Raw genomic sequence first — 51916 nt, 5'->3', positions numbered from 1 at the left:
AAGCTCCTTCTCCGTTCGCTCGACTTGCATGTATTAGGCACGCCGCCAGCGTTCGTCCTGAGCCAGGATCAAACTCTCCATAAAAGAAATTTGATAAGCTCAAATTGTTTTGCTGGCATCATGTTTGATGTCCAAAATTTTGTTTTGTTCACTAACTCAAGGTTAGCTACCAAAAACTTTATTGATTACGTTTTGCTTGTTCAGTTTTCAAGGTTCATTTCGTTGTTGTTTTGTTTCAACAACTTTTTTAGTATAACATTTTTGTTTTTTTGTTGTCAACTCTTTTTTAGAAGTTTTTTTCACTTCGTTTCAAAAGCAGCAACTCTTATATAATACTATTCTTAGTTTTCGATGTCAACATCTTTTTTGATGTTTTTTCGAACTCAGTTTGTTTCTTGCGTCGTCTTAACGACAAGTAATAATTTATCATGATTTTAATACAACCGCAAGTGTTTTTTACTATAAAATTTTCTTTTTTTATAAATGGTGAATTAGTGAGTTATTTTGCGTTTTTTCGAGAACTAAATAACTCTTATAACTTTCTATCTATCACTTTAATTGTTTTACTATACATCTCTTTCTTAAAAATCTCAACAAACTAAATAAGAAGAGTCTTACTTCTATCTAAGAATATCCTTTTTAAAAGGATGCTTTCTCAAGCTTTTCTTGAAAAAGCATCTAAGATCTACACAATAAAATGCGTCATCTCCCCTCTTACACATCACTCTAACAAATAAACAATAGAAAAAAGGAGCCAAAGTGGTACTCCTACACCTCGACTCCTACTTACTTCATGTTTATTACTTTTTTAACTTTATTGTTCCGCACATAATAACAAAAAAGAAAGAAGAATATATTATGTTCGCTTTTCAATTGCGGAATTCAAAATTGAAAGTGTGTTTTTCAAAACTAAAATATAAAGAATCTACTAATTCTAATTAGTTATTTTGTTTCTCAACTACATCTAGGCACCAAGAGAAATTATCCCATGCCGAATACCAGCCAGTGAAAACTTCAGAGGAATCATCCCAACGGACATCGAACTTTTTCTGACCGTTTATATCCACTAAATATAAAGCTAGAGTCGGTTCCACCTTAGAAACCGCTAATTTCATGCCATTTTCAAGTTCTTCCTCAGTAAACGGAACATCTGAAACTGAGCGTACTTGCGCCTGTTCAAATACTAGTTTGTTAAAGATTTTATAATTCATTATAAGCCTCCAATAATACTTCTATAATGTCTATTTCTATTTTATCTGCAAATTACAGAACTCTAAAAGTATACCTTATATTCATTCATCATTTAAATACTCTACTTAATTCTTTCTAAATTTAAACTTTTCAAACGTTAACTTAACTAAGTAAGACTATTTCATCATAGAAAACGCAAAACAGGAGTCTTAGTGCTTCTCCTACACCTCGACTCCTGCCTTTTCACGATTACCTCTTAACAAAGCTGTTCTTTTCTAGTTCGATTACCGCTTTTTTATCCTGAGTAGTAGTCGTGCTATATCCTCTATCAATTAAGTTAAAACAACTATTTAGTAGTATGACGCATTGTAGGGAATAATAATACGTCGCGAATTGATGGTGAATTTGTAAGAAGCATGATTAAACGGTCGATACCAATGCCCAATCCACCTGTTGGAGGCATACCGTATTCTAATGCTTCAATGAAATCATTGTCCATTTCATGTGCTTCATCATTACCGGCTGCTTTTTCAACTAATTGAGCTTCAAAGCGCTCACGTTGGTCAATAGGGTCATTTAGTTCTGTAAAGGCATTTGCATGCTCACGACGAACGATGAATAGTTCGAAACGGTCTGTAAAACGCTCGTCCTCTGGATTTTTCTTAGCTAGAGGTGAGATTTCTACTGGATGACCATAAACAAATGTAGGTTGAACTAGAGTTTCCTCAATCTTTTGCTCAAAGAACTCGTTGATAATATGCCCTACCTCATGTGTTCCTTTAACTTCTACTCCGTGTTCTTTAGCAAGTGCTTGAGCTTGTTCCTTAGTCATAGGCTGCCAGAAGTCTACACCTGTAGCTTCTTTTACTGCATCTACCATATGAACTCGTTTCCAGCCTACAGCAAGATTAATTTCATCTTCACCGTATTGAACTGTAGTTGTCCCAAGAACTTCTTGCGCTACATGAGCAATAAGGTTTTCTGTTAGAGACATAATATCTTTGTAGTCCGCATAAGCTTCATACAGCTCTATCATTGTAAATTCAGGGTTGTGGCGTGTTGAGATCCCTTCATTTCGGAAAACACGACCAATTTCATACACTTTCTCTAGTCCACCAACAATTAGACGTTTCAAATGCAGTTCGATTGCAATACGCATATATAATTCCATATCAAGTGCATTGTGGTGTGTAATAAATGGACGAGCTGCTGCACCACCAGCAATTGTATGAAGCATTGGTGTTTCTACTTCTAAATATCCTGCATTATCTAAATAATTGCGAATAGCACGGATAATTTTAGAACGCGTAATAAATGTTGTTTTACTTTCCTCATTCGTCATTAAATCTAAATAACGTTGACGGTATCGTTGTTCAACATCTTGTAAACCATGGAATTTTTCCGGCATAGGGCGTAGCGCTTTTGATAAGAATGTAAATTCTTCAGCCTTTACAGAAAGCTCTCCCACTTGTGTTCGGAATACATTACCACGAATACCTACGATATCACCTAGGTCAGCTTGTTTAAATAATTCATATGCTTCTTCGCCAACATGATCTTGGCGAACGTAAATTTGAATTTGGCCACCTAAATCTTGAATATGTGCAAAGCCAGCTTTTCCTTTACCGCGCTTCGTCATAATACGACCCGCAATAATTACCTCTTGTAGGTTTTCCTCTAGCTGCTCTTTTGTTTGATCTGCAAATTGTTCACGAACTTCTGGTGATAAATGCGTACGTTCAAAACGACTACCAAATGGATCTTGACCATTTTCTCGAATAGCCGTCATTTTTTGGCGTCTCACCAAAAGCTGATCATTTAATTCTTCTATGTTTGACACTTGATTCACTCCTTATTAAATTGTCCGCGTTGTGTTTATATCCATAATATTTCTATTGTACACAATTTTATTGCTGTAATCATCTGTTTCGCTTTAATTTCCATAAGAGAAAAAATGATTAATAATTCTAAAAATTGATGTTGGCAGAAAAATAGACGTCTCAAAAACAACGAGACGTCTTTTTAATGTAATCAATTATACCTCGACATAATTGCCGCTTCACTTTCGCTGAGTACCTCTATTTCAGCCGGTGTTTTGGACACCCGCTGAAAGAAGTTATAGAATTAATTCTTTTGCTTCTGGAACTATTAATGTAGATTCAAGCTCTTCATAGTCTTGCACAAGTCCATTTAATAATGCACGAAGCTCTACCGCAGTTTCTGTTTGGTTAATCGCTTTACGCGCTTTACCATTACCGCGAATACCTTTTAAATACCATGAAGCATGCTTACGCATTTCACGTACTGCCACACTCTCTCCTTTTAATTGCATAAGGCGTTCAAAGTGAAGCAAACACACATCAATTTTTTCACGTACACCTGGCTCTTCCTTTAGCTCACCAGTTTCAAGGTATTGAACTGTACGATAAATCATCCACGGATTACCTAAAGCTGCGCGTCCAATCATTACTGCATCTACCCCAGTAGTATCAAGCATACGTTTTGCATCTTGAGGAGTTTCTACATCACCATTACCAAGCACAGGGATTTTCACATTTTCCTTCACTTGTCGAATGATATCCCAGTTTGCTTTTCCTTCGTACATTTGTACACGTGTACGTCCATGAACAGCTATTGCTGAAGCACCAGCACGTTCAGCAGCTTGTGCGTTCTCAACAGCAAAAATATGCTCGTCATCCCAACCAATACGCATTTTTACGCTGACAGGTTTTTTTACTGCATCGACAACAGCGGCTACCATTTCATACAATTTATTCGGATCTAAAAGTAAACGAGCGCCCGCTTCACATTTAATAATTTTATTAACTGGGCAGCCCATATTAATATCGATAATATCGGCAGTTGTGTTTTCATCTACATACTTAGCTGCTTCCACTAGTGTTGCTTTATCACCACCGAAAATTTGTAAAGAAAGTGGATTTTCACGCTCATCGATATAAAGCATGCCCAGTGTTTTTTCGTTCTTCTGGACAATCCCTTTATCACTAATCATTTCTGCATACACTAGACCTGCCCCGAACTCCTTAACAGTTAAACGGAAAGCAGAGTTACAAATTCCAGCCATTGGTGCTAATACGACACGGTTGTCCATGACGATATTTCCAATTTGAAACGGTTTCTCAGTTGTCTGACTCAACGTTGTTTTCCCCCTTCTATAGGTTTTCACCTATTTCTATATAAAAGCAACCACAGGAGGCTTTAATTTAAAGATTAGAAACCTAATTAACGGACTGCATCATTTTTAACTTCGCTGATGCTTGCCATAAAGTTAGTTACGCCTTCCTCTTCACTATCCATCTGTTGCATTATATCGTGTGCCCTTCTCAGCTGTTCTCCAACTGGCGCAGGCGTAATTTCTATGAGTGGTACTAGTACGAAAGCTCGCTCATACATTCTTGGATGTGGCACAATTAAGCTTTCAGTTTCAATATTTTCGTGATTGTAGAGCAAAATGTCAAGGTCAATGATTCGAGGGCCCCATCGAAATTCACGAACCCGCCCTAGTTCACCTTCAACCCATTGGCAAATTTTTAGCATTTTGGAAGATGAATGGCTCGTTTTAATATGAACAGCAATATTTAAAAAGTCTGCTTGGTCAGTGTAGCCTACCGCTGCTGTTTCATAAACTGAAGAAGTTTGTACAACTTCAATTTCATCTTTACCCTCTAAAAGTTTAACAGCGTGTTGCAGGTTTTCAAATCGCTCGCCCATATTTGTACCGATCGATAAATACACATCATTCATTAGTAATCACCTCTCGTTACCTCTACTGACACCTCTTTATAATAACCATGTATCGGTGGGTCCGGCTTAATAAGCTCCACGCGTACACCCTTAACCTTTTCTGAGTATGTCTCTAAAATACTATTTGCTATTTTTGAAACAAGTGCTTCAATAAGCTTGAAAGGCTCACCTTCTACGATATCACGGCATAACGCATAAACCTCTGCATAGTTTACCGTATAGTCCAAGTCATCAGTCTCTCCAGCCTTTGTCATATCTACAGCAAGTGAAACATTGGCACGGAAGCGTTGACCGAGTGTTGTTTCCGCCGCTAAAACACCGTGATAACCGTAAAACTGCATATCCTTTAAATGAATATAGTCCATTACGCTTCCTCCTTGTAGATACGCTTACCTACTAAAATATCAGCCATGTGTGTCGCTCGTGCCATTTCCTTTACATCATGCACACGAATCATATGACAGCCCTTTTCAATCCCGTAAACAACCGTTGCACCTGTACCTTCTATACGCTCCTCAACAGGCAGCCTTAAGACATTACCAATCATTGATTTACGTGAAGTCGCTAGCAAAACAGGATAACCCATCGCTACCAATTCATCTAAATGCTGCATCATTTCAATATTCTGAGCAGTAGTTTTCGCAAAACCTATACCCGGATCTAAAATAATATGATTATCTGGTACACCTGCATTTCGGGTAATAGCAATACTCTTTTCTAAGTCGCTCTTAGCCGTCATCCAGAAATCAGTACCATAATCAGTATTTTCTCGATTATGCATTAAAATAATCGGTACATTTAAATCTGCAGCCACTTGAGCGATCTCAGGTTCAGCTTTCGCTCCCCAAATATCATTAATAATATGCGCACCAGCTTCAATAGCCGCTCGAGCTACGTTCGCTTTATACGTATCCACCGAGATAATTGCCGGTACTTCAGCTACTAACGCTTGAATAACTGGCACAATGCGTGCAATTTCATCTTCATCGGATATACGTTCATAGCCTGGTCGTGTTGATTCTCCGCCAACATCAATAATTTTAGCACCATCAGCTACCATTTTTTTCGCTTGTTCAACAGCTGCCTCAATATTATTAAACTTTCCTCCGTCTGAAAATGAATCCGGTGTGACATTTAAAATACCCATCACAAAAGTTTCTGCTGTATAGTCTAACGTGATACCGTTAATAGTTAATGTTGTTGTATAGTTTTCTAGCATGTAAACTCTCCTTCTATTCTTGTCCCACTTCATTGGCAAATGCTTCATGTAAACGCGAATAAACAGGCCCTTTATTGCCTAATAATAGCTTGCTCTCTAATTTAAGAATTGGAACAAGTTCTTGTATAGAGTTAGTAATAAAGCACTCCGAGCTTTCCTCTACATCCTCACTAGTAAAGAAACCTTCTTCCACCTTAATGCCCAGAGATTGTGCTCGCTCAATTACCCACGCTCGGATAATTCCGGGTAAAATACCCGTCTCTAAGGAAGGCGTATATAGTATATCATCTTTCACCCAAAAAATATTTGATGTTACACCTTCAGCAACAAAGCCATCTTCCGTTAAAAAGAAGCCCTCTTGTTGCGCTAGAGATGGCATCTCAAAACGCCCAAGAACGTTATTACCATAATGGTGCGACTTCACTCGAAGCCCTTTTTCAGGAGTGTTACGAGGTGTTACAAGCCATTGTGCGTTTTTTTCCATGCCTCGAGGTGTAGCATGTAATTCTTTGCGAAAAACAATAACATTCGGTTGTCTATATTCAGTAGGCTGTAAACCGATACTATGTTCTCCAGCTGAGACGTTTATACGGAAATAACCATCTTGTCCTTTGTCCTGCTCATTTAATAGTTGAACAACCTTAAGTAAATCCGCTTCGGTATAGGACATATGAATACGATATTGAGAAAGCGCCGTTTGCAACCTTTCAATATGTGCTTCCCAGTAAAACACCTTTCCTTTATACGTTCGAAACGTTTCAAAAAAGCCTAGTCCGTATAAGAATCCATGATCAAAAGGTGAAATGCGCAAATCCTGCGCCTCTACGTAGTCCCCATTCATCCAGCACAGCATTTACTTCGCTCCCTCAACATACAAATCTATAAACTGGCGTAGAAGCTTTTTACCTTGTTCTGTCATAATCGATTCAGGATGGTATTGCACTCCCTCAATTGGATAATCCTTATGACGAATGCCCATAATTTCGCCTTCTTCCGTCCATGCCGTTACTTCAAAACATGCAGGTAATGTTTCCTTCTCTACAATTAAAGAATGGTAACGAGTAGCTTCAAACGGCTTTGGCATCCCCTTATGCAAACCTATCTCAGCATGGTGCACAGGTGATGTTTTACCATGCATTAAACGCTCAGCTCGTATAACATTCCCCCCGAACACTTGAGCAATGGCTTGATGGCCAAGACAAACGCCTAAAATCGGAATATTTCCCGCGAAATACTTAATAATGTTCAGGCTTTCACCCGCTTCATTCGGGCTGCATGGTCCAGGAGAAATGACAATCATATCTGGCGCAAGCTGCTCAATATCTTTCACCGTCAATACATCGTTTCTTTTTACTACTAATTCATGACCAAATTCCCCAAAATACTGTACAAGGTTATACGTAAAAGAATCGTAGTTATCAATCATTAAAATCATTTTGCTCGCTCCTCTGCCATTGCCTTCGCCTGCCACATCGCCTTCGCTTTATTTAAAGATTCTTGGTATTCTCTTTCCGGAACAGAATCAATAACAATGCCTGCTCCCGCCTGAATATGTGCTACTCCATCTTTAACAAATGCTGTACGAATGACAATATTAAATTCCATATCACCTGTATAGCCTAGCCAGCCAATCGAACCCGTGTATAATCCTCTTCTTACAGGTTCTAATTCTTCAATAATCTGCATCGTACGAATTTTCGGTGCACCTGTTATCGTTCCTCCTGGGAACATGGCACAGATAACGTCTGCATTGGTTTTCCCTTCAGCTATTTCTCCTCGTACATTGGAAACAATGTGCATCACGTGTGAATAGCGTTCAATCACCATGAACTCATCCACTTCAACCGTCCCATACGTAGATACTCTCCCTAAATCATTGCGCTCTAAATCAACAAGCATTACATGTTCAGCACGTTCTTTGTCGTTATCAATTAATTCCTGCGCTAACGCTAAATCCTCTGCCTCGGATTTCCCTCTTGGTCGTGTACCAGCAATCGGTCGAGTAGACAATTCGTTACCGTGACGCTTCACCAAAAGCTCAGGTGAACCAGAAACGACAGCAAAATCAGGTGCTTCTATATACGCCATGTACGGTGAAGGATTAAATGCACGTAACGCTTCATATACATCCATTGCAGTTGCGTTTAACTTTTTAGATTGACGTACTGACAAATTCACTTGAAATACATCACCTTGCGCTATGTATGTTTGGATCTTACACACCGCTTCCTCAAAAGCCGTTCCAGCGAATGATACTAACAGTTCACTTTCATCATTTACGATTTCTATAGCACTTGTTTTCTCAAATTTACGAGTAAGCAATCCTTCTTGCGCTGCCCCTTGCCACACATTAGCCCATTCCTCCAAATTCACATTACAGTCTGCTAGCTTCATAAGCGTGACATTATTTGTTTTCACATCGTGTACCGCCCAGCAATCAAACATATAAAAATAGATATCTGGTACATGTAAATCATCTATAGCAGTATTAGGCAACACTTCAATTTTACGAGCGTAATCGTATGCTACAAACCCAATCGCTCCACCTTGAAAAACAGGAAGCTCAGCATTATAAGAAACGTGATATTTCTCCACTAATTTCTCTAATAAATCGAGAGGCTCACCGTTTAAATTTTCAGTCTCACCATTTCTCCACTTTATAAGTAAACCATTCTCAACCGATTGTGCTGTAGCTAACGGATTCCAAGCAGCTATCGTAAAATTTCCTCCGCGTCCACTTTCTAAAAAAATATGTGCCTGTTGCGCTTCTGTTTGCTTCTTATAACTATAAAAAAACGAGTCTGCATCCATCGATATTGTTTTCGTAAGTATTGTCTTCAAGTTGCTATTCCCCTTTAAGTCATATGATGTGATTCCATCTTAACTTGAATATTACTTTGAAGCGAATATTTTTCAAGCGTCACATAAAAATTACCTTCTTTCAGCACATGTCTTCTTGTAGCGAAAGCGAAGCGTCAGCAACGAATGGTTTTTGAATATATGTCTACTTTATAAATTGGCTAAAAGAAGGGCATTTGCTATACTAATAGCAAATAGATTTTTTTACAAATTGTGTATATTTATTTCATAAAAAGGAGCTGTTATACCATGAAAAAGCTTTTTTCAGGGGTTGTCCTCGCAATGATACTCACGCTGATTTCTCTACCTGCATATGCGGCACATAGCACTATTAAGATCGATGGTGTTGTCGTTACTACAGATGCGGCACCAGAGACTAAGAATAATCGAACAATGGTACCTTTGCGTGTTATCAGCGAAAATTTAGGAGCAACAGTAAATTGGAAAGACTCAAAAGTAACACTAACGAATAACAAAATGCAGATAACGTTACAACCGAATAGCAACACCGTTATAAAAAACGGTAAAACAGAGTTACTTGATGTCAAACAGTATTTAAAGAATAATAGACTATTTGTTCCTATTCGATTTATTGCAGAGACCTTTGGTTGCCAAGTCAATTATCAAAATTCCACAGTAACAGTGAATACTGAGCCATTGGTTATAAACAATGTAAAAGTAAAAGCTATTCAATATGAATACCATATGACAATGGGTGGGATCGTACAGCAGATCCAAGGAAACACCTATAATAAAGCCTTATATAAAGTTTTCAATGAAAATAAAGGAAAAGTTGTTGATGCCCCTGCTAACTATTCATGGCAAATTAATCTAGACGTTCCGGGTTCCTATTATAAGGATGGACAATATAATTTTATGAGTCATGAAAATAAAAGCATTCAACAGTTTGACCTTTATTCTTTAAATGGACCCTTCTCGGAAGAAGAATTGAAAGGATACCCAGAAGTATTAATTCATGATGTTACTGCAGATAAATGGTATTCATCCACTGTTAAAGCACGTGAATCTATTAATCAATTAATTAAAACTGCCACTAACAATGGCTTCGTAAAAGTCTTAAGTAATACAGTTGTATAGTGAAGTCTATTCTAATCATATTTTTTGAACTGCCCCATAGATGTTAGTTATACTTCTAACATTTACGGGCAGTTTTTTTATGATCAATTATACTTTGCACAATTGATCATAAAAAAAAGACTCCTCGTTAAAGGAGCCCTTCATACATATAATTAATTAGTCTTCAAATTGATATAACGGTGTTGATAAATAACGTTCCCCATTCGAAGGTACGATTGCAAGAACATTTGAACCCTTACCTAAACGTTTCGCTGCTTCAATCGCAACATGAATAGCTGCACCTGATGAAATACCACATAAGATGCCTTCTTCACGCGCTACTTTACGGGCTACATCAAAAGCAATCTCATTTTCAACTGGGAATACAGTAGAGTATACATCTGTATCTAATACTTCAGGTACGAAACCAGCTCCGATACCTTGAATTTTATGAGGCCCCGGTTGACCGCCAGAAAGTACTGGTGAATCTTTTGGTTCAACAGCAATAATTTCAATATTTGGGTATTTCTCTTTTAGCACAGCACCAGCACCAGTAATTGTACCTCCTGTACCAACACCAGCAACAAATGCATCTAATGTTAAACCTTCAAACGCTTCTACAATTTCTGGACCTGTTGTTAAACGGTGAACAACAGCATTAGCTGGGTTCGTAAATTGTTGTGGTAAGAAGTAGCCATGCTCAGCAGACAATTCCTCCGCCTTAGAAATTGCACCTTTCATACCTGCTGGTCCAGGTGTTAATACTAGTTCTGCACCATAAGCACGCAATAAGTTACGACGCTCTAAGCTCATTGTTTCTGGCATTACTAAAATCGCTTTATAGCCTTTAGCTGCAGCAATCATTGCAAGACCAATACCTGTATTTCCAGAAGTAGGCTCAATAATTGTACCACCTGGCTTTAATGTACCACCCTTCTCAGCCGCCTCAATCATCGCTAAAGCTAAACGGTCTTTTACTGAGCTGCCTGGGTTAAAGTATTCTAATTTTACATAAACAGTACCTTCATTATCACCTGTTGCATGATTTAATTTAACAATTGGCGTTTTACCAACTAATTCAGCTACTGAATTTGCTAATCTACTCATTTATCAATCCACTCCTAATCCCTACTAATTTTATAGGTTTTACTTATTTTGATTTTATCAATTTTTCCATTCGATTGTCAATAAATATAACTTATATTTTCAGAATATTTATTACATCCGATCCAACCTCAACTTATAATAATTTCGCCTTGGCATAATCACGTCATAAAGCTTTCAGTCAACTTTTGCGAATAAAGAGAAATAAAAATCTGCTCAATATCCTGGGGTGGCCGTTACTCTGTGACGCTAAACGTCTGCAGGGGTTTCCCTGGCTCACTTTTCCCGCAGATATCTCGCAGATTCTTTAAGCTCATTTCCGAGCAATCTGTTATTTACCTTTTTTCGCTTCACCGTAATACCAAGTTGCATTAAATTCAGACCAAAATGCTTCTGGTGTAACAGATTGTGACAACTGCTCTAAGGCAAGCTCACGTTCAATATGTTCTTTCACATCATCATATGTAAAGGATTGACCTTCTAATATCTCTTGTACTTGTACAATTCCATAATGACCATTAGCAAGCTTAAACGCTTTACTAATCTCACCTGCTTTTAAAGCTTGCACTGCTTTTAAAATAGCCGGATCGATATTTTCTTGGTTTTCTGTAAGGAAACCGACATCTCCACCTAAGCTAGCTGATGCACTGTCTACGGATATTTCACGTGCCAGTACCGAAAAATCAGAGGCATTTTTTATTTCACTTAATGCTTCCTCAGCAGCTTTTTTTGAATCCACCTCTATAAAATTCGTACGATAGTTTGTTTTTGTATTATATAGCGCCTGATTTTCCTCGTAATATTTCTCAATACTACCTTTTTTTATAACCACATCTTTCGTCAACACTTTATCCAAAATAAGCTGTGAACGAAGTTTTTGTCGTAGTTGCTCTGATGAGAGGTTTTGCATGGCAGTATCAAATTTATCTTGAGCAGATCGCATTAAGGCTAACTCTAAATCAATCTCCTTATCCGTCACTTGAATTTTAAATTTTTTAGCTGCCTTTTCCATTACAGATTCGTTTACTAAATTTTGTAGCGTCTCTTTACCATAGCGTTCTTCCATGGCAATCATCCACTCTTGACGTGTAATAACTTCCCCGTCAACGGCAGCGACTTGCTCGTCGCTACCAATTTCCTGGTCTTTATTAGGGATTAACCAAGTAATAAACCATATAATATTTCCTAATAGCAAGATTGAAATAACTGTTAAAGCCGGTTTTGTCTTAAGGCGGCGTTGCAGTAAGGGCGTTTGGTTAGGTGTTCCAGCGGATAAAGGTCTTCGATTACGCGTTGAGCTCATCAATAAATCCTTCTAACTCTTCTTTTGAGAAACTGTATGTTTCTAAACAGAAGTGACATTGCGCTTCCGCTGCGCCATCCTCTTCAATCATTTCTCGAATTTCCTGTGTCCCTAACCCTAAAATCGCTGCACCAAATCGCTCTTTTGAACATTGACATTTAAATTCTACAGGCATGGAGTCTAAAATTTGTAGATGGCTCTCTCCTAATACAGCCTCTAAAATTTGCTCAGGTGTAAAACCTTTTTCAATCATTTTTGAAACCGGCTCTAAAGTAGCTAGATGCTGCTCAATTTCATTGATTGTCTCTTCTTCACAACCTGGCATTAATTGAAGGATAAAACCACCAGCTGCAAGAATTGTGTTATCAGGATTTACTAAAACCCCTAAACCAACTGATGAAGGCACCTGCTCTGATGTAGCAAAATAATAAGTAAAGTCCTCAGCAATTTCACCTGATACAATTGGCGTTTGTCCAGAGAACATATCTCTCAAGCCCAGATCTTTTACGACCGTTAATGCACCCTCTGTTCCAACACCTGCTCGAACATCAAGCTTACCGTGCTCATTTAAATCGAAATGAACATGAGGATTTGTCACAAAGCCGCGTACTTCACCGTGCGCGTTACTGTCAATTACCATTGGACCGATTGGACCGTCCCCCTCAATTTTAACAGTGATTTTTTCCTCACCTTTTAACATGGCACCCATCATCACCGCAGCAGTCATAGAGCGACCAAGGGCTGCTGAAACAACCGGCCATGTATTATGACGTCGTTGCGCTTCTCCTACTGTTGCTGTTGTACAAGCCGCAAAAACACGAACCTGCCCGTTGAATCCTAAACCGCGTACTAAATAGTCTTTCATAAATGAAATGTCCCTCATTTCTTATTGATTGCGTTTATATAGCTTATATAAGCCTTTTAATGTTAAAAACGGGTCGACTACATCAATAGCTTGCGTCTCCCCAGCAATTAAATTTGCTAATCCTCCAGTAGCAATTACTAAAGGTTCTTCCTTACTTTGTGCTTTCATGCGATTAACAATTCCCTCAACTTGCCCAACAAAGCCGTAAAAAATTCCGGCCTGCATAGCAGATACGGTTGTCTTTCCAACAATATGTGTAGAGCGCAATATTTCAATACGCGGCAATCTAGCTGCCTGTGTATAAAGCGCCTCCGTTGAAATCGAAATACCTGGAGCGATAGCACCGCCCATATAATCGCCCTTTTCGTTTAAGTAACAATACGTCGTGGCAGTACCAAAATCAACAATAATCAATGGTGCTTTATAATCATCAAGAGCCGCAATAGCGTTCACTATACGGTCCGAGCCAACTTCACGAGGGTTTTCATATTTAATATTCAATCCTGTTTTCACACCTGGTCCTACGACGAGCGGTTTTTTTCGAAAATACTTTTGACACATCGCTTCTAACGAAAACATGATCGGTGGTACAACAGAGGATATAATAATGCCTTTAACCTGTTCAAATGAAATGCCTGCATGATTAAAGAAAGATAATACTTGCATTGCGTATTCATCTTCTGTTTTATGAAGGTCTGTCACCATACGCCAATGGAAGGCCAATTGATCGTTGTCATCATAGACACCTAATACGATATTCGAATTTCCTGCATCTAAAACTAAAATCATCGTTGATGCCTCCTATTTATTGCCCCTCATCGTAATTGTACCTGTCACAATGCAATTGATACAACTAAAACAATGCATATTCATGCACAAAAAATCAAAATCAATTATACCTCGGTAAAATTCCGTCCGGAATCGGAAAGAAGTTAAAACACTTTAGAAAATGATACCACACTTTTATTCCTACGAAATAACATTCATCTCACTACAAAAGGGAGCCACCCTCATCTTAGGTAGCTCCTTTCAAATTATTTAAAATTAAATTTTTCTGGGTCTGGTCCGCAACGCAAACCATCATTTAGTGCATCTAACTGAGCCATTTCTTCCTCTGTTAATGCAAAGTCAAAGACCGTTAGATTTTCCGTCATTCGTGCAGGAGTCATTGTTTTTGGAATAGTGACTACACCATGCTGAACATCATAGCGTAACACAATTTGTGCAGGTGTTTTGCCATATTTAGAAGCTAGCTGCTGAATCAATGATTCTTCCAATAGAGAACCATTCATTAGTGGTGACCAAGCTTCTGCCTGTATTCCTTTCTCCTTACAAAATGCACGTACTTCCTCTTGAGTTAAGTGCGGGTGAAATTCAATTTGATTAATAACAGGAATAACTGATGTTTCCTTTAATAAATGTTCTAAATGATGAACATGGAAATTACTAACACCAATTGAGCGTACACGTCCATCCTGATAAACTTTTTCAAGCGCCTTATAAACATCAACATAATTTGTATCTATACCAGGCCAGTGAACTAAATATAAATCTAAATAATCTAATCCTAATTTCTCTAAACTACTATCATACGCTGCAAGTGTTTCTTCATAGGAGAGTCCATCGTTCCAAACCTTTGATGTTACGAATAGTTCTTCACGTGTTACTAAGCCCTCATCAATCGCTGCACGAATTCCTCGCCCTACACTTTCTTCATTGCGATATACTTGCGCTGTATCAATGCTGCGGTAACCTTTTGCAATAGCAGTTTTTACCGCTTCAGCCAAGTCATCTCCTTCAGGTACCCGAAAAACGCCATAGCCGATTAACGGCATTTCTAAACCATTATTCAATGTTACGTTACCCATGTTTCAACACTCCTATCTATTTTGGCTCTAAAATATTAAAGAACCTATATAAAATTATCGTAATACCTAATACAGAAAAAAGGCAAAGAAAAAGACTGCTTACTAAAATCGTAAACAGTCTTTCCCATATTAATCACGCTTTTCATCGATACCTTTTGGTGTATCATTCGGCCCTACGTCCTCTTTAGGTAAATCAGCTGTTGTTGGATTTGGTTCATTGTTAAGCAATTCTTTCTTAACAACTGGTTCACCAACTACATCTAATACTGGTTGAGCTTCAGCTTTAGGAGCTTTTTCTACAACCGGTTCTACCTCTGGTTCCGGTAAGACACCGTGATCACGTAAATGCTCGATTTCTTGCGCGTTCAATGTTTCTTTTTCCATCAACGTGTTAGCAATTAAATCAAGTAATCCACGTTTTTCAGTTAAGATTCGTTTAGTACGCTCATATTGCGAATCGATAATTTTTTGCATTTCCTTATCAATTTCATAAGCGATTGAATCAGAATAGTTTTGATCTGAATTAAAGTCACGACCAAGGAATACATTCCCACCCTGACTTGAACCAAACTGCATTGCACCAAGATTTTCACTCATACCATATTCAGTGACCATGGCACGTGCAATACTTGTTACCTTTTGGAAGTCATTGTGTGCCCCAGTAGATACTTCGCCAAGGACGATTTCCTCTGCTACACGACCACCAAGAAGTCCAGCAATACGGTCTAATAGTTCTTGTTTTGTTGTGAAGAAACGTTCTTCCTTCGGTAACATAATCGCGTAACCTCCAGCTTGGCCACGAGGGACGATCGTTACTTTGTGTACTGTATCTGCTTCATCTAGCTCTAAACCAACAACTACGTGGCCGGCTTCATGGAACGCTACAAGTTTCTTCTCTTTCGCTGAGTAAACGCGGCTAGCTTTTGCTGGACCTGCAATCACTCGGTCAGATGCCTCATCGATATCTGCCATATTAATTGTACGTTTGCTTTTACGAGCCGCTACAAGCGCAGCTTCATTTAACAAGTTCTCTAAGTCGGCACCCGAGAAACCTGGTGTACGTTGTGCAACAGCTGCTAAATCCACTGTATCTGATAAAGGTTTGTTGCGCGCATGTACTTTTAGAATTGCTTCACGACCTTTTACATCAGGATGTCCTACTGTAATTTGACGGTCAAATCGACCAGGGCGTAATAAAGCTTTATCTAAAATATCTGGGCGGTTTGTTGCAGCGATAATAATAATACCTTCGTTTGCCCCGAAACCATCCATTTCAACTAACAATTGGTTCAGTGTTTGTTCACGCTCGTCATGGCCACCACCAAGACCTGCGCCACGTTGACGACCTACTGCATCAATCTCATCTATAAAGATGATACAAGGTGCATTTTTCTTTGCATTTTCAAATAAGTCACGAACACGTGATGCACCGACACCGACGAACATTTCTACGAAGTCAGAACCTGAAATCGAGAAGAATGGTACGCCTGCTTCCCCTGCTACTGCTCGTGCAAGTAATGTTTTACCTGTACCAGGAGGACCTACAAGTAAGATACCCTTTGGAATACGAGCACCAATTTCAGTGAATTTACGGTGATCTTTTAAGAAATCAACAACTTCAACAAGCTCTGCTTTCTCTTCATCAGCACCCGCTACATCTGTAAAGCGAACTTTTTTCTTCTGATCGTCATAAAGTTTAGCTTTACTTTTACCAAAGCTCATCACTTTATTACCGCCACCTTGAGATTGACTCATTAGGAAGAAGAATAAGAAAATGATAATGATGAAAGGAATAATCCCTGTAAAGAACTGAATCCATCCACTTGTTTCTGGCGCTGTTAAAAATGTAATATTACTATTCTTATCCTTAGCAGCCTCATCGATGCGGTCCATTAAAGATGGGTTATTGGTAGGGATGTTTGCAGTAAAGCTTTCTCCTTTTTCATACCCCTTCAATGTACCTTCAACGATGTATACTGATTTATCAGGTTGAATTGTAGCACTTGTTATTTCTTTCTTATCTAGAGCTTCTATAAACTCATGATAAGTTAACTCTTTCGTTGGTGAAGTTCCACCATTGAAAGTACCAAAAATACCGATAATCACTAAGAAAATCAGTAAATAGAATATGGTATATCGAAATATTCGATTCATCTCCAGCCTCCTCATTACAACAGAAAAATTATAAGTAAAATCTTAACATATCATGATTTCATCATACAACGAAAAGCCCTACATAAAAAAAGTTTCGTGCGATTTTTGTCGAAATCGAAACATATTTATGCATTTATTTACTATGTTCCAGCGTTTGTATCCGACACTTCATTCAGTACAATGTGCCTAGATTTTTAAATTTACGATCAATTATGCCTCGGCATAATTGCGTCCAAAATCAGCTTTAGGTCAACGTGGTGTTGGTTACTCAGTCGCGCGCTGTCTACTGTTGTCGCACAGATAAAACCTTGTAGCTGACGTTTCACTTTCGCTACGTAAACACTGCTGAAGGAAGTAAAAAAACTAAAAATCTATGTCCTTCGCTGGAGGCTCTTACTTTTCATAGCTGGTGTTCTTTCGTTAACTTCTTTCTTTTAGAAAGAATAAACTTCTGGCTTTAAAATGCCGATATACGGTAAATTACGGTATTTTTCTGCGTAGTCTAAACCATACCCTACAACAAAGCCGTCTGGCACTTCAAAACCAACATAATCAGCAGCTAAGTTTACTTTACGACCTGATGGTTTATCTAACAATGTAACGATTTTGATGGATTTTGCTTTGCGGTATTTAAATAAGTCGACTAAATAGCTCAACGTTAAGCCACTATCAATGATATCCTCGATAATTACTACGTCACGCCCCTCGACGCTTGTATTTAAATCCTTTAGAATCTTTACTTCCCCAGATGAAACTGTAGCATTACCATAGCTAGAAACATCCATAAAATCTAACTCGATGAAAGAATCGAAACGTTTCATTAAGTCTGTCATAAAAGGCATAGCCCCTTTTAAAACACCAACAGCTAACGGGAATGAATCTTTATATTCCTCTGTCAATTGTGCTCCTAATTCAGCGATTCTTTCTTGCAATTGTTCTTCTGTAATCATAACTTTTTCGATGTCATTTTGTAACATTTTGATTCCTCCTCGTGTGTATAAAAAAATGTTCAACCATGTGCGGTGATATTTTACAAAGACCTTAGTCTACGATGAGCACTGTATCATCGTTTGGTTGCGGAGAGGTTGAAAACAACATTCCCACGCGCACACCAATTACCGCTACGACCTCTTCAGATTGAGAAATCAGTAACGGCCAGCTATTCCGCTCATTCAAAGGAATCTTTTCATCTATAAAAAGGCGAGATAAGCGTTTTGGCCGATCCATTCCTTTTAACAGCATTCTATCCCCTTCCTTACGCGCTCTAACATAGAGTGGAAGTTTGAGTTTGCTAGCGTTAAAATAAAAAAGTTGTGCAGTATCCGTCAGCATTTTAGACGATAAATCAGGCAACTCGACTACGCATAAACGTTCACCATTCGTCAGTGTTGTCCACCCATTAGCAGTCGAAATAATCTTTTTTTCAGGAGAAGCTTGACCTTCTAATGTATCTTTCTTCTGAATCGTAAATTTTCCATAACGGCGAACTGCTATAAAATTTTCTGGCAAGTGAACTTCAGCATACCCCGCTGTCGTATCAAAAAGCTTTGTAATAGAAGTCAATAAAGCATAACTTTGTATCGTATTTGAATCTTTGTAAAGATAGTTTAATAGTATTAAAATGATCCTCCTTTGTAAAGCAAGTGGTTCCAATTGAAGAGCCTTAATTTCCATGCTATATGTATTTTCGTCAATTCTTTTTACTATTCTAGAAAATACATCCTCCGCTAAATTCATTAAATAGGCATCGTCTTCTTGCAATTGCTTTGTAAAATGGGTTACCTGCTCTGTTACTCGCGGATTTTCTGCCTCCAACAACGGCACCACATGATGTCTAAAACGATTTCGTACATAGGTGTCCTTAGAATTGCTAGCGTCTTCACGATAATCTAACCCCTGCTTAAGTAAATATTCCCTTATTTCAGACTTTGTAACCGTTAAAAACGGACGAATTAATGTTTTTCCTTCAAAAGTACGTTGTGAACGTATACCTTGCATCCCATTTATCGTTGCATTTTTCGTCAGGGCCATTAATACTGACTCCAGTTGGTCGTCCGCATGATGTGCAGTTACAAGCTTGCTAGCATTCGTTTTTTCCATGACCTCTTTAAAATATTGATAACGTTCTCTACGGCAAATAAGCTGTGTATTGCCATTTTCTAAAGCCATAATCTCTGGTATTGGAATAGCCTTTGCATATAAGTATATACCATACTCATCACAATATTTTCGGACAAAAGCTCTGTCCTCAGCCGATGCTTCACCTCTTAGCATATGATCAACATGTACGGCTTCAACCGTAATTCCCCATTGATCTTTTGTTTTTACAAAATAATGGAGTAAAGCCATTGAATCCACTCCACCTGAAACGGCGATGAGAAGATGGTCGTCTTGCTGTAATAATTGCTCTTTTTCAATAATTTTTTTGACCTTTAATTCGAGTGACAAACGCTTCTCCTCCCCTTTTCGTTCTCTATTATCATGAATTGCTCATAGAGTGCTGAACTGGTCTAAACACGGCCCACGTTGGGACAACATGTGTAACCTCTAGCATCAATACAGTGCAATCGTCTTCAATGTCATAGTAAGACTGGAAAGATTGCATAATCGTCGTTAATTTTTCCTGTATAGTTTTAGTAGTGCTTGCTACCTGCTGAGCATACGCTAAAAATGTCTCTTCCTGCTCGTCCCAATCATCAACACTTGAAAACAATCCATCAGAGTGCATCAAAATTACATCGCCCGCCTTAAGCTTTCTTTTTTCTGCCTCTACTGCTGAAATGGATAAAAACCCTACAGGAGCTGCATTGCTTTCAACCTTCAGCACCTCTTTCCCACGTAAAATATACGTAGACATACCACCAGCCTTCCACGACCATAAATCACCGTGTTGTAAATCGACAAGTGCAAAATCAAGCGTTGCATACATATCACTTTGTTGCTTTAAGGACATGACATAATGCAACGTGTGCATCGCAGTCTCTGGGTTCATATTGTAATTTAAACATTCTCGCATTAAATGTATTAACTTTCTACTCTCATGCTGTGCTTCTTTACTCTGCCCCATACCATCTGACAATAAAATTGCAAATAGTCCTGGATGTAATTGAAATAATGCATGGGAATCACCGGAATATAACGTCGCATCTTTAGACATGCTATATATATCATACTCTACTTCAAAGCTAATAGCTGATCTAAAACTTACTTGAATATGACGAAATGGTATATCGCTTGCTACTACCTTTTCAATTTCAAATGGTTCTTCAAAAATATCATATAAAATCGGCAATATCATCCGTTCAGCTAATGTTGTGTCTTCCTCCCAATTGACGCGTGCTGGTGCTAAAGCGCAGACAATTTTTCGTGCTCCCGGCTTATTACTTAACACATCTAGTTGAAAACATTCAATATGTGCATCCTTTAACCGTTGAGTAATGTCCTTTTCCACACTAGCGAATGAAATAGTCTCTTCTTTCATCTCCGCTATTAACTGATTTAGATGATTGCTCATATCACGTAACTGAAGGGCAATCATTTTCTTACCATGAAAATACTGACCATTAATACGCTCTCTGTACAGCTCTGTTTCCAATTCTTCGAAAATTTTTGTTGATTTCACACATTTATAACGTATTTGTTCTTCGACACGATGCATACCAGAATCCTTTCCAACGCCTTTCATATGAAACCAGTCTGTCATTAGCTTGTCCATTCCGTTATTTTGCGCTCCCCAACAGTGATCATAGCGGAAACAGCTTAGGCATGTATTCATCGGCGAAACTTCCTTCGCCTCTTCTATCGGGGCCGTCATAAAGCGCTCAAACACAAGCTCCTTCATAAATTGTACAAAGTGCTGAAAATGCTCTAATTTAAACGTAACATGCTCCGTTAACCAACTTTGACGGGCGAGTAAGACCTCCTCACGCTGCGGAAACAGCTTGTCCCGCACCTTATCAGAATATTTTTTCGGAATGGATAGAAAAGCAATACTCCCAACTGCAATCGATGTAAAATAAACGCTATCTAACGGCAATGTTGCATCGTAAAATAAAAAAAACACACTCGGCAAAATACTGCCAATTGCTACACCAAATCTTCCTACGCGGGCCCCCATCCCTGCACACAATCCAGTTAACGTGGCCACAGAAAGCATACCCGTAAACGAAAGTTTTGCAATGCCAATAAGCGTTCCGAGCACTGCTCCGATAACTGTCGCTAATGGTACACTTCCTACTAATGCACCAAAGCAAATTAATAGTTGTAATAAAAAAATGGGGAGTGAAAAATAGCTAATGACAACTGCTTGCATCCCTGTAAGCATAGCAGCAAATACAACTAATCCAGAACCCAACTTTTCATAAGTCCAATGGCTCGTAAACCATTCATAAGAATTGACAAATAACACTTGCATAAACAACGTCATAATAAGAGCTAAAGCCGCTTCACAACCTACATAAAATTGCACAAGCACCGGCGGTAAACCTTGATGCATAACTCCCTGCCACATTATTTGCACAAGCAGTACCGCCAAAGAGACTGCTATACTTTGTGGCAACTGCCAATAACGGAAGCGCATGATACATTCATACATAACGATTTGCAATGCTAAAATAAAGACTTGTCCAAATCCAAGAAAAAAACATCCTATCAGACCACCAAACAAAACATACTTGGCGTATTCCTTATACTTCGTTCGAATAATTGCCCAAAAAGGAACCGAGAAAGGTACGGCCGCTTCGAATACAACGGACTGAGCTAAAAAGAAGGATGTTAAAAAAAATAAAGAGCCTATTAACAATTGCCTTTTTTTCACTCCTAATTTTTGTTCGTCTACATTTGCCGTGTTATACCATTCAATACTCGTCATTTCACTAACCCCTTTCTGCACTTTTGGAGCTATTATAAAAAATTATGTATGGAAAGATTGTCTGACGGTGGCAGAAAAAAATATAAACATTTCGACGAATACATATGCATAAATACGAGAAATGGCAACAATTTCTACACAAAATATAAGTTGTACAGATTAGAAACATCACTTTCTATGAGGTCAGTTTTTAAATAACAGAAAATTTAGGTAATTATTCCCCATTGTCGTTGTATACGATACTTTACAAAATCTATGCCATAAGCGGGCTAATGCCCTCTCACCCTTTCCTTTTCACCGATCGACGTTCCATTATTCGTCATAATTACTATAGTCAGCTGTGTCGATGATACTTTTCTACTTAAGAACAAAAAGTTTGATAAATTTCCCATAAAAAGGGTTCATCACCAAAAGTTGTGGATGGCATTCATTATAAAGTTGATCGAAGTGGGGACTAGGTAACTCCTTGGGGGCTAGCGTCACAGATGAGCCCTTGCAATGCATAGGGGAACGGAAATCGACCACACATCATGGTGATGAGCCATCATACTCCCCCTTTTTGTTAGCAAATCTTTAATTAATGAATAAAACCATATATTTTTATTAATTTTTTTCAAAAAACTACTTGACGTTAGTAACAAAGGCTTGTATTATATAACTTGTTGCTAAAACAAATTGTTTAAAATGCGGAAGTAGTTCAGTGGTAGAACACCACCTTGCCAAGGTGGGGGTCGCGAGTTCGAACCTCGTCTTCCGCTCCATAATCTTATTGGCGGCCTAGCTCAGCTGGCTAGAGCGTACGGTTCATACCCGTAAGGTCGGGGGTTCGATCCCCTCGGCCGCCACCATAGTAGGCCCCTTGGTCAAGTGGTTAAGACACCGCCCTTTCACGGCGGTAACACGGGTTCGAATCCCGTAGGGGTCATCTCAAACAGGCGTCTCAGAATTATTTCTGAGACGCCTGTTTTTTGTCGGTTAACAGTACAACAGCCTTTTAAACTATAAAGTAACCTATTAGCAATATCACATTACTTATTTTTCACTGTATGAGACGCAGGGGCAATAAATAGAGGAACAAAGGTTAAAAAACATCCTAGCCTATGATAACGGCTTCTTGAACAACTCTCCGTTGTTGCTGTCGCTTCGCTTTCGCACAGACAAAACCCTTGTTGTTGCTGTCGCTTCGCTTTCGCACAGACAATTTGTTGCTGCCACCCATCGGAAAGCGCCCAGTAGGAATAGAATCAGCCACACGTTATGGTGATGCGCTTGAAAATATGGCATACTAATAATGAAAAGAGCGCGTTATCTAGGAGGTCTATTTCCTTTGAATTCATTAACGAAAGCTGCTTTAATTTGCGGAAGCGGCTCTATGATCATTCTCGTATCCATTCTTATTAATTTACCATTCGCTGTACAAATACTTTTACTTCTTACTGGACTAGCCGTTAGTGTATACGGAGTATTTTTACTTGTTAAAATGGTTGTTCATCCAACCGAAAAGTCTTCAGAGACACCTACCGAACAAGCTCCCGTACCTACTCCTAAAAAGAAAAAGAGACCGACATCCACGTTGTAAGAATCGTTTATCTTTACATACGTCGGAGGCTTTAGCCAACAAATTTCTTTTCTTTCGCTACGAAAACACTTACTGAAAGATTTTAAAAAGTACTCATGACTTATGGATAGACGAAATGTATACAGAAATTATTAAAAAAAGGGATTAGCTTAATATAAGCTAATCCCAACTCTATTTACACACTTTTTCTACGATTAAAACAGTCAGCAAACTACCCTCTTCTAGCTCCGCGACCACCGCGTTTTGACTCTGTAGCACGTTTTAGTGTTGCTAGACGTTCATCACTATCTTTTAAGAAACGGGCCATTTTTTGTTCAAAATTCTCTTTTGGTTGATGGCGCTCGTTACGATCATTAGAACGATTATCGCGACGTGGACGTGCTGGACGCTCTGGACGCTCCGGACGTTCTGGTCTCTCTGCTTGAGGCTTTGCTTTACGGATTGAAAGACCGATCTTTCCGTCCGCTTCAACATTCATCACTTTTACTTCAACTTCATCTCCAACTTTTAGATGCTCATTGATATCTTTTACATAATTGTCAGCAACTTCACTGATGTGTACTAAGCCTGTTTTGCCATCTGGCAGCTCAACGAATGCTCCAAAATTTGTGATTCCTGTTACTTTACCTTGTACCTTGCTGCCTACTTCAATTGACATAAAAAAAATGCTCCTCCTTAAAAATTAAGCGACTCTTTTGAGTCATGTAATCAATTTATCAAACTTTTTACTACAATAAGTTTCTCTCTTCATTATATATAACAAAAAAAGAGTGTCAACAATACATAGCTTTTCAGTCGTCTTTTTTACCTTTCTTTTCTGATACGGCGTCTTTTTTATCTGGTATATCGCCCTTTTTTTCTTTTTCTCCTTTTTCATCCGGTAAAATAAAATTTATTTCACCTTCTTTGGATAGGAAATACTCTTTGCGTAGTAACTTTGCGATATACTCAGGATCCTCTAACTGTTTAATTCTAAGATTTAACGATTCTCGCTCTTCTTTCAAATCAGAAAGATGCTCCTTCGCTTCAACCTTTTCCTGCTCTTTTGCAGCTAGCGTTTCATTTTGATTCAAAAGTATATTTCCGAGAACGGCAATAATAACGACTGGTACAATCGCAAAAAAGGCAATGCGGCGCATTTTCCGTTTCCGCCCTTCAATTTTACGATTTATAGCTTTATCCGTGTTACGGACATAGTCATTATCAAGCTTAGTATAGTTTTGTTGGCGATCATTTGATGAACGACGCTTAGTCATGCCCGCACCTCCGAAAGTTATTGTTGTCTTTTATTATACTTGATAAATCGAAATTTTTTAAAAAAAGTGTTGGACAAATACGAATAAATTTTGACAAAAGGTCTTAAAACAAATGCTCCAATATTTATTAATAAATTAAAAATTTGTCGAATGGTAGCAAATATTAATCGTATGATGAACCACAAAGGTCTCCATGTTATATTCACCAAAACCCTTGCGATGAAACGTAAAAAAGTCTGAAAAAATGTTTGATACAAAAAAATTCCGGCTATTTGCGCTAGCGGGTCATAAGCCCGCCAAGCGCCATCTTTTAGCCAAAATAATAAATAGTATGTCATGCCCCCAAGCAGAATCCAGGTAAGTAGTTCAAATACCATCATCCATCTTCGAAGGCTTGACCTTTTTGGAGTTGAAAAAACAATAAGCCTTACACTATCAATAATGAATCCAACTGCTATACCGCTCAAAACCATGACTAATAGTTGAACAAATTGTTCACTAACAATCATCCAAATAACTTATGAAGGAAACCTTTCGAGAAGCCACTTTCCTCCTCGTCATACTGTAAGGTTTTTACAGTTCCTTCAAGTGTCAATAACCCTTTGTCAACATCTAAATGAACGATATGCAGTTCTTCTCCACGGATTAACAAATGCCCTTGGGACGTCTTAATGAAAAACTCTTCCTGATCAAAGCGTTCAATTGATTTTACAGAAGTCATGTCCATTCTTTTACGATTACGAATCGTTAAAATATGCTCTCCAGATGGAATTGTGTAACGGTTACTTTCTTGATGTAGCGTCATTTTCTTCCTCCTTTAGTCGTCCTAGCTTCTGTTCACTTTATGCGGACAACCTTAAAAGCATGACAACTTTATTAAAGTTGCTACACTTTTATCAGAGGGATAATTGATTTAATCTTCGTCATCAATAAATTCAGGCTCAATTTTTTCAAGACGCTCTTCCTTCAAAATCGTAAACATTTTTGCGGCATCTTCTTTTTTCACAGTATCACGTAATTCTTCTACACGCGCTGTCACAATCTTTTGTCCAAAACGAATGGCTAGCTCGTCTCCAGCTTTAACAGCACTACTAGCCTTCGCGATCTTATCATTGATCGTAATACGGCCTTGAACTGCTACTTCTTTTGCTAATGTACGACGTTTAATTAAACGTGATACTTTTAAAAATTTATCTAATCGCATACTTTTACTCCTTTTCCAGTTGCTTCGCTTCATTCCAAAAAGCATCTAATTGTTCTAATGTATAATCAGAAAATGGCTTTCCACTTTCCTCTACCTTTGCCTCCACATAACCAAAGCGTCTCGCAAACTTCTCATTGGCATGTAACATAGCCTCTTCTGGATTTAACTTGTAGAAACGCGCTAAATTCACAAGCGTGAACAAGACATCTCCAAATTCATCTAGACGTGACGCACTTGTACCTTTCGTCACCTCATTACGAAATTCCTGCCATTCCTCCGCAAACTTGTCCCATGCTCCATCTACATCGGGCCAATCAAACCCAACCTTCGCAGCTCTTTTTTGATAATTATAGGCAGTTTGTAGAGCAGAGGACGCCCGGTATTCCTCTTCCAATAGCGGCTTATCACTTATACCCTTTTCTTCTGCTTTTATAACTTCCCAATTCGCTACAACACCCTCTGCATCTTCTACCGATACATCTCCAAATACGTGCGGGTGTCGACGAATCATTTTTTCACTTATTGAAGCTAATACATCTTCCAATGTAAAGTAACCTTGATCTTCTCCGATCTGTGCATGAAGGAATACTTGTAATAGTACATCTCCAAGCTCCTCGATCATCGCAAAGTCATCCTCTGCATCTACCGCCGCCAAATATTCGTGCGCTTCTTCTAGTAAATATTTTTTCAGTGATTCATGCGTTTGCTTTTGATCCCACGGACAGCCATTCGGACCACGTAAAACAGCAATAATTTGACGGAAGGTTGCCCAATCTCGTAAAGCCTCCTCTTGCGATTTCACAGGTGGCACATATACCGTTGTTAAATTATTCACCTCAACACTTTGGTCAAGCTCATAAAGTGGTACCGTCACTAATTTTTCCTGTGTCGAGCCTGCTGCAGTAACTACTGTAACAGGGTATTCGTCATCGTATTTCTCCATTAACGTAAGCTTTACTTCTGACGCACTGAATGTATCATACACTTGAGCAATTAAAATATGCTGACGCATGTTAATGTCATGCATAGAAAAGCTAGTGCCATCCAGCAGCTGGAAACCCTCAATCGGGTCGATCTTTAACGCGCCGAATATTGGATCTAAGAAGCTTTGTCCACCTTCAATGACTAATTTTACTTTTCCCGCATCCGCAGCAGCAATCAACAATTGTACAGTCTGCTCCGCAACAAGTGGATGTCCTGGTACAGCGTACATTACATCTTTAATCGCCGCAGCAGCCACAAGCGTTTCTGCAATTTCTTCATACACAGGCTGGAACGAGCTATGTTTTTCATAGATCGTGTCAAAGCTTTCAAATTGTAAGCCCTCAGCTGATAATTCTTCTAATACCGGATGATCCACTGTACGAACATATAATTTTCTAGCCGCTTTTAATTTTTTATAGACACCCATTTGCAGCTGATTAAAATCACCCGCACCTAGACCAATAACTGTTAAAGTATTCAATAAATCCACCTACTTCTTCCGATTTAACCATAATTGATAAACTGCCATCTTGCGCCCAAACGGTAGTAAGTACCACTCTTTTTCGCCTAGCACACGTAACTTAGCAATTATTGTGACCATTACAAATGCCCCTAGACTAACAGCTGTAAAACCTGCTACCACTGCAACAAATCGAGGTGATAAAAATTGGCTTAATAACGATGGTATAAACTGTAGCCAAACTAGCACTACAACTGCCATGCTTAGTGATGCAATTCCAACTTTTTTATAAAAACTAGCTGGTGCTAATTGAATTGCAATTATTTTCTTCAAATAAAAGACGAGCATGAGGGCAGTAAACAGTAGACCCACATTATTAGCAATAGCAGCACCTAATACACCAAATAAACTAATTGTCAGCACATTCAATATTACTTTTAATATAAAACCTACAATTAAAAATAAGGCTGGCTTTTTTAATTTACCATAACCTTGCAGAATAGCTGTAAATGTCAAAATAATCGACAAAGGCACAATTTGTAACACATATACCATAAGTACTTCCGACAGCGCATCTGTTTTAAAGAGCATTACGTTAATATAAGGCATAACGAGTATTAAACCTAAAGATGCTGCCCACCCAAATAATACAGACGCTCTATACGTTAATTGTATAAACGGAATTGCACTACGGCCTTCTTGTCTTTTGGACATATGTGCGACAAGCGGTACAATAGCCAGTGAAAGAGAAGAAGCAATGACGACTCCGAGCTGCACTAACGGCTGCCCACGATCATAAACGCCTTTTGTTACCTTAGCGACCTTTTGATCCATTCCACCCTCTACTAATAGTGAATAAATTGTAAAGGAATCAACTAGCTGATAGCCAAGTAACAACAGACCACTCATGCTTACACTTAAACTTAGCAATGTGACCTCTTTAATAATGGGAAAACTTTCGATACGTCGCCGCTTTTTCTTATCGTTAAATAAACCGAAACGTTTTTTAAAGATAAACGCAAGTAATATAAAACCTACAATTTCACCAACAACTGTACCTATTATAGCCATTTGTCCAGCACTATATAGTGATTCTGTCGTCTTCATAATGATAAATGTGCCCGCTATAATGACGGATACTCTCACAGCTTGTTCAACGACTTGTGCATAAGCAACCGGCTCCATAATACCTCTTGATTGGAAGCCGCCCTTTAAAATAGCAAGAGCTGGCATGACAAGTGCAATAAATGAACCTGTCCGTATTAAAGGAGCAAGCTGCGTATCGCCCATAAGCCTTGCAATTATTTCAGCTCCACTAAATAAAACAACAAAAAACAACAACGATAGTACTGTTAAATAACGAAAAACAATACGCATAATACCGCTTCGTTTTTGATTTCGCTCTAGCGGGTCTAAAATACAATCATTATCTGCAAGCATCTTAGAAATAGCTACTGCAAATCCACTAGATGTCCATACGACAAAAATGGATATAATTGGATACGCTTGCTGATAAATATAAAATCCTTCATCACCAACAAGGTTTTGAAAAGGCACACGATAAATTGCACTTAGAACCTTCACAACAAGGGCAGCAATTGTAAGTAATGCCGCGCCCTTCATGTAGCTTTTCATGCCAAAACGTTCCGACATAAATTGCCCTCTTTCCTTCTTTAACAATGCCAATAGTATAGCATATCTCAAAAGTTTAACGCGCGCGGGTAGGATTACCATAAAACTATGTACGAAAAAAAGTTATTGTTCAGCCTAAAAAGGTCAGCGCAATAACTTTCAATTCTTATCAACTATTCATTTGTTTAGCTAAGAAGTTAGCAGCTGTTTCTGCAACTTTCACTTCAACTTCACCAACAAAATGTACTTTAGATAAAACGATAATACAACCGATTGGATCACCATTCACCATAATAGGTGTTGCACAATAAGACTTCACTTGCTCATATTGTCCAGGAACAATCTCGATAGTTGTTTCCATTTTTTCTATTTTTGTTGAACGCTCTTCCATAAAAGTTTCCGCAAAAGATGTAATACGACGATTAATATACTCTTTCTTACCGATTCCTGCGACAGCAATTACTTCATCACGGTCGGTTACAAACGCTGGAGTACCTAATGTTTCATATAATGTTTCTACATATTCCCTTGCAAATTCCCCTAAATCGTTAATTGGAGAATATTTCTTTAAAATAACTTCGCCTTCACGGTCTGTATAAATTTCTAACGGGTCACCCTCGCGAATACGTAGCGTCCTACGAATTTCTTTTGGAATAACCACACGCCCTAAATCATCAATACGACGAACAATTCCTGTTGCCTTCATTCATAATCCTCGCTTTCGCTACAATAAAAATTTTTTTCAACTCTAGTATGGTTATTTATGAAGCAATCTATGCAAAAACTGAAGAAAAAGGATTTCACACCCAACAATATTTTTCAAAAAGGCCTTAAAACCTAAATTATTGTACTTCAAATACATTTAGCATATAGAATTTTTAACTTCAATCAACTTATCTTAGATTAACCACAAAAACTAATTTTTATAAATAATTTATAAAAAATTTTTAACAAGAAATAATAATAATCCAACCTACATTATTGCGTCAATGAACCAAAAGGTTTTTTATTACAAAGGTATTTTCACGCAATTTAATCCTTTTCACCTCCTCGCTCCTATCAGCTAGATCCACAGTCTTATTTGTAAAAACGACACCTAAGAAGTCGCTCCATCTACAGTCCAATCAAAATTTCAATTCGCATGCACCTTTTGGCATATCATCCAAAGTTAATAATGGTAAAACGAAACTTCTGCAATGTACCTGCACGAAAGCAAGGGAGCAACATCAACTATTTTTTGTGCGTATGTGTAGTGCTAACGTTGCGTCTGCAACATATATTTTCTGTACAAAATTGTAGTGCTAACGTAGGTTTACAGAATTTTTTTATTGCGAGAAAGCGAAGCGACAGCATCGGATATTTTCAGTGCGTAAATGTAGCGTTAACATCGCAACTAATAAGGGTTTCCTGTGTATGAGTAAGCGCTAAGTTGCGCCTGCAATAAAGGTTTTCTGTGCGTAAGCGTAGTGCTAACGTTGCGTCTATAACAACAGTTTTCTATGCGTAAGCACAGCAATAGCGTCAACATTCATTAAGATCTCCTAGATCGTTTTGTTTTTCTATAATAAAAAGCTGACCATTATCCTAGTTAGATAAGGTCAGCTTTTTATTATTTTTGTTTTTTTGCGTTAGCAATAATATGCATCATGTCTTCTAAAATTTCAAAGGGTTGATATTTCCCACATTTCCGTTCATCAATCGTTAATTTCAGTTGCATACCATCCATACCAAAACCGACAGCTCGTTCGAATTTCATGGATTCTTCAACAACTTTACTGCCATCAACTTGTACTGTTCCCTCTTCAGACAACAATATTGTGATAATTTTTTGCTTTTCCTTCACCGACAATACGCCTGCACCTAGGCCCCATACCTTCATACGTGCTATTCGCAGTAAGCGCTCAGTTTCAATCGGAAGATCTCCGAAGCGATCCTCTAATTCCTCCGTGATTTCGCCATACTCCTCCACTTGATCCATCGCTTTAATACGTTTATACATTTGAATTTTTTGATAGCCATCAGGAATGTATACATCTGGAATATACGCATCAATACTCAATAAAATTTCGATGTCAGGCTTTTCTTCTTTTTTCACACCTGTTTGGCGCTCAGTAATCGCCTCTTGTAGCATTTGTGAATACAAGTCAAAACCGACAGAATCAATAAAGCCATGTTGCTGCGCTCCTAGCAGATTCCCAGCACCGCGAATAGATAAGTCACGCATAGCAATCTTAAATCCTGAACCTAACTCTGTAAATTCTTTAATCGCCTGTAATCGTTGCTCAGCTACATCTGTAAGAACTTTATCACGCTGATACATAAAGTACGCATATGCTACCCTATTAGAACGCCCAACACGCCCACGCAATTGATAAAGCTGCGCTAAGCCCATTCGATCAGCATCGTGAACAATCAATGTATTAACGTTCGGTATATCTACTCCTGTCTCAATAATCGTTGTTGTTACAAGCACATCATAGGCACCTTCTAAAAAGGCTAATATGACAGATTCTAATTCTGACTCCGTCATTTTCCCATGTGCATGCCCGATACGCGCTTCGGGGACAAGCGTTTGAATTTCATCAACTTTACGAGCCATATCCTCTACACGATTATATAAGTAGAATACTTGCCCGCCACGTGCCATTTCTCTCTCAATAGCTTCCCGCACTAATGCACCGCTATGCTCCATTACATAGGTTTGTACAGGGAAACGGTTTGCTGGTGGCGTTTCAATTACCGATAAATCACGAACTCCTACCATCGACATATGAAGTGTTCTTGGAATCGGAGTTGCCGTTAGCGTTAATACATCAACATTCGTCTTAAGTTGTTTAATTTTTTCCTTATGCGTTACACCGAAACGTTGCTCCTCATCAACAATAAGCAATCCAAGGTCTTGGAATAACAAGTCTTTAGATAAAATTCGATGCGTTCCAATAACAATATCAACTTGCCCTTCTTTTAAGCCCTTTAATGTCGCTGTTTGCTCTTTTTTTGTGCGGAAACGAGACAGGAGACCTACATTAATAGCAAAGTCTTGGAATCTCTCACGAATCGTTTCGTAATGTTGTTGCGCTAAAATCGTAGTCGGCACAAGGAAAGCTACCTGCTTGCCATCCTGAATTGCTTTGAATGCAGCACGAATCGCTACCTCAGTTTTACCATATCCCACGTCTCCACATACGAGGCGATCCATAGGACGTTCACGTTCCATATCACGTTTCACTTCGATAATTGAACGTAACTGATCCTCTGTTTCTTCATAAGCGAATGAGGCCTCAAAATTGCGCTGATCGTCATTATCAATCGCAAATGCATGACCCTTCTCTGCTTCACGTTTCGCATACAGCTTGATTAAATCATCAGCAATATCTTGCACGGCAGAGGATACTTTAGCTTTAGCTTTTTTCCACTCTGCTCCACCTAATTTATGTAGCTTCGGTTCACGGTCTTCAGATGCTACATATTTTTGGATTAAATCTATTTGCTCTACTGGAACATACAACTTATCATCTGCGCGATATCGAATGTGTAGGTAATCTTTATGTGTACCATTTACCTCCAGTGTTTCTAAGCCAATATATTTCCCAATACCGTGATGTACATGTACAACATAGTCGCCAGGTTTAATTTCTGTATAACTTTTAATACGTTCTGCGTTCGTCATTTTTTGAGGACGTGCTTTTTTCTTCGCCTGCTGTTTAAACAGCTCATCCTCTGTAACTACCACTAAGCGCTGTAACGGTAATTCAAAGCCACTAGATAGCGAGCCATCCACAATATAAATACCCGCTTCTGTCGGTTGACCAATTGTCGTATGAATATCATATTCCTCAAGCATTTGCTGTACACGTTTAACACGGTCTTTATCTCTCGCCACAATTAGTACAGTAAATTTACCGAGTAGCCAGCGTTCAACCTCGCTTTGTAACAATGACATTTGGCCATGAAATTGTTGCATTGGTTTGCAAGAAAAGTTCGTCGTCTTATTGAAGGATACACCTGCAAAAGTTCGCGAAAATAATGAGAAATATAGTTTTTGCTGAGATAACATTGCTAGAATCTCTTTTAAAGAGAATGCGGGCTTTACATCATGCACCATTTTCCCTTCTTCAATTAGAGATAAAAACCATTCATCTTCTTCACGCTCCCATGCATCCATAACCTCCTGAATGCGCCCGAGCTCATCAAATAGCACAATGCCGTCGTGTACAAAATAATCTCCTAAATAGGCTGTTTTCTCATACAATAACGAACCATATTTATTTACATAGTCCGGTAAATTCCCTTGCTGTAACAATTCAATATCATATTGAATATGTTGATACAGTAACTCCTTCGTCTCCTGCTTCTTGACTTTCTTTAAGCTTGTCGCTAATGCAGCTTCTAAACGACCTGCCAATGCCGTTCTTTCTTCCTTTGTCAAAATAACTTCTGAAGCAGGGAGGATACGAATCTTCTGTAATTTATCGATAGAACGTTGATCGTCCGCAGAAAATGTTCGAATCGAGTCCACTTCCGTATCAAATAATTCTATACGAATCGGTGACTCTAAATACGGAGGATAAATATCTAATATGCCACCACGTAACGCAAATTCTCCAGGTGTCGTCACCATCGAATTACGCACGTACCCCATCTCTACTAATGTTTGGAGCCATTCATCAACCTGAATATCCTCACCTACTGCTATTTGTAAAAAATACTGTAGCCAATGCTCTTTAGGCTGCATTATTTTACGTAAGCCCGCAACCGGTATTACATAAACAGCTTTTTCACCTCTAGCAAGACGATCAAGTGTTGCGATACGCTCAGCACGTAGCTCTGGGGAAGCAACAGATAAATCAGCAGCAATAAACTCATCGGCAGGATAATAATGAACATGCTCCTCACCTAAAAGTCCCGCCAGCTCGTCGGCCATTTTCTGAGCCTGCAATAGATTAGGAGATATAATATAAATTGGTTTTTTTACATATTCAAATAAAGCATCGACCATTACTGGGCGTGCGCTTCCAGTTAATCCTGTAATAAGCTGTGTTGCAGAATGGTCGCTCTGAATCTCCTGTAAAAATGATGTGATATGTTTGTCCTGCATCACAAGCTGTCGTAAAACTTCCAATGTCAAAAGCTCCTTTCAACGCATAATTCTCGTCACCATTACTAGTAATCTAGTACTATATTACGTATTTTTATTGTTTATTTTATCCATTATACCTTGGCATAATTTCGTCTGGAATTGGCTTTAAACCTAAACCTGAGCGAAGTTAAACGGAAAAAGCTTTGGACGCACGTAATGTGCGCCAAAGCGTCCTTCCAATTATTGAATCCATTTATTGAGTGCGTGATAATCTGGATATTGTTTCAGCGAATCCTCACATTGCTCACAAATGCAGTGCACCGTCGTTTTTCCATGTTGATCTTTCTCAACATAATCATCCGCTTCACCCAATTCGAAAATATGTAGTTTTCGAATTGTATCATCTGCATCAAATGGTAGCGTCCCTATTTCTACTTCACAATGCCGACATCGATATCGAACTGACATCTCCAAATCATCCTCCTTTAAGCAACTTACTACTTAAAGTATAGACATTTCGAAAAAAGATTATGCACTTCCAATTTTGTCTTAGAGGTCATTTTAGAAATAGAGAATAGTTTTGCACTGTGGTTAATACTATATATTTAGTTAGCTGTTGTCGCAGAAAAAAACAACATCAATTATACCTCGGCATAATTGCGCCGGGAGACGGCTCTGTGCTTAGGCCTGTAGCTGACGCTTTCCTTTCGTTACTAAAAAAATTTGCTGAAATCAATTAAATCGTCATCCTAAACAACTGTAATATCCATGATTGTTATCCGTTAAAGCGATTCATCACATCAAGAAATGGATTTGAAAGAGATGCTTCCACAGCATTTACACACTTTTCTATAGCTTCGCCGACGACGGCTTGATCTTCTTTTGAAAATTTTGATAACACGTAATCTGCTACCTTCATGCCTGCTGGTGGGCGATTAATCCCAACTCGTATGCGATTAAATTCTTGTGTACCTAAATGCTGAATTAATGATTTAATACCATTATGTCCACCTGCACTACCTTTTTGACGCAGGCGTAATTTACCTGTCTCTAAATCTAAGTCGTCATAAATAACAATTAAATCTTCCACTTCAATATCAAAATAGTTCATTAGGGGACCAACACATTCCCCCGATAAATTCATATATGTTAAAGGTTTAACAAGTAGAACCTTTCCTTCAGGACGATGTACCGTTGCATACATACCATTAAACTTTGAATTAGTTAAAGGTGCACCCCATTTTTCAGCTAATGCATCTATAATATCGAAGCCAATATTATGTCTTGTATGCTCATAAGGTTTACCTGGATTTCCTAAACCAACGATAATTTTCATAAGTACCCCTCTTCTTTCAAATCTAATAGTCATTATTTTACCATATCATGCACTCAGAAAGCAGTTTGGACAATTTTTGAAAGTAAAAGTTCAATAACGTCTTGATATTATTTAAAATCTTCACTTCAACCATATATATATATCGCGAAATCGTTATGACTTAAAAAGGAAACCAATGCCCTTGCTAAATAAAATAAAAAAGCTACTGAAGAAGCTTAGCTTCCTCAGTAGCCTTTCCTTAACAAATATTTTTACTCTTGTACCTGCTCACTATCCACTGTCGATTCTTCAACGACTGCTGGAGCCATAATTGATACCAATGTATGACCATCTTCACTAATAATATCAAAATCAATCGTGTCTCGAATATCTGCTACTGTAATTGTTTCGCCAATTTTAAGTTCAGTAATATCCACTTCAATAGCTTCTGGTATATCTGCTGGTTTTACATTAATCTTTACATCTAAGTTAGGCTGCATTAATATGCCACCCACACTAACACCAACTGACTCCCCTACAAGTTTAATAGGCACTTCAGCTTCTATCGCCTCGGACATATTAATTGCTAAAAAGTCAATATGATTTACTTCATCTTTCATGGAGCATTGTTGGATTTCTGATACAACAACATTCACTTTTTCTCCATCTAAATCCATCGAAAACACACCGTTTTGTCCATTTTTTTGAATGGATTTTCTGAATTCCTTCGCTGAAATAGAAATTGGGGTAGAATCTAATTTATAGCCGTAAATAACTCCAGGAATGGCTCCCCCTTTTCTAAGTTGGGTTAATGTCGAACGGTGCCCAGCTTCGCGCTTTTTAACACTTAATACTGTACTCATATCTATACTTCCCCTTCCAAGAAAAATTATTTACGCCTTATTATAAATGTCTCTACTTTCAATGACATTTATTAAGGCTATAATAATATTGACTACCATTTTAGCTCATCACCATAACGTGGGGTTGATTTCCGTTCCAGCCAGGCGCTTTCCCGAGGGCGTCCGATGCCGCTTGGGGCAACAGATGTTTTTTGCGCGAAAGCGTAGTGCTAACGTAGCCGCAGCAGCACGATGTTGGTCACGAAGGCATTATCACAGGATGTGATGATTTTAGCCTTTGTTCCTCTATCATCTAATCCCCAAGGAGTCGCCCTGCCGTAACGAAGATCAACTTATTCACATAACTTACGCTTTAACAAAATATATCCCAACCTTAGGCGAAGTAAACTATTTTTCATAAACATAAAGTAGTGTAAATATTATTAAGTCACAACTACCATATACCCTTTTATAAGAAAATTCAAACAAAGTAAACCTAGAAAAAAGGACAAATCTACTTGCAAACGTAGATTTGTCCTTAATAAGCCACATATCGGCTCTTGTTTATTTATATATTAATCAAATAGAGTACTTACAGATTTGTTTTCATAGACACGAGAGATTGCATCTGCCATTAATTTAGCTACTGAAAGCTCTGTAATTTTTGGAGATTTTTTCTCTTCTGGAAGCTGGATTGTATTTGTTACAACTAATTCTTTAATCGAAGAGTTTTCAATACGCTCGATTGCTGGACCTGATAGTACTGGGTGAGAGCAACAAGCATAAACTTCTTTCGCGCCAGCAGCACGTAATGCGTCTGCGCCGATTGTAATTGTACCAGCAGTGTCAATAATATCATCAATCAAGATTGCCACTTTACCATCAACATTACCAACAATGTTCATTACTTCTGCAACGTTTGGTTTTGGACGGCGTTTGTCAATAATTGCAATAGGTGCTTTTAAACGTTCTGCCATTTTACGAGCACGCGTTACACCACCATGGTCTGGTGAAACAACAACGATTTCATCTTCTGGAATACCTTTTGATTTGAAGTGATCAGATAGTAAAGGTACTGCCATCAAGTGGTCGATTAAAATATCGAAGAAACCTTGGATTTGCGGTGCGTGTAAATCTAAAACGATAACACGTGTTGCACCAGCTGTTTCAAGTAAGTTTGCTACTAATTTAGCTGTAATTGGCTCGCGTGCTTTTGCTTTACGGTCCTGACGAGCATATCCATAGTAAGGCATTACAACGTTTACTGTACGAGCAGATGCGCGTTTTACAGCATCTACCATAATTAAAAGCTCCATTAAATGTTCGTTTACAGGTGCAGAAGTAGACTGCACGATAAACACATCACAACCACGAATACTTTCTTCAATGCTAATTTGAACTTCTCCATCGCTGAAGTGTTTAACAGAAGATTTACCTAATTCAACACCCATTTCCTGCGCAATTTCTTGAGCAAGTGGATTGTTAGAGTTAAGTGAAAATATTTTTAATTGTGAGTTTGCATAATGATACGGCATGATGGCCTCCTGTTTAGTTGATAATTATTTTGAATTTAATTTGCTTACATAATTCGGTTTGTTTTCTTGTCTTGCACGAGCAATTGCAAGTGCATCCTCAGGAACTTCTTTTGTAATTGTAGATCCTGCTGCAATAAATGAACCTTTTCCAACTTTCACTGGCGCTACTAAGTTAGTATTACATCCTACAAATACATCATCTTCAATAATTGTTTGGAACTTGTTTTTTCCATCATAGTTTACTGTAATGGAACCACAGCCAACATTGACATTGCTTCCTATTTCAGCATCGCCAATATAGCTTAAGTGGGATACTTTCGTGTCATTACCTAGTTTACTTTTCTTCACTTCTACAAAGTTACCAATTTTCACATGGCTACCTATATCAGAAAGTGGTCGAATATTTGCAAACGGTCCTATAGCTGTGTCTTCTGCTACAGCGCTTTCACGTACAACAGAAGAATGTACAGTTGTTCGGTCACCGATACGGCTATCAATGATTTGTGTGCTTGGCCCGATTATACAATCTTCACCAATAACAGTTGTACCTTCAATCATAGAACCTGGTTGGATGACAGTATCACGACCAATCATTGCCTCAGCGCTAATATATGTTGCTTCTGGATTAATAATTGTGACACCATTACGCATATGCTTTTCATTAATTCTTGTACGCATTAGCGCCTCTGCTTGAGACAGAGCAACACGATCATTAACACCAAGTGTTTCTTCGAAATCTCCCGTTACATATGCTTCAACGACTTCGCCTTGTTTTTGTAAAATTTCAATGACATCAGGTAAATAATATTCACCCTGTGCATTGTCGTTTTTCACAAGTTTTAATGTCTCAAATAAGGCCTTATTATCGAAGCAATATGTGCCCGTATTAATCTCTTTCACTAGTTGTTGCTCAGCTGAAGCGTCCTTTTGTTCAACAATTTGCTCCACTTGTCCATTGTCGCCACGTAAAATGCGACCGTAGCCTGTTGGATTTTCAGCAATAGCTGTTAGAATTGTTGCCTTGGCTTTCTTTGCTTGATGATGCTCAAACAAAGCTTGCATCGTTTCAGGGCGGATAAGTGGTGTATCACCACAAACAACTAATGTTGTCCCTTCTTCGCTACTTAAAATTGCCTCAGCCTGTTGTACAGCATGAGCTGTCCCTAACTGTTCAGCTTGTAAAACATACTCGCTTTTATCGCCAAGCTGTTGTTTCACCATTTCTGCACCGTGTCCTACAACCGTTACAATGCGCTTCACATCTAACGTTTGAATGTGATCCACCACATGTTGCACCATTGGTTTCCCACATACTGGATGTAGCACTTTATATAATTTGGACTTCATACGTGTACCTTGACCTGCAGCCAAAATGACAGCAAAAATGTTGCTCATCTGTAAGTCCTCCAATACGCTCATTTTCTCTTATGACTATATAGCAAAATCCATCTATTTTCAAGGCATGTTGACTTGACAAAAAGATGAATTTCCAAATCAAATGCACCTTATGCTCGAATGTTAATATGTATGTCCTAAAAACTGCTCGTTTTCTCTAATTCTCAAAATAAAAAGAACTCTCCAAATATGAAGAGTTCTTTTTACTCACTTTCATCATAAGTATAAATTGCCGTAGTTAAATTTACACTTATCCCCTTTTACTATACGCCAATTCCTTCTAATTCTTCTGTCTTTTCTGTCGCGTCTTCCTCGCTTGAATTATGGTACTCGTTTAAAATAATCTCTTGAATTTTATTACGAGTAGTAGAATTAATAGGATGCGCAATATCTCTAAATTCACCGTCTGGCGTCCGTTTACTTGGCATAGCAACGAATAAACCTGTATTGCCATCAATCACACGAATATCATGCACTACGAACTCATTGTCGAGTGTAATGGAAGCAATCGCACGCATGCGACCATCAGTCTGTACACGACGTAACCTTACATCAGTAACTTCCATTTTCTCACCACCTCTCTTCTTAGATGCCTAAATATAACTATAATATTCTTTATTACCGAATATTTTCCTTTTTATAGTCTATCAAATTTTCTAAAAAATTTGAATACTTATTAGTGTAATTTCCTCTAATTTACGTAATTTTTGACAATTGTTTGTCAGTCACCTCGACGCTCCACTTTCGCCAGAAAGCATTTGTTGCTATCGCTTCGCTTTCGTCTACAAAAACATTTTAGAACGGAGAATAAAAAAGGCCCACTAAAAGAGTTAATCATTTCTCTTTCAGTGAGCTTAATTTATTTCTTATTTAACGATAGCAATAACTTCAATTTCTACACTTACATCTTTTGGAAGACGCGCAACTTCCACTGCTGAACGTGCTGGTTTATGATCCCCGAAGTGGTTAGCATATACTTCATTCATCGCAACAAAGTCGTTCATATCCTTCATAAAAACGGTCGTTTTAACAACGCTGTCTAAAGATGCTCCAGCAGCTTCTAAAACGGCTTTCAAATTAGCAAATACTTGATTTGTTTGAACAGCGATATCACCTTCCACTAATTCACCTGTTGCTGTTAGTGGAATCTGACCTGAACTATAAAACATGCCATTTACAATAATTCCTTGTGAATATGGTCCAATTGCTGCTGGTGCATTTGTTGTTGCTACTACTTTCATTTGTCATTTCCCCTTTTAGAAAAATAGTTACCTTCACTTAATGCAATTGTACGGTCTTTTTCATTGACCTCATGAAGCTTCACTAGTGAATAATAATCATCTACTAAAGTTTCGTCTGCATGCTCAGCCTCTACAAGCACTGCAATACCAGCTAGTTGACAGTCAAACTCCTCTAATAGATTTTTCATGCCGTTCATTGTACCGCCGACCTTCATAAAGTCGTCAGTAATAAGCACTCGTTGTCCACTCTTCATGCTTCTTTTTGATAATACCATTGTCTGGATTCTTCTGGAAGAACCAGATACATAGTTGATGCTAACTGTAGATCCTTCAGTTACCTTACTATCTCTTCTGACAACAACAACCGGTACATTTAAATGTCTTGCTATCGCATGGGCAATAGAAATACCCTTTGTAGCGACAGTCATTATGACATCAATTTGTTGATCAGCAAATGCGGATGCAAATACCTTACCAACTCGATTAATTAAATCTGGATTGCCGAGTAAATCCGTCATAAATAAATAACCGCCTGGTAATAAACGATCTGAATGCTCAAGCTCCGCTTTTAAATCATGAATAACTAAACGGACCTCGGCTTCGGACATTTTAGGAATATACTTTACTCCTCCTGCAGCGCCCGGTACTGTCATCAATAACCCGATTCCTTTTTCTTCGAAAGTTTCTTTTACAATCGTCAAATCTTCACTAATGGAGGACTTTGCAGATTGATATAGTTCAGAAAAATAAGTTAGCGGGATCAGCTGATGTGGATGTTCTAGTAAATAGTACGTCATATCAACTAGTCGTTCACTACGCTTCCATTTCATGCGACCCTCTCCTAAACACGAATATTTATAGGTAAAATTAACACAAATTTGCGGTTTTAAGCAAGCGTATTTCGCTCGCCTAAAATCCGAACCGCATATACTTCTTCGCAAAAACCACGTAAACCATTATAAATGCGACTTACTCGAGCTTCACTATCCACTAAACCGAACACCGTCGGACCGCTTCCACTCATTAATGTTGCATCTGCTCCAAAGCGCTTCATCTGTTCCTTTAACATTACTACCTCTGGATGCAGATTAAATGTTACAGTTTCCAAAACATTTCCTAATGATGCACATAGTAGCTCATAATCTTCCGTTTCAATAGCACGAATCATTTGCTTCGTATTTGGATGTTCTAACCCTTCAACCTTTAGCCCTCCATATACTTCTGCAGTAGAGACACCTATTTTAGGTTTAGCTAAAACTACCCAGCAGTTTGGTGGTGCAGGCAATTCCTGAATTTTTTCTCCACGCCCCGTTGCTAATGCTGTGCCACCATAGACACAAAACGAAACATCTGAACCAATTTTCGCACCTAATTCAGCTAACTCATCTATAGATAACCCTAAATTCCACAGCTCATTTAAACCCTTCAGTGTAGCAGCCGCGTCACTACTGCCACCCGCTAATCCCGCCGCGATTGGTATTTCCTTTTCTATAGTAATGGATACACCTTGTCCAATGCCGTATGTATCTTTAACTAGACGCGCTGCCTGATAAGCAAAATTCCGATGATCGTTCGGTACGAAATTATCAGTCGAAATTATTTCTATTACACCATCTTCCCGAGATTCTAAACAAATACGATCAGCTAAATCCACAGTCGTCATGACCATCTCTACTTCATGATAATTATCTGGTCTTTTATAAAGCACATCTAATGTTAAATTTATTTTTGCAGGCGCCTTTACATAAAGCATCTTTCTTCCTCCTTATAGCTCCACTTAACAATTACCGCCAGATCATTCAGTCGATACTTGAACCTCCCACTATCTTAAATGTAGGATTCTTCTGTTACAAAATATCAGCAGCCGACGTTCATTTTAGCTATATTAAAGATTTTCTGAATGAAGATAAATCTGTTGTTCATCTTTTAATTCATTTTATTTTACCATAATGGGAAAGCGAAAATGGAAAAAAAGAACCGTATACCCCTAAATGGTGTAACGGTTCTCTCTCGTCAGTTGTGTTGTTGTGTCTACAGGAAGCTTTCATCCCTGCTGAAGATCAATTAAGCCTCGGCATAATTGCGTCCGCCGAAGGCATTAGGCAAACACGGTGTTGGACCTCAGGCACTTTCAAAGATGCCTGGACACCCGCTGAAAAGTGACTTCTCTCACCACTATAGAGATGAGAGACTTCTAATAAGCAGTCTAGTTCAGGCTACTTATTATTCTCTTGTTCATTACTTGCTCTTTCAGCCATTTCGATGGCACGTTTGACCATATTACCGGCGTCTCGAGCTTTAATGCCGCCCCAACCTTCTCGTTGCACAACATCATAAAATCCAAGCTCTTTAGCGATCTCTTCTTTTAAACGAGGTGACATGATACCCTTTCTAGGCATAATAAACTCCTCCTTTTACAACTGACGAATTTAGTATGTCCCAGAAAACGTAAAACACTCATGTAGTTTTTAACATACATGAGTGTTTCAAAATATAGAAATAAGTACTAGAAACTATTTTGCGATAGCAGCTTTTGCTTCGTCTAAAAATGTAATCTCTACTGCTTCAGTTAAAATATCTGTGTAACTATACGATACGCGCTTGCACGTATTGTCTTCTTGATCAAGCTCAACCACAAAGATAGCGCGATACGTCTCACGCAATACCCCTGCACACTCGACCGTTTTCTTGCGACCTCCGTTTGCTCTTAACTGCAAACGTTTACCCAAATGACAATCCAACGACTTTTTAATGTCCGCTAAAGTTTTTGGCATTTTCGCTTACACCTCACTATTTATTAGTATAAGCGATACGCCCAAAAATGTCAACAAAATATAATATTTTATCAGCAGATTATAAATATTGTCAACTTATTTTTCATAAAAACCTCATATTTTTTTACGTATACTCAAAAAAGTTAACAAAAATTTTTTACTTTGCGAACGTAGGATATAGTACATCGGCTAATTTTCCAAACTCTTGAATAGTTAATGTCTCTCCTCGACGTGTTGGTTCAATATTTACCGCTTGTAAAGCATCCATTATTTTTTCTTTGTTTGCCTTACCATTTGGTAAACCCGATTGTAAATTATTGAAGATTGTTTTTCGTCTTTGTACAAACGACGCACGAGTAACAACAAATAAAAAGTCCTCATCAATTACTTTTACTGGAGGTTCATCATGTTTAATAAGACGAATCACTGCAGAATCAACATTTGGCTGGGGCATAAAAACAGTTTTCGGCACTGTCATGGCAATATCAGCCTTCACATAATATTGAATCGCAATTGATAAAGAGCCGTACTCTTTCGTTCCAGGTTTAGCCGTAATACGGTCTGCTACCTCTTTTTGCATCATGACAACAAATCCGCGAATTGGCAAACGATCATTAAGTAATTTCATTAAAATCGGAGTCGTCACATAATAAGGTAAATTTGCTACAACCATAATATCCTCAATACCCGGCATCTCTTCCTGAATTACTTTAGCAACATCCGCTTTTAAAATGTCTGAATGTACAATTGTAACATTATTATATGGACTAAGTGTGTCTTCTAATACAGGTAATAGTCGCTGATCAATTTCAAAAGATACAACCTTTTTTGCACTTCTTGCTAAATGCTCTGTTAGTGCTCCAATACCTGGACCAACTTCGATTGCACCACTATTTTCAGTTAAATTTGCGTGACTAACAATATTTCGTAAAATGTTCGGATCTACTAAAAAATTTTGACCTAAGCTTTTTTTGAATGAAAACCCATATTTTTTTAAGATTTCTTGTGTTCTAATTGGTGTTGCAATATCCTTATGCATTATTTTCCTCCTGATCTACCTGTGCGATTGCCGCACCAAATTGCTTTTCTGTGATTTGAAACATTTTTAATCTTTTATGGAGTTGTTTACCGTTTGTTGTACCAATATTCAAAATTTCTCCAAGACGATCACGACGAGCTTTCGCCTGTGGGTGGCCAATTAAACGTGCCGTCATTAAATCTTCGAGCGTAATGTCATCATTGGTTGGCTCAACATCATTAGGGGTATAGACATGCCGTAGCGCCTCGCGTATATCTTCATCTGCTGCATGCTCTATGCCTAGTCCTTTACCGTTTTTCGCAATTGTTTTAGCTTTTGGTAAAAAAGCGTGTTTTACACCTTTTACATGCTCCTCGATAATGGCACGAATTCGACGTCCTGGATAATCTGGGTCAGTAAAAACAATAACACCTCTTTTATCCTGTGCATGCTGAATTCTCTTTAGTGTTTCCTCTGAAATAGCCGACCCATTCGTTTCTATTGTATCTGCTTGCACAGCTCGCTTAATAGCCGTTGTATCATCTTTCCCTTCAACAACGATGATTTCTTTTATTTGCAAAAAGGCCCCTCTTTTCTACCTTATCTTCAGACCATTTTACAACTGCACTGTATGATTGTACAGAAATACACGGCTACTTACCTTATGCTATTGCTTGTACTTTCTCTTTCGAGTAAACCGGGCAGTTGATGTTCCAGCTTAATTTCTGTAGATAGGACTATATTTATCCTCCAGTACAAATACTGAAAAAAGATAAAAAAAGCTCCCCCGCCAGTCAAAACGGGAAAGCCAGTAAGTGAAAAAACATTTTTGATTAATTTTACAATTTTTTTAATTTAATACTTTTATACGAACTTTCCTAACTCCCCAAGAACTTGCTTGAGATTCCGTTTGTACAAGTATGTCGATCTTATTACCCTTAATTGCACCACCAGTATCCCCTGCTATAGCTGTTCCATAGCCTTCGACCCAAACTTTTGAGCCAAGCTTAATAACAGAAGGGTCTACTGCAATTACTTTCAAACCAGAGTTTGATCGTAAATCAATGCCAGTGGCAGATGTCCCCGAGCAGCCATTACAATATGGTGTATAGGCAGTTGCCGTTACATAAAATTCTCTACCGCTAGCTGGCTCTGTTGACCCACGTGAAACTGTCGATGCACTAGCAACAGTAGCTACTACTGTTTTAGTCCCTACTGCAACTACTTGCTTCTGCGGTTCTTTTACAACATTTTTAGATTGTAGATTTTTAGCTACAACTTGGCCGTTCTCTTTTACGATTTCATACGTTTTAGTCATTAAACCTTTTTGGCCTGCTGTTACAATTTTTTGTTTTCCCTTTTGCAATGAAGCATCTTGCTTCTTTTCAATTGTGAAATCTAAAGAGTCTTCCACTACATCGATAACCTTTTCTACGCGAACTACTGTGATTTTACTCTGTGGAGTGATTACGTCCTTCAGGTTATTCTCGACACGATCGAATTCATTTAGCTGAATTCCTTGTTGTTTTAAAAAGTTAGCGACCGTAGTCGAAGTGGACCATACTTGTCTTTTGTTTACGCCATCGACAAGTGATACTTGAAACGCTTTTTGAATATCGATCTTGTTGTCTGCTCCTACTTCTGTATCTATGCCTTGTTTTAAAGAATCATGCTCTGATACTTCAATATTCGCTTCTTTCAAAATGTCTTTCACTTGTGTTTCAGTTGTCCAAACTTTTGACTGATTTCCATCAACTGAAATAGTTACTTCTTTTGCCTGTTCCCATGAAATTGCTAATCCATTAACAATTTTGGTGTTCAGAGAGGGTGATATTTTGTCATGCTCTGCTACGTCTATATTTTGACCTTGTAATAATTGTTCTACAGTTTTGGCATGTGTCGTTACTTCGATTGCTTCTCCGTTCGCATCCAGCGTTACGGTTTTTTTAGTACCTTGATAAAGTACGAATGAAATTACAGATACAAACAGAATAAGTGAAATAACGCTTATTACTGTTTGCTTACTCCTCAATGATCCTAAGAACAAGTTTTTCATGGAATTATTTGACATGAAAAAACGCCTCCTTAATATACAAGGTTGGATTATACGTACTAGATTTGGCACTGTCAACCCGAATGTATTTCTAAGAAAATTGACATAGCCTTTTTAGCCAACCACAAACCTAGTATTGGAGGCGTCTCAGCTAGTTAATTGTCAATCTTAAAAAATTTTTTCGCATTGGTTGTCGTTACCTGTGCAATTTCCTCAATCGGTAAACCCTTTAAACGTGCAATTTCTTCTGCAACTAACGGTACGAAAGCTGGTTCATTACGTTTTCCTCGATATGGATGGGGCGCTAAATACGGTGCATCTGTTTCGATCATCAAATGCTCTACTGGTATTTCTGTCGCTACTTCTTTCGGCATTCGTGCGTTTTTAAATGTCACCGGTCCACCAAGGCTAATCATAAAATTCATAGCAATACATTCATGTGCGGTTTCCACGCTGCCACTAAAGCAATGCATAACGCCTCCCACGGAAGCTGCATTTTCTTCTCGTAAAATTTGAACAACATCCCCAGTTGCATCTCTGTTATGAATAATGATTGGTAAATTCAACTTTTGTGCCAAATGAATCTGCTTGCGGAAAAGTGCTTGTTGAACATCTTTCGGTGATTTATCCCAATAATAGTCCAACCCAGTTTCACCAATACCCACTATCTTTGGATGTGCTGCTAATTCCTCAATCCAATCTAAGTCCTCTTGTTTACAATCAATGGCGTCAACCGGGTGCCAGCCTATGACACCATAAACAAAATCATATTGCTCAACTAGTTGCATTGTTTTTTCAATGGTTTTGCGATCGAAACCAACAACAACCATCGTTTCTACTTTGGCCTCAAGAGCTCTATCTATAACCTCTTGTAAATCCTCTTCATACTGATCTGCGTTTAAGTGTACATGTGTATCAATGAACATCGTCATTCTCCTAACATAGATTTTATTAAAAATTATTATTTCGTATTTTACATAACTGTTACAAATTTATTACAAACAATTTTGTATTATAACATTTCGCATAACCAAAGCGCCCTCATTTGTTACTTTTTACCTAAAAAAATCTAATTTTTACCGCAAATAAATTATTTCGAGATAATAAATTACTCATTTTCAAATGGATTTTAAAAGCCTGCTGAACTTTTTTTATTCAGCAGGCCTTCCTAAAATTGTTTACTTTACTTTTGCGCCATTCTCTAGTTTTGAATCCACCGATGCTAATTTTAAAATCCCATCTTTTTCACCAGCTAGAATCATTCCTTGCGATAATTCACCGCGTAATTTAACTGGCTTTAAGTTAGCGACTACAATCACTTTTTGACCAATTAATTCATCTGGAGAATAGAACTTTGCAATACCTGAAACTACTTGTCGTTGCTCATATCCAAGATCCACTTGAAGCTTTAATAATTTGTCTGCTTTCGGAATCGTTTCACACGCTGTTACAGTGGCTACACGTAAATCCACCTTCATAAAATCATCAATTGTAATTTCAGGAATTTCTGGAATATCCGCAGCTTTCTGATCAGCTTTTGATTCTTCTTCTTGCGGAGTTTTCACTGAACCACGCATTTCCTCACGAATATACGTAATTTCAACTTCATTTTCTAGACGAGGGAAAATTGGAATTCCTTTTTCTACCACTTTAATGTTTGCTGGAATAGTATTGCCGAATGTTTCAATTGTTTCCCATGCTAAGAATTTGTCATCTAACCCTAATTGTTCAATAATTCGCTTAGGAGTAGAAGTCATAAATGGTTGTAACATGACAGCAATTTGGTGTAAACTTTCCGCCAAATTTCGCATAACAGCTCCTAATTTTGGCTTATCAGTTTCCTCTTTAGCTAGCACCCATGGTTGAGTTTCATCTATATATTTATTTGTTCTTGAAACTAGCGTCCATAAGTCGGCTAATACGACACTAAATTGCATTTTTTCCATACTTTCTTCATATTTAATACGAACTGATTCAGCCTGTTCTTTTAAAGCTGCGTCAAACTCTGTCGATTGAAGATTTTCACTTGGAATAATGCCATCAAAATATTTATTAATCATTGAAATAGTACGATTCAATAAATTTCCTAAATCGTTTGCTAAGTCGAAGTTTGTACGTTCAACAAATGATTCTGGCGAAAATACACCATCAGAGCCGAATGGTAACTCACGCAATAGGAAATATCGTGTTGCATCTAAACCATAACGCTCTATTAACATTTCAGGATAAATAACATTGCCCTTTGATTTAGACATCTTACCGTCCTTCATCATGATAAATCCATGAGCAAACACTTTTTTAGGAAGTGGTAAATCTAGTGCCATTAAGAAAATTGGCCAATAAATAGTATGGAATCGAACGATATCTTTACCAACTACATGTACATCTGCCGGCCAATATTTATTGAATAATGTTTCATCCTCTGATAGATAACCTAATGATGTTATATAGTTAGTTAAAGCATCTACCCATACATAAATTACATGTTTAGGATCTCCTGGAACTTTAATGCCCCAATCAAATGATGTTCTTGAAACAGATAAATCTTCTAGCCCTGGTTTAATAAAGTTATTAATCATTTCATTTTTTCGAGATTCAGGCTCAATGAAATCAAGGTTTTCTTCATAATAAGCTAAAAGACGATCAGCATATTTCTTCATATTAAAGAAGTAAGATTCCTCTTTAACTTTGTGTACTGAACGACCACAGTCTGGACAGTTACCGTCTACTAATTGTGTCTCAGTAAAAAATGATTCACATGGTGTACAGTACCAACCTTCATACTCACCTTTATAAATATCACCATTATCTAAAAACTTTTGGAAAATCTTTTCGACAGTTTTCGTATGACGCTCTTGCGTTGTTTGAATAAAGTCATCGTATGAAATGTCCATTAATGCCCAAAGCTTTTTCGCAGCATCTGCAATCTCATTTACGTATTCTTGAGGATGCTTGCCCGCTTCAGCGGCTTTTTCTTGAATTTTTTGCCCATGCTCATCCATTCCAGTTAAAAAACGTACATCATACCCGAGTAAACGTTTATAACGTGCAATTGTATCTGATGCTACAGTTGTATACGCTGTACCAATATGGAATTTCCCACTTGGGTAATAAATAGGGGTTGTTATATAGAATGTTTTATTTTGTTCGCTCACTAGAACTGCCTCCATTGTTTCACAGTATACTATCTATTCTAACTAAGTACGAAATTCGTTTCAACTTCTTTCAGTGGGTGTCACGTAATCAGAAAGGAGCTTAATATAGGATGTTAGTCGATTCCAGACGCAATTATGCCGAGGCATAATTGGTTGAAAGTTTCTCGAGCGCGAAAAATGTCGAATAATATAATAAATCCATTTAATGTATTAAATAAGAAGCTTTTTTACTATAAATTAAAATATATAATAAAAACCTTTTAAAAAAACCAAAATATCTGTTTTCTTCTCAAAAAATTTTTTCGAAACAATAATATTAGTGTATTAATTAATTGACGTTTATGGCATTACTTGGTATGATAACTATCAGACAAGGAATTATGTCGAAATTTGACGAAATACCAATATAACTTTTAACATTAGGAGGAAATATAATTATGAAATCAACAGGAATCGTTCGTAAAGTCGATGAATTAGGTCGTGTAGTAATTCCAATCGAATTACGCCGTACATTAGGTATTGCAGAAAAAGACGCTTTAGAAATCTATGTGGATGACGACAAAATCATCTTAAAAAAATATATGCCTAACATGACATGTGCTGTAACTGGTGAAGTTTCTGATGATAACTTCCGTCTAGTTGGTGGTAAATTAATTTTAAGCCCAGAAGGCGCAGAAATGTTAGTGAATGAAATCCAATCTAACTTAAAAAAATAATTTGATACACACCTAAATCAAGCACAGTGATTTGGGTGTTTTATTTTTTATCAATTTCTCCTTAGCGTAATTGCGTCCAGAGGCGTTATTATTTAATAGAAGATAACTATAATATAACCAATTTTTAAGTCCCTTATAATGTCCATGTCAGACCTTTCATAGTTAAGGGTACTATTTTTTACAATTATTATCAATTAAATAGTTTATATGCTCCTCAGCAAAACGTATGGTTGATTTCCGTTCCGACTGGGCGCTTTGTTGCTGCCGCTTCGCTTTCGCACAGAGCAAAGCTTCCTGGGGGCGTCCGATGAGCCGCTTGGGCCAACAGATGTTTTTTGCGCGAAAGCGTAGTGCTAACGTAGCGGCAGCAGAGGGTTTTGTTTGTGCGAAAGCGCAGCGACAGCAACAGCATGATGTTGGTCACGGAGGCGTTATCACAGAATGTGATGCTTTTAGCCTCCGTTCCGCTATTGCTGATCCTCAAGGAGTCGCCCAGCCTCCACTCCAATCAGCTTAAATACATGGCATGGCCTTAATAAATTGGTGTTAACCACCTATTTGAATAGATATACAAAAAAAGGTTCTAAGTCAAATGTTGGGGTGCTGTACTCTTTCAGCACCTTAACCCAGATGAACTCCAATTTCTTTATACTTTAAATTTAATAAGATTTTTGCTCGAAAGTGATCGAAGCGTCGAAAGCCATATGCATTCCGTTTCATCACTTTTGTTTTATTATTAATGCCCTCTAAGAAGCCATTGGAATAACCAAAACTAAAGCTATTTAAAATTTCTACTTGCCAGTTTTTCAATGTTTGAATTGCTTTTAAGAAAGCTGGTAATTTTGCCTCTTCTACCTTACGGTAAAAAGCTAGTAATCGCTTTTTCACTTCTACAACATCATTCTTTGTCTTTGCCCAATCAAACCATTCACAATAGATTTCCTTTAATTCATGAGCTACTTTCAATGTTTCAGACATTTCTGTATAGCGCTGTAAGTACCACTGTTGTTTCGGTGATAATTTAGATGCACGTTTATAAAATACATGACGCATACGTTTTACACTTTGTGCGATTGTATTTATCCCATTCTTTTTGTACTTGTCGGCGCACTTCATCCATTGCCCAATAAATATAACGGCTAAAATGAAAGCGGTCTGCCACAATAACAGGTCGACCTAGCGCTTGATGAACAGCTGCTTTAAAACTTGGATTCATATCCATAACCACTATTTCAACATCGGCTCCATACTGACTTAAGTAATTTTTTATTGTTTCTTTTTTACGATTCGGTAAAATATCGATCGGTTCGCGCGTCTCCGCATTCGCAATTATTAGCTGATACGTACCTGCATCTGTATCGCCTTTATACTCATCAATCGCAATCACTTTTGGTAAACGTAC

Annotated in this window: 47 protein-coding genes, 3 tRNA genes, 1 rRNA gene and 1 pseudogene; 7 read left to right on the top strand and 45 right to left on the bottom strand. The window is 38.1% G+C overall.

Translation table 11 applies throughout. From position 1 onward, the window contains the following. The 10 genes from ACQKN4_RS22470 to ACQKN4_RS22425 all read right to left on the bottom strand — a co-directional run. Window positions 1-84 (bottom strand): 16S ribosomal RNA (locus tag ACQKN4_RS22470); the annotation flags it as partial. 854 nt (window positions 85-938) lie between these two features. After that, a complete protein-coding gene (locus ACQKN4_RS22465; protein WP_079563715.1) occupies window positions 939-1211 on the bottom strand; it encodes a hypothetical protein in 273 nt (90 codons plus the stop codon). A 326-nt stretch (window positions 1212-1537) separates the two neighbouring features. Beyond that, on the bottom strand, window positions 1538-3040 hold the full coding sequence (lysS, locus tag ACQKN4_RS22460) for a lysine--tRNA ligase (RefSeq protein WP_170939063.1): 1503 nt from the start codon (window positions 3038-3040) through the stop codon (window positions 1538-1540). A gap of 267 nt (window positions 3041-3307) precedes the next feature. After that, window positions 3308-4348 (bottom strand): tRNA dihydrouridine synthase DusB, encoded by a 1041-nt coding sequence (dusB, locus tag ACQKN4_RS22455; protein WP_427484851.1) that lies wholly within the window; start codon window positions 4346-4348, stop codon window positions 3308-3310. Between the two features lie 86 nt (window positions 4349-4434). Beyond that, window positions 4435-4956, bottom strand: a complete 522-nt coding sequence (folK, locus tag ACQKN4_RS22450; protein ID WP_427484850.1) for a 2-amino-4-hydroxy-6-hydroxymethyldihydropteridine diphosphokinase — start codon at window positions 4954-4956, stop codon at window positions 4435-4437. Continuing rightward, entirely contained in the window at window positions 4956-5321 is a 366-nt protein-coding gene (gene folB / locus ACQKN4_RS22445) for a dihydroneopterin aldolase (protein ID WP_079563711.1), read from the bottom strand. The genes folK and folB overlap by 1 nt, the downstream gene beginning before the upstream one ends. After that, a complete protein-coding gene (gene folP / locus ACQKN4_RS22440) occupies window positions 5321-6175 on the bottom strand; it encodes a dihydropteroate synthase (RefSeq protein ID WP_427484849.1) in 855 nt (284 codons plus the stop codon). The genes folB and folP overlap by 1 nt, the downstream gene beginning before the upstream one ends. A gap of 13 nt (window positions 6176-6188) precedes the next feature. Further along, the gene (gene pabC, locus ACQKN4_RS22435; RefSeq protein WP_427484848.1) at window positions 6189-7028 is read right to left on the bottom strand and encodes an aminodeoxychorismate lyase; all 840 of its coding nucleotides are present in this window, start codon (window positions 7026-7028) and stop codon (window positions 6189-6191) included. Next, window positions 7029-7610 carry an aminodeoxychorismate/anthranilate synthase component II gene (gene pabA / locus ACQKN4_RS22430; protein WP_427484847.1) on the bottom strand — a complete coding sequence of 194 codons (582 nt, stop codon included), beginning with the start codon at window positions 7608-7610 and terminating at the stop codon, window positions 7029-7031. Next, entirely contained in the window at window positions 7607-9016 is a 1410-nt protein-coding gene (locus ACQKN4_RS22425) for an anthranilate synthase component I family protein (protein ID WP_427484846.1), read from the bottom strand. Before ACQKN4_RS22425 ends, pabA begins: the two co-directional genes overlap by 4 nt. Window positions 9017-9283: 267 nt before the next feature. Here ACQKN4_RS22425 and ACQKN4_RS22420 point away from each other — a divergent pair, with 267 nt between their 5' ends. Next, window positions 9284-10132 (top strand): copper amine oxidase N-terminal domain-containing protein, encoded by an 849-nt coding sequence (locus ACQKN4_RS22420; RefSeq protein ID WP_427484845.1) that lies wholly within the window; start codon window positions 9284-9286, stop codon window positions 10130-10132. Between the two features lie 156 nt (window positions 10133-10288). Here the strand turns inward: ACQKN4_RS22420 and cysK are convergent, their stop codons facing one another. The 9 genes from cysK to ACQKN4_RS22375 all read right to left on the bottom strand — a co-directional run bounded on the left by cysK (window position 10289) and on the right by ACQKN4_RS22375 (window position 22275). Further along, a complete protein-coding gene (gene cysK, locus ACQKN4_RS22415) occupies window positions 10289-11218 on the bottom strand; it encodes a cysteine synthase A (protein WP_427484844.1) in 930 nt (309 codons plus the stop codon). 328 nt (window positions 11219-11546) lie between these two features. Then, complete coding sequence (locus ACQKN4_RS22410; protein ID WP_079563705.1) at window positions 11547-12518, bottom strand: peptidyl-prolyl cis-trans isomerase; 972 nt, start codon at window positions 12516-12518, stop codon at window positions 11547-11549. Further along, entirely contained in the window at window positions 12502-13383 is an 882-nt protein-coding gene (hslO, locus tag ACQKN4_RS22405) for an Hsp33 family molecular chaperone HslO (protein ID WP_079563704.1), read from the bottom strand. The genes ACQKN4_RS22410 and hslO overlap by 17 nt, the downstream gene beginning before the upstream one ends. 21 nt (window positions 13384-13404) lie before the next feature. Further along, window positions 13405-14172, bottom strand: coding sequence for a type III pantothenate kinase (locus tag ACQKN4_RS22400; protein ID WP_427484843.1), 768 nt, complete (start codon window positions 14170-14172; stop codon window positions 13405-13407). A 245-nt stretch (window positions 14173-14417) separates the two neighbouring features. Then, entirely contained in the window at window positions 14418-15251 is an 834-nt protein-coding gene (locus ACQKN4_RS22395; RefSeq protein WP_427484842.1) for an aldo/keto reductase, read from the bottom strand. A 129-nt stretch (window positions 15252-15380) separates the two neighbouring features. Beyond that, a complete protein-coding gene (gene ftsH / locus ACQKN4_RS22390) occupies window positions 15381-17405 on the bottom strand; it encodes an ATP-dependent zinc metalloprotease FtsH (protein ID WP_079563701.1) in 2025 nt (674 codons plus the stop codon). A gap of 434 nt (window positions 17406-17839) precedes the next feature. Beyond that, window positions 17840-18382, bottom strand: a complete 543-nt coding sequence (gene hpt, locus ACQKN4_RS22385) for a hypoxanthine phosphoribosyltransferase (RefSeq protein WP_079563700.1) — start codon at window positions 18380-18382, stop codon at window positions 17840-17842. A 64-nt stretch (window positions 18383-18446) separates the two neighbouring features. Then, window positions 18447-19853 carry a tRNA lysidine(34) synthetase TilS gene (tilS, locus tag ACQKN4_RS22380; protein WP_427484841.1) on the bottom strand — a complete coding sequence of 469 codons (1407 nt, stop codon included), beginning with the start codon at window positions 19851-19853 and terminating at the stop codon, window positions 18447-18449. 31 nt (window positions 19854-19884) lie between these two features. Next, on the bottom strand, window positions 19885-22275 hold the full coding sequence (locus ACQKN4_RS22375) for a SpoIIE family protein phosphatase (protein ID WP_427484840.1): 2391 nt from the start codon (window positions 22273-22275) through the stop codon (window positions 19885-19887). 686 nt (window positions 22276-22961) lie between these two features. Between ACQKN4_RS22375 and ACQKN4_RS22370 the strand changes: the two genes are divergently transcribed. From ACQKN4_RS22370 to ACQKN4_RS22355, 4 genes are all read left to right on the top strand, one after another. Beyond that, a tRNA-Gly gene (locus ACQKN4_RS22370) sits at window positions 22962-23036 on the top strand. A 10-nt stretch (window positions 23037-23046) separates the two neighbouring features. After that, window positions 23047-23123: transfer RNA gene (locus ACQKN4_RS22365), tRNA-Met, on the top strand. A 5-nt stretch (window positions 23124-23128) separates the two neighbouring features. After that, window positions 23129-23200: transfer RNA gene (locus ACQKN4_RS22360), tRNA-Glu, on the top strand. A gap of 402 nt (window positions 23201-23602) precedes the next feature. Beyond that, complete coding sequence (locus ACQKN4_RS22355) at window positions 23603-23854, top strand: hypothetical protein (RefSeq protein ID WP_427484839.1); 252 nt, start codon at window positions 23603-23605, stop codon at window positions 23852-23854. Window positions 23855-24065: 211 nt separating this feature from the next. On the opposite strand, the gene ACQKN4_RS22350 is transcribed toward ACQKN4_RS22355, so the two are convergent. The 25 genes from ACQKN4_RS22350 to metG form a co-directional block, all read right to left on the bottom strand. Further along, on the bottom strand, window positions 24066-24512 hold the full coding sequence (locus ACQKN4_RS22350; protein WP_079563696.1) for a S1 domain-containing RNA-binding protein: 447 nt from the start codon (window positions 24510-24512) through the stop codon (window positions 24066-24068). Window positions 24513-24645: 133 nt separating this feature from the next. Next, window positions 24646-25110 (bottom strand): FtsB family cell division protein, encoded by a 465-nt coding sequence (locus ACQKN4_RS22345; protein ID WP_427484838.1) that lies wholly within the window; start codon window positions 25108-25110, stop codon window positions 24646-24648. Window positions 25111-25127: 17 nt separating this feature from the next. Next, window positions 25128-25619, bottom strand: coding sequence for a spore cortex biosynthesis protein YabQ (yabQ, locus tag ACQKN4_RS22340; protein ID WP_197142727.1), 492 nt, complete (start codon window positions 25617-25619; stop codon window positions 25128-25130). Beyond that, window positions 25616-25915, bottom strand: coding sequence for a sporulation protein YabP (gene yabP, locus ACQKN4_RS22335; protein ID WP_004229167.1), 300 nt, complete (start codon window positions 25913-25915; stop codon window positions 25616-25618). The genes yabQ and yabP overlap by 4 nt, the downstream gene beginning before the upstream one ends. A 108-nt stretch (window positions 25916-26023) precedes the next feature. Continuing rightward, on the bottom strand, window positions 26024-26314 hold the full coding sequence (locus ACQKN4_RS22330) for an RNA-binding S4 domain-containing protein (RefSeq protein ID WP_079563693.1): 291 nt from the start codon (window positions 26312-26314) through the stop codon (window positions 26024-26026). 4 nt (window positions 26315-26318) lie between these two features. Continuing rightward, on the bottom strand, window positions 26319-27779 hold the full coding sequence (gene mazG / locus ACQKN4_RS22325) for a nucleoside triphosphate pyrophosphohydrolase (RefSeq protein ID WP_427484837.1): 1461 nt from the start codon (window positions 27777-27779) through the stop codon (window positions 26319-26321). Between the two features lie 9 nt (window positions 27780-27788). After that, the gene (locus ACQKN4_RS22320; protein ID WP_427484836.1) at window positions 27789-29411 is read right to left on the bottom strand and encodes a putative polysaccharide biosynthesis protein; all 1623 of its coding nucleotides are present in this window, start codon (window positions 29409-29411) and stop codon (window positions 27789-27791) included. 148 nt (window positions 29412-29559) lie between these two features. Beyond that, a complete protein-coding gene (spoVT, locus tag ACQKN4_RS22315; protein ID WP_079563690.1) occupies window positions 29560-30096 on the bottom strand; it encodes a stage V sporulation protein T in 537 nt (178 codons plus the stop codon). 903 nt (window positions 30097-30999) lie between these two features. Then, window positions 31000-34512 (bottom strand): transcription-repair coupling factor, encoded by a 3513-nt coding sequence (mfd, locus tag ACQKN4_RS22310; protein ID WP_427484835.1) that lies wholly within the window; start codon window positions 34510-34512, stop codon window positions 31000-31002. 198 nt (window positions 34513-34710) lie between these two features. Further along, window positions 34711-34938, bottom strand: a complete 228-nt coding sequence (locus ACQKN4_RS22305) for an anti-sigma-F factor Fin (RefSeq protein WP_079563688.1) — start codon at window positions 34936-34938, stop codon at window positions 34711-34713. Window positions 34939-35245: 307 nt separating this feature from the next. Continuing rightward, window positions 35246-35806 (bottom strand): aminoacyl-tRNA hydrolase, encoded by a 561-nt coding sequence (pth, locus tag ACQKN4_RS22300; RefSeq protein ID WP_427484834.1) that lies wholly within the window; start codon window positions 35804-35806, stop codon window positions 35246-35248. Between the two features lie 251 nt (window positions 35807-36057). Beyond that, on the bottom strand, window positions 36058-36648 hold the full coding sequence (locus ACQKN4_RS22295; RefSeq protein ID WP_079563686.1) for a 50S ribosomal protein L25/general stress protein Ctc: 591 nt from the start codon (window positions 36646-36648) through the stop codon (window positions 36058-36060). 554 nt (window positions 36649-37202) lie between these two features. Beyond that, window positions 37203-38162, bottom strand: a complete 960-nt coding sequence (locus ACQKN4_RS22290; RefSeq protein WP_079563685.1) for a ribose-phosphate diphosphokinase — start codon at window positions 38160-38162, stop codon at window positions 37203-37205. 24 nt (window positions 38163-38186) lie between these two features. Then, entirely contained in the window at window positions 38187-39557 is a 1371-nt protein-coding gene (glmU, locus tag ACQKN4_RS22285) for a bifunctional UDP-N-acetylglucosamine diphosphorylase/glucosamine-1-phosphate N-acetyltransferase GlmU (protein ID WP_427484833.1), read from the bottom strand. 263 nt (window positions 39558-39820) lie between these two features. Beyond that, window positions 39821-40123, bottom strand: a complete 303-nt coding sequence (gene spoVG, locus ACQKN4_RS22280) for a septation regulator SpoVG (protein WP_079563683.1) — start codon at window positions 40121-40123, stop codon at window positions 39821-39823. A gap of 300 nt (window positions 40124-40423) precedes the next feature. After that, window positions 40424-40798: a RidA family protein gene (locus ACQKN4_RS22275; protein WP_427484832.1), complete on the bottom strand. Its 375-nt coding sequence runs from the start codon at window positions 40796-40798 to the stop codon at window positions 40424-40426. After that, entirely contained in the window at window positions 40795-41628 is an 834-nt protein-coding gene (gene purR, locus ACQKN4_RS22270) for a pur operon repressor (RefSeq protein ID WP_079563681.1), read from the bottom strand. The genes ACQKN4_RS22275 and purR overlap by 4 nt, the downstream gene beginning before the upstream one ends. A gap of 56 nt (window positions 41629-41684) precedes the next feature. After that, window positions 41685-42551 carry a 4-(cytidine 5'-diphospho)-2-C-methyl-D-erythritol kinase gene (gene ispE, locus ACQKN4_RS22265; RefSeq protein WP_079563680.1) on the bottom strand — a complete coding sequence of 289 codons (867 nt, stop codon included), beginning with the start codon at window positions 42549-42551 and terminating at the stop codon, window positions 41685-41687. A 463-nt stretch (window positions 42552-43014) separates the two neighbouring features. Beyond that, window positions 43015-43197: a small, acid-soluble spore protein, alpha/beta type gene (locus ACQKN4_RS22260; RefSeq protein WP_206700644.1), complete on the bottom strand. Its 183-nt coding sequence runs from the start codon at window positions 43195-43197 to the stop codon at window positions 43015-43017. 114 nt (window positions 43198-43311) lie between these two features. After that, window positions 43312-43572, bottom strand: a complete 261-nt coding sequence (veg, locus tag ACQKN4_RS22255; RefSeq protein ID WP_049667356.1) for a biofilm formation stimulator Veg — start codon at window positions 43570-43572, stop codon at window positions 43312-43314. A 157-nt stretch (window positions 43573-43729) separates the two neighbouring features. Continuing rightward, window positions 43730-44611, bottom strand: coding sequence for a 16S rRNA (adenine(1518)-N(6)/adenine(1519)-N(6))-dimethyltransferase RsmA (gene rsmA / locus ACQKN4_RS22250; protein WP_079563678.1), 882 nt, complete (start codon window positions 44609-44611; stop codon window positions 43730-43732). Next, window positions 44604-45170, bottom strand: a complete 567-nt coding sequence (gene rnmV, locus ACQKN4_RS22245) for a ribonuclease M5 (RefSeq protein ID WP_079563677.1) — start codon at window positions 45168-45170, stop codon at window positions 44604-44606. The genes rsmA and rnmV overlap by 8 nt, the downstream gene beginning before the upstream one ends. Before the next feature lie 270 nt (window positions 45171-45440). Continuing rightward, the gene (locus ACQKN4_RS22240; protein WP_079563676.1) at window positions 45441-46661 is read right to left on the bottom strand and encodes a G5 and 3D domain-containing protein; all 1221 of its coding nucleotides are present in this window, start codon (window positions 46659-46661) and stop codon (window positions 45441-45443) included. Window positions 46662-46798: 137 nt separating this feature from the next. Continuing rightward, complete coding sequence (locus ACQKN4_RS22235) at window positions 46799-47569, bottom strand: TatD family hydrolase (protein ID WP_079563675.1); 771 nt, start codon at window positions 47567-47569, stop codon at window positions 46799-46801. Between the two features lie 252 nt (window positions 47570-47821). After that, a complete protein-coding gene (metG, locus tag ACQKN4_RS22230) occupies window positions 47822-49798 on the bottom strand; it encodes a methionine--tRNA ligase (protein ID WP_079563674.1) in 1977 nt (658 codons plus the stop codon). A gap of 437 nt (window positions 49799-50235) precedes the next feature. Between metG and ACQKN4_RS22225 the strand changes: the two genes are divergently transcribed. Both ACQKN4_RS22225 and ACQKN4_RS22220 read left to right on the top strand, forming a co-directional pair. After that, window positions 50236-50514: an AbrB/MazE/SpoVT family DNA-binding domain-containing protein gene (locus ACQKN4_RS22225; protein ID WP_079563673.1), complete on the top strand. Its 279-nt coding sequence runs from the start codon at window positions 50236-50238 to the stop codon at window positions 50512-50514. 307 nt (window positions 50515-50821) lie between these two features. Beyond that, window positions 50822-51031: a hypothetical protein gene (locus tag ACQKN4_RS22220; RefSeq protein ID WP_427484831.1), complete on the top strand. Its 210-nt coding sequence runs from the start codon at window positions 50822-50824 to the stop codon at window positions 51029-51031. A gap of 104 nt (window positions 51032-51135) precedes the next feature. Here ACQKN4_RS22220 and ACQKN4_RS22215 read toward each other — a convergent pair. Beyond that, window positions 51136-51916: pseudogene (locus ACQKN4_RS22215) on the bottom strand (ISL3 family transposase); the annotation flags it as partial.

The organism is Lysinibacillus sp. NPDC093692 (genome assembly GCF_050280125.1).
GTDB lineage: Bacteria > Bacillota > Bacilli > Bacillales_A > Planococcaceae > Lysinibacillus.
This window is presented reverse-complemented; position numbering and strand designations above follow the sequence as displayed.

Coding starts and splice junctions, on each gene's coding strand:
- ACQKN4_RS22420 (WP_427484845.1), top strand. CDS start 9,284: ATGAAAAAGCTTTTTTCAGGGGTTGTCCTCGCAATGATACTCACGCTG.
- yabQ (WP_197142727.1), bottom strand. CDS start 25,619: ATGATTGTTAGTGAACAATTTGTTCAACTATTAGTCATGGTTTTGAGC.
- ACQKN4_RS22240 (WP_079563676.1), bottom strand. CDS start 46,661: ATGTCAAATAATTCCATGAAAAACTTGTTCTTAGGATCATTGAGGAGT.
- folP (WP_427484849.1), bottom strand. CDS start 6,175: ATGCTAGAAAACTATACAACAACATTAACTATTAACGGTATCACGTTA.
- ACQKN4_RS22225 (WP_079563673.1), top strand. CDS start 50,236: ATGAAATCAACAGGAATCGTTCGTAAAGTCGATGAATTAGGTCGTGTA.
- pabC (WP_427484848.1), bottom strand. CDS start 7,028: ATGCTGTGCTGGATGAATGGGGACTACGTAGAGGCGCAGGATTTGCGC.
- ACQKN4_RS22260 (WP_206700644.1), bottom strand. CDS start 43,197: ATGCCTAGAAAGGGTATCATGTCACCTCGTTTAAAAGAAGAGATCGCT.
- folB (WP_079563711.1), bottom strand. CDS start 5,321: ATGGACTATATTCATTTAAAGGATATGCAGTTTTACGGTTATCACGGT.
- hslO (WP_079563704.1), bottom strand. CDS start 13,383: ATGAAAGACTATTTAGTACGCGGTTTAGGATTCAACGGGCAGGTTCGT.
- pabA (WP_427484847.1), bottom strand. CDS start 7,610: ATGATTTTAATGATTGATAACTACGATTCTTTTACGTATAACCTTGTA.
- veg (WP_049667356.1), bottom strand. CDS start 43,572: ATGCCAAAAACTTTAGCGGACATTAAAAAGTCGTTGGATTGTCATTTG.
- pth (WP_427484834.1), bottom strand. CDS start 35,806: ATGAAAATTATCGTTGGTTTAGGAAATCCAGGTAAACCTTATGAGCAT.
- rsmA (WP_079563678.1), bottom strand. CDS start 44,611: ATGCATAAGGATATTGCAACACCAATTAGAACACAAGAAATCTTAAAA.
- ACQKN4_RS22350 (WP_079563696.1), bottom strand. CDS start 24,512: ATGTCAATTGAAGTAGGCAGCAAGGTACAAGGTAAAGTAACAGGAATC.
- spoVG (WP_079563683.1), bottom strand. CDS start 40,123: ATGGAAGTTACTGATGTAAGGTTACGTCGTGTACAGACTGATGGTCGC.
- ACQKN4_RS22375 (WP_427484840.1), bottom strand. CDS start 22,275: ATGACGAGTATTGAATGGTATAACACGGCAAATGTAGACGAACAAAAA.
- ACQKN4_RS22320 (WP_427484836.1), bottom strand. CDS start 29,411: ATGTCGGAACGTTTTGGCATGAAAAGCTACATGAAGGGCGCGGCATTA.
- ACQKN4_RS22295 (WP_079563686.1), bottom strand. CDS start 36,648: ATGAGTACAGTATTAAGTGTTAAAAAGCGCGAAGCTGGGCACCGTTCG.
- ACQKN4_RS22305 (WP_079563688.1), bottom strand. CDS start 34,938: ATGTCAGTTCGATATCGATGTCGGCATTGTGAAGTAGAAATAGGGACG.
- ACQKN4_RS22330 (WP_079563693.1), bottom strand. CDS start 26,314: ATGCGATTAGATAAATTTTTAAAAGTATCACGTTTAATTAAACGTCGT.
- ACQKN4_RS22465 (WP_079563715.1), bottom strand. CDS start 1,211: ATGAATTATAAAATCTTTAACAAACTAGTATTTGAACAGGCGCAAGTA.
- glmU (WP_427484833.1), bottom strand. CDS start 39,557: ATGAGCAACATTTTTGCTGTCATTTTGGCTGCAGGTCAAGGTACACGT.
- folK (WP_427484850.1), bottom strand. CDS start 4,956: ATGAATGATGTGTATTTATCGATCGGTACAAATATGGGCGAGCGATTT.
- ACQKN4_RS22400 (WP_427484843.1), bottom strand. CDS start 14,172: ATGATTTTAGTTTTAGATGCAGGAAATTCGAATATCGTATTAGGTGTC.
- spoVT (WP_079563690.1), bottom strand. CDS start 30,096: ATGAAGGCAACAGGAATTGTTCGTCGTATTGATGATTTAGGGCGTGTG.
- ACQKN4_RS22290 (WP_079563685.1), bottom strand. CDS start 38,162: ATGCCGTATCATTATGCAAACTCACAATTAAAAATATTTTCACTTAAC.
- cysK (WP_427484844.1), bottom strand. CDS start 11,218: ATGAGTAGATTAGCAAATTCAGTAGCTGAATTAGTTGGTAAAACGCCA.
- ACQKN4_RS22395 (WP_427484842.1), bottom strand. CDS start 15,251: ATGGGTAACGTAACATTGAATAATGGTTTAGAAATGCCGTTAATCGGC.
- ACQKN4_RS22275 (WP_427484832.1), bottom strand. CDS start 40,798: ATGAAAGTAGTAGCAACAACAAATGCACCAGCAGCAATTGGACCATAT.
- ftsH (WP_079563701.1), bottom strand. CDS start 17,405: ATGAATCGAATATTTCGATATACCATATTCTATTTACTGATTTTCTTA.
- ACQKN4_RS22235 (WP_079563675.1), bottom strand. CDS start 47,569: ATGTTCATTGATACACATGTACACTTAAACGCAGATCAGTATGAAGAG.
- ACQKN4_RS22410 (WP_079563705.1), bottom strand. CDS start 12,518: ATGAGCTCAACGCGTAATCGAAGACCTTTATCCGCTGGAACACCTAAC.
- ACQKN4_RS22345 (WP_427484838.1), bottom strand. CDS start 25,110: ATGACTAAGCGTCGTTCATCAAATGATCGCCAACAAAACTATACTAAG.
- yabP (WP_004229167.1), bottom strand. CDS start 25,915: ATGACGCTACATCAAGAAAGTAACCGTTACACAATTCCATCTGGAGAG.
- ACQKN4_RS22220 (WP_427484831.1), top strand. CDS start 50,822: ATGAGCCGCTTGGGCCAACAGATGTTTTTTGCGCGAAAGCGTAGTGCT.
- hpt (WP_079563700.1), bottom strand. CDS start 18,382: ATGTTACAAAATGACATCGAAAAAGTTATGATTACAGAAGAACAATTG.
- purR (WP_079563681.1), bottom strand. CDS start 41,628: ATGAAATGGAAGCGTAGTGAACGACTAGTTGATATGACGTACTATTTA.
- ispE (WP_079563680.1), bottom strand. CDS start 42,551: ATGCTTTATGTAAAGGCGCCTGCAAAAATAAATTTAACATTAGATGTG.